The organism is Psychrobacter sp. NPDC078501 (assembly GCF_044900935.1).
Taxonomy (GTDB): Bacteria; Pseudomonadota; Gammaproteobacteria; order Pseudomonadales; family Moraxellaceae; genus Psychrobacter.
Genome location: NZ_JBJDOS010000004.1, coordinates 17,922 through 75,592, shown reverse-complemented (window position 1 = coordinate 75,592; position 57,671 = coordinate 17,922). Strand labels below are relative to the sequence as shown.

General features: G+C 42.7%; 45 protein-coding genes and 3 pseudogenes (1 of these 48 only partly in view). 21 read left to right on the top strand and 27 right to left on the bottom strand.

Annotated elements, in window-relative coordinates:
• On the bottom strand, positions 1-935 hold the 5' portion of the coding sequence (locus ACI2IW_RS08525) for an alanine/glycine:cation symporter family protein (RefSeq protein ID WP_404693367.1). The gene continues 514 nt to the left of window position 1, outside the view; the window shows 935 of its 1,449 coding nt (coding positions 1-935); the start codon lies at positions 933-935; its stop codon lies off the left edge, out of view.
• 258 nt (positions 936-1,193) lie between these two features.
• Positions 1,194-2,771, bottom strand: a complete 1,578-nt coding sequence (ahpF, locus tag ACI2IW_RS08520) for an alkyl hydroperoxide reductase subunit F (RefSeq protein WP_404693366.1) — start codon at positions 2,769-2,771, stop codon at positions 1,194-1,196.
• A 438-nt stretch (positions 2,772-3,209) separates the two neighbouring features.
• On the opposite strand from ahpF, the gene ACI2IW_RS08515 reads away from it, so the two are divergent.
• Positions 3,210-3,458 (top strand): YdcH family protein, encoded by a 249-nt coding sequence (locus ACI2IW_RS08515; protein ID WP_057761532.1) that lies wholly within the window; start codon positions 3,210-3,212, stop codon positions 3,456-3,458.
• Between the two features lie 170 nt (positions 3,459-3,628).
• Here the strand turns inward: ACI2IW_RS08515 and ahpC are convergent, their stop codons facing one another.
• A complete protein-coding gene (gene ahpC, locus ACI2IW_RS08510) occupies positions 3,629-4,195 on the bottom strand; it encodes an alkyl hydroperoxide reductase subunit C (protein WP_057761534.1) in 567 nt (188 codons plus the stop codon).
• A 268-nt stretch (positions 4,196-4,463) separates the two neighbouring features.
• Between ahpC and ACI2IW_RS08505 the strand changes: the two genes are divergently transcribed.
• Together ACI2IW_RS08505 and ACI2IW_RS08500 are read left to right on the top strand one after the other, a co-directional pair.
• Complete coding sequence (locus tag ACI2IW_RS08505; RefSeq protein WP_238052822.1) at positions 4,464-5,375, top strand: hydrogen peroxide-inducible genes activator; 912 nt, start codon at positions 4,464-4,466, stop codon at positions 5,373-5,375.
• Between the two features lie 40 nt (positions 5,376-5,415).
• Positions 5,416-6,087: a hypothetical protein gene (locus ACI2IW_RS08500; protein ID WP_404693365.1), complete on the top strand. Its 672-nt coding sequence runs from the start codon at positions 5,416-5,418 to the stop codon at positions 6,085-6,087.
• Here ACI2IW_RS08500 and ACI2IW_RS08495 read toward each other — a convergent pair.
• The 7 genes from ACI2IW_RS08495 to ACI2IW_RS08465 all read right to left on the bottom strand — a co-directional run bounded on the left by ACI2IW_RS08495 (position 6,065) and on the right by ACI2IW_RS08465 (position 14,840).
• Positions 6,065-6,667 (bottom strand): methyltransferase domain-containing protein, encoded by a 603-nt coding sequence (locus ACI2IW_RS08495; RefSeq protein ID WP_404693364.1) that lies wholly within the window; start codon positions 6,665-6,667, stop codon positions 6,065-6,067. The two genes, ACI2IW_RS08500 and ACI2IW_RS08495, sit on opposite strands and share 23 nt — an antisense overlap.
• A gap of 204 nt (positions 6,668-6,871) precedes the next feature.
• Positions 6,872-7,405, bottom strand: a complete 534-nt coding sequence (locus tag ACI2IW_RS08490) for a M48 family metallopeptidase (RefSeq protein WP_404693525.1) — start codon at positions 7,403-7,405, stop codon at positions 6,872-6,874.
• Between the two features lie 215 nt (positions 7,406-7,620).
• Positions 7,621-9,177, bottom strand: a complete 1,557-nt coding sequence (locus tag ACI2IW_RS08485; RefSeq protein ID WP_404693363.1) for a DUF1513 domain-containing protein — start codon at positions 9,175-9,177, stop codon at positions 7,621-7,623.
• 3 nt (positions 9,178-9,180) lie between these two features.
• Positions 9,181-10,332, bottom strand: a complete 1,152-nt coding sequence (locus tag ACI2IW_RS08480) for an imelysin family protein (RefSeq protein ID WP_404693362.1) — start codon at positions 10,330-10,332, stop codon at positions 9,181-9,183.
• A 69-nt stretch (positions 10,333-10,401) separates the two neighbouring features.
• On the bottom strand, positions 10,402-12,078 hold the full coding sequence (locus ACI2IW_RS08475; protein ID WP_404693361.1) for a di-heme oxidoredictase family protein: 1,677 nt from the start codon (positions 12,076-12,078) through the stop codon (positions 10,402-10,404).
• 306 nt (positions 12,079-12,384) lie between these two features.
• Positions 12,385-13,845: an imelysin family protein gene (locus tag ACI2IW_RS08470; RefSeq protein ID WP_404693360.1), complete on the bottom strand. Its 1,461-nt coding sequence runs from the start codon at positions 13,843-13,845 to the stop codon at positions 12,385-12,387.
• A gap of 338 nt (positions 13,846-14,183) precedes the next feature.
• The gene (locus ACI2IW_RS08465) at positions 14,184-14,840 is read right to left on the bottom strand and encodes an OmpA family protein (protein WP_057761553.1); all 657 of its coding nucleotides are present in this window, start codon (positions 14,838-14,840) and stop codon (positions 14,184-14,186) included.
• Between the two features lie 375 nt (positions 14,841-15,215).
• Between ACI2IW_RS08465 and ACI2IW_RS08460 the strand changes: the two genes are divergently transcribed.
• The 5 genes from ACI2IW_RS08460 (at position 15,216) to minE (ending at position 19,933) form a co-directional block, all read left to right on the top strand.
• A complete protein-coding gene (locus ACI2IW_RS08460; RefSeq protein WP_404693359.1) occupies positions 15,216-16,178 on the top strand; it encodes an acyltransferase in 963 nt (320 codons plus the stop codon).
• Positions 16,179-16,544: 366 nt separating this feature from the next.
• Positions 16,545-17,642 (top strand): hypothetical protein, encoded by a 1,098-nt coding sequence (locus ACI2IW_RS08455; protein ID WP_404693358.1) that lies wholly within the window; start codon positions 16,545-16,547, stop codon positions 17,640-17,642.
• 71 nt (positions 17,643-17,713) lie between these two features.
• Positions 17,714-18,538 (top strand): septum site-determining protein MinC, encoded by an 825-nt coding sequence (gene minC / locus ACI2IW_RS08450; protein ID WP_404693357.1) that lies wholly within the window; start codon positions 17,714-17,716, stop codon positions 18,536-18,538.
• Between the two features lie 289 nt (positions 18,539-18,827).
• Positions 18,828-19,640 carry a septum site-determining protein MinD gene (minD, locus tag ACI2IW_RS08445; protein ID WP_057761560.1) on the top strand — a complete coding sequence of 271 codons (813 nt, stop codon included), beginning with the start codon at positions 18,828-18,830 and terminating at the stop codon, positions 19,638-19,640.
• A 2-nt stretch (positions 19,641-19,642) separates the two neighbouring features.
• On the top strand, positions 19,643-19,933 hold the full coding sequence (minE, locus tag ACI2IW_RS08440; protein WP_404693524.1) for a cell division topological specificity factor MinE: 291 nt from the start codon (positions 19,643-19,645) through the stop codon (positions 19,931-19,933).
• A gap of 85 nt (positions 19,934-20,018) precedes the next feature.
• Here minE and ACI2IW_RS08435 read toward each other — a convergent pair whose 3' ends face one another.
• The 9 genes and pseudogenes from ACI2IW_RS08435 to pilG form a co-directional block, all read right to left on the bottom strand.
• Positions 20,019-20,546: a cytochrome b gene (locus ACI2IW_RS08435; RefSeq protein WP_404693356.1), complete on the bottom strand. Its 528-nt coding sequence runs from the start codon at positions 20,544-20,546 to the stop codon at positions 20,019-20,021.
• A 139-nt stretch (positions 20,547-20,685) separates the two neighbouring features.
• Entirely contained in the window at positions 20,686-21,183 is a 498-nt protein-coding gene (locus ACI2IW_RS08430; protein WP_404693355.1) for a hypothetical protein, read from the bottom strand.
• A 17-nt stretch (positions 21,184-21,200) separates the two neighbouring features.
• Complete coding sequence (locus ACI2IW_RS08425; protein WP_404693354.1) at positions 21,201-22,196, bottom strand: chemotaxis protein CheB; 996 nt, start codon at positions 22,194-22,196, stop codon at positions 21,201-21,203.
• Positions 22,186-29,061, bottom strand: coding sequence for an Hpt domain-containing protein (locus ACI2IW_RS08420; protein WP_404693353.1), 6,876 nt, complete (start codon positions 29,059-29,061; stop codon positions 22,186-22,188). The genes ACI2IW_RS08425 and ACI2IW_RS08420 overlap by 11 nt, the downstream gene beginning before the upstream one ends.
• A 30-nt stretch (positions 29,062-29,091) precedes the next feature.
• Positions 29,092-30,024: a CheR family methyltransferase gene (locus ACI2IW_RS08415; protein WP_404693352.1), complete on the bottom strand. Its 933-nt coding sequence runs from the start codon at positions 30,022-30,024 to the stop codon at positions 29,092-29,094.
• A 110-nt stretch (positions 30,025-30,134) separates the two neighbouring features.
• Positions 30,135-31,421, bottom strand: a pseudogene (locus ACI2IW_RS08410) (methyl-accepting chemotaxis protein); the annotation flags it as partial.
• Between the two features lie 303 nt (positions 31,422-31,724).
• On the bottom strand, positions 31,725-32,255 hold the full coding sequence (locus ACI2IW_RS08405) for a chemotaxis protein CheW (protein WP_160022438.1): 531 nt from the start codon (positions 32,253-32,255) through the stop codon (positions 31,725-31,727).
• Positions 32,256-32,258: 3 nt separating this feature from the next.
• Positions 32,259-32,621 carry a PleD family two-component system response regulator gene (locus tag ACI2IW_RS08400; RefSeq protein WP_057761573.1) on the bottom strand — a complete coding sequence of 121 codons (363 nt, stop codon included), beginning with the start codon at positions 32,619-32,621 and terminating at the stop codon, positions 32,259-32,261.
• A gap of 176 nt (positions 32,622-32,797) precedes the next feature.
• Complete coding sequence (pilG, locus tag ACI2IW_RS08395; protein ID WP_057761576.1) at positions 32,798-33,175, bottom strand: twitching motility response regulator PilG; 378 nt, start codon at positions 33,173-33,175, stop codon at positions 32,798-32,800.
• A 686-nt stretch (positions 33,176-33,861) separates the two neighbouring features.
• Between pilG and ACI2IW_RS08390 the strand changes: the two genes are divergently transcribed.
• The 7 genes from ACI2IW_RS08390 (at position 33,862) to ACI2IW_RS08360 (ending at position 42,368) form a co-directional block, all read left to right on the top strand.
• Positions 33,862-35,085: an efflux RND transporter periplasmic adaptor subunit gene (locus ACI2IW_RS08390; RefSeq protein ID WP_404693351.1), complete on the top strand. Its 1,224-nt coding sequence runs from the start codon at positions 33,862-33,864 to the stop codon at positions 35,083-35,085.
• A 260-nt stretch (positions 35,086-35,345) separates the two neighbouring features.
• Entirely contained in the window at positions 35,346-36,068 is a 723-nt protein-coding gene (locus ACI2IW_RS08385; RefSeq protein ID WP_057761578.1) for a response regulator transcription factor, read from the top strand.
• A gap of 85 nt (positions 36,069-36,153) precedes the next feature.
• A complete protein-coding gene (locus tag ACI2IW_RS08380; RefSeq protein ID WP_404693350.1) occupies positions 36,154-38,301 on the top strand; it encodes an ATP-binding protein in 2,148 nt (715 codons plus the stop codon).
• A 256-nt stretch (positions 38,302-38,557) separates the two neighbouring features.
• A complete protein-coding gene (locus tag ACI2IW_RS08375) occupies positions 38,558-39,328 on the top strand; it encodes a methionine ABC transporter ATP-binding protein (RefSeq protein ID WP_057761581.1) in 771 nt (256 codons plus the stop codon).
• A 49-nt stretch (positions 39,329-39,377) separates the two neighbouring features.
• Entirely contained in the window at positions 39,378-40,034 is a 657-nt protein-coding gene (locus ACI2IW_RS08370; protein ID WP_404693523.1) for a methionine ABC transporter permease, read from the top strand.
• Positions 40,035-40,204: 170 nt separating this feature from the next.
• Entirely contained in the window at positions 40,205-41,182 is a 978-nt protein-coding gene (locus ACI2IW_RS08365; RefSeq protein WP_404693349.1) for a MetQ/NlpA family ABC transporter substrate-binding protein, read from the top strand.
• Between the two features lie 337 nt (positions 41,183-41,519).
• Entirely contained in the window at positions 41,520-42,368 is an 849-nt protein-coding gene (locus tag ACI2IW_RS08360) for an aldo/keto reductase (RefSeq protein WP_404693348.1), read from the top strand.
• 96 nt (positions 42,369-42,464) lie between these two features.
• Here ACI2IW_RS08360 and ccmE read toward each other — a convergent pair whose 3' ends face one another.
• The 5 genes from ccmE to ccmA form a co-directional block, all read right to left on the bottom strand.
• A complete protein-coding gene (gene ccmE / locus ACI2IW_RS08355; protein ID WP_404693347.1) occupies positions 42,465-42,965 on the bottom strand; it encodes a cytochrome c maturation protein CcmE in 501 nt (166 codons plus the stop codon).
• A gap of 244 nt (positions 42,966-43,209) precedes the next feature.
• A complete protein-coding gene (gene ccmD, locus ACI2IW_RS08350; protein ID WP_160023571.1) occupies positions 43,210-43,431 on the bottom strand; it encodes a heme exporter protein CcmD in 222 nt (73 codons plus the stop codon).
• A 16-nt stretch (positions 43,432-43,447) separates the two neighbouring features.
• Entirely contained in the window at positions 43,448-44,236 is a 789-nt protein-coding gene (ccmC, locus tag ACI2IW_RS08345; protein WP_404693346.1) for a heme ABC transporter permease CcmC, read from the bottom strand.
• A gap of 272 nt (positions 44,237-44,508) precedes the next feature.
• The gene (locus tag ACI2IW_RS08340; protein ID WP_404693522.1) at positions 44,509-45,216 is read right to left on the bottom strand and encodes a heme exporter protein CcmB; all 708 of its coding nucleotides are present in this window, start codon (positions 45,214-45,216) and stop codon (positions 44,509-44,511) included.
• 84 nt (positions 45,217-45,300) lie between these two features.
• Positions 45,301-45,930: a heme ABC exporter ATP-binding protein CcmA gene (gene ccmA, locus ACI2IW_RS08335; protein ID WP_404693345.1), complete on the bottom strand. Its 630-nt coding sequence runs from the start codon at positions 45,928-45,930 to the stop codon at positions 45,301-45,303.
• Between the two features lie 162 nt (positions 45,931-46,092).
• Here ccmA and ACI2IW_RS08330 point away from each other — a divergent pair, with 162 nt between their 5' ends.
• From ACI2IW_RS08330 to ACI2IW_RS08320, 3 genes are all read left to right on the top strand, one after another.
• A complete protein-coding gene (locus tag ACI2IW_RS08330; RefSeq protein ID WP_404693344.1) occupies positions 46,093-47,202 on the top strand; it encodes a hypothetical protein in 1,110 nt (369 codons plus the stop codon).
• A 30-nt stretch (positions 47,203-47,232) separates the two neighbouring features.
• A complete protein-coding gene (locus ACI2IW_RS08325; RefSeq protein ID WP_404693343.1) occupies positions 47,233-48,093 on the top strand; it encodes a hypothetical protein in 861 nt (286 codons plus the stop codon).
• 127 nt (positions 48,094-48,220) lie between these two features.
• A complete protein-coding gene (locus tag ACI2IW_RS08320; RefSeq protein WP_341610465.1) occupies positions 48,221-49,135 on the top strand; it encodes a histone deacetylase in 915 nt (304 codons plus the stop codon).
• 32 nt (positions 49,136-49,167) lie between these two features.
• Here ACI2IW_RS08320 and ACI2IW_RS08315 read toward each other — a convergent pair whose 3' ends face one another.
• The 3 genes and pseudogenes from ACI2IW_RS08315 to coaBC form a co-directional block, all read right to left on the bottom strand.
• On the bottom strand, positions 49,168-49,950 hold the full coding sequence (locus ACI2IW_RS08315; protein ID WP_404693342.1) for a TSUP family transporter: 783 nt from the start codon (positions 49,948-49,950) through the stop codon (positions 49,168-49,170).
• A gap of 80 nt (positions 49,951-50,030) precedes the next feature.
• Positions 50,031-50,534: pseudogene (locus ACI2IW_RS08310) on the bottom strand (phosphopantothenoylcysteine decarboxylase); the annotation flags it as partial.
• A gap of 108 nt (positions 50,535-50,642) precedes the next feature.
• Positions 50,643-51,440 (bottom strand): annotated as a pseudogene (coaBC, locus tag ACI2IW_RS08305) (bifunctional phosphopantothenoylcysteine decarboxylase/phosphopantothenate--cysteine ligase CoaBC); the annotation flags it as partial.
• Positions 51,441-51,568: 128 nt separating this feature from the next.
• On the opposite strand from coaBC, the gene radC reads away from it, so the two are divergent.
• The 3 genes from radC to ACI2IW_RS08290 all read left to right on the top strand — a co-directional run bounded on the left by radC (position 51,569) and on the right by ACI2IW_RS08290 (position 57,433).
• Positions 51,569-52,252, top strand: a complete 684-nt coding sequence (gene radC, locus ACI2IW_RS08300) for a DNA repair protein RadC (RefSeq protein ID WP_404693341.1) — start codon at positions 51,569-51,571, stop codon at positions 52,250-52,252.
• A gap of 349 nt (positions 52,253-52,601) precedes the next feature.
• Positions 52,602-55,532, top strand: a complete 2,931-nt coding sequence (locus ACI2IW_RS08295) for an acyl-CoA dehydrogenase (RefSeq protein WP_404693340.1) — start codon at positions 52,602-52,604, stop codon at positions 55,530-55,532.
• Positions 55,533-56,056: 524 nt separating this feature from the next.
• Positions 56,057-57,433 carry a dicarboxylate/amino acid:cation symporter gene (locus tag ACI2IW_RS08290; RefSeq protein WP_101206037.1) on the top strand — a complete coding sequence of 459 codons (1,377 nt, stop codon included), beginning with the start codon at positions 56,057-56,059 and terminating at the stop codon, positions 57,431-57,433.
• Positions 57,434-57,671 lie beyond the last annotated feature (238 nt).

The window sequence follows — 57,671 nt, the reverse complement described above, 5'->3', positions numbered from 1 at the left end:
GTGGCACTACATACGATTATCGTATCAATAAATACAGATAATGACTGCGAGATACCTTGACTCACAGGATGAGTGGCATAAGCGGTGGCAGCAATATTAGGCGCAGAACCTAGACCTGCTTCATTAGAGAATAAACCACGCTTCATACCTTGCTCAATCGCCACACCAATACCACCGCCCACGACAGACTCAATGCCAAATGCATTTTTGACAATCATTACCATCAACGTAGGCAGTTCTGTGACATTGAGCAATATAACAACAAGTGCCATACCAATATAGATTAATGCCATAATAGGAATGACAACGTCAGCTACTTTTGCAATGCGCTGAATACCGCCAAAGACAATAAATCCACCTGCAATGACCAATACCACACCCGATATCCAGCGATCAATCCCAAAGCTTTCAAGCGCAGAACCTGCCACCGTATTACCTTGGAACGCGATAAACCCGATAGAGAAAGACAGTAGTAAAGCAATAGCATAAATGACGGCAAGCCAGCGATAGTCTTTACCTAACCCATGTAAAATATAGGTCGCAGGGCCACCGCGAAAGTTACCATCAGTGTCTCTACGCTTATAAAGCTGCGCTAAGCTACATTCCACAATGCTAGTCATCATGCCAATTAAGGCCACAACCCACATCCAGAATACCGCTCCCGGTCCTCCTAAAGAGATGGCAACAGCAACGCCAGCAATGTTACCGCCGCCCACACGTCCACCGATAGAAACGAGCAACGCCTGACGAGCAGAAATTCCGTCGTCTCCTACTTCATCCGTTTTGAACACACGGAACATACGTTTAAAATATTTAAACTGAGCAAATCTACCTACGATGGTAAATAATAAACCAAAGATAATTAGCATAGGCACGAGCGCCCAGCCCCACGTTAGATCCCCGACTAGGGCAAAAAAAGCTTCAATGTATTCCATGCCTATTTTCCTTATAGTTCATGACGCTATGATAGGTTTTATTGCATACATTATTGCATCAACAACACGAGTTTGTAATGCAAATGTCGAATTTGTAACGTAAATACTGATATTTTCTGAGTGAAATCGCGTTATTCGTTTACTTAAGAGTCTATTTTATAAATATCAGGATTTTTTTATATAGACGTGTTTATGCGATAGCACAAAAAAACCACCTCAACCGAGGTGGACTTTTATACTGAAACTAAACTGAACAGCTTACTGCATGACTAGGTATTCAAAGGCTGACAATGCCGCTTTACTACCTTCACCCATCGCAATGTTAATCTGCTTAAATGGCACGGTGGTTACATCACCACAAGCAAAGATACCTTTACGATCTGTACGGCAACGCTCATCGATTTCGATCTCACCAAAGCGGTTTAGATCAACGAAGCCTTTGATAAATCCAGTGTTTGGTACTAAACCAATCTGTACAAACACCCCTGATAAATCACGCTCATGAGTCTCACCTGTGCTGCGATCTTGGTAGACGATAGACGATACTTTACCATCAGTCGCTTTGATCTCTTGCGTCGCTGCACCAGTAATGAACTCAATGTTGGTTTTCTCTTTGGCTTTATTGATCAGTACTTGGTCAGCTTTTAACTCATCAGCGAACTCGAGTACAGTAACGTGATTGACGATACCTGCCAAATCTAGTGCTGCTTCAACGCCTGAGTTACCACCGCCGATCACTGAGATGTCTTTACCTTTAAAGAATGGACCGTCACAATGCGCACAGAAAGCCACGCCTTTACCGATATTTTCTTCTTCGCCCGGTACACCAAGCTTTCTCCACTGAGCACCTGTCGCCAAGATGATACTACGGGTATTGAAAGTCTCACCAGTATTTAGATGAATACTGTAGTTCTCTTCTTCAGTCTCGCCAATTTCTTTAACGCTCACATGCTCTTTTAGCGTGATGTTATATTCGGCTAAGTGCTTAACAAAGTTAGTGGATAAATCTGTACCGTTGGTTAGCGGTACTGAAATTAAGTTCTCGATATCTTGCGTATCTTTTACCTGTCCACCGATACGATCAGCGACCATTGTAACTTTTAAGCCTTTACGCGCTGTATAAATAGCAGCAGCCACACCTGCAGGGCCAGCACCGATGATAGTGACGTCTTGCTGCTCTAATTGCTCAGCATCGTCTTCTACTTCTGACAACAGATCAGGGAACTGCTCTTGCAATTTTCCAATCAATTTAGCAGTGTCGATTAAGCCGTTAGCAAATGGTTTACCGTTCAAAAATACAGCTGGTACGCCTTGGATTTTGTTCGCTTCTACTTGCTCTTGGAACAATGCACCGTCGATCATCTCATTGCTGATACCATCGTTTAGTAGCGCGAACTGGTTCAATGCCTGAACGACTTCTGGGCAGCTATGGCATGACAATGACACGTAGGTTTGGAACTGTAATGGCTTATTAAAGCGCTTAACTAACTTTTGGATGCCTTCATCCAACTTTAGCGTATGACCACCCGCTTGCAGAATCGCCAAAATCAATGACGTAAACTCATGACCACCTGGGATACCGCTAAATACGATACCAGTGTCGTTTGATGCGCCATCAATGTGACTGACTACTTTGAAACTAATCGCACTAGGCAAACTATCATCAGTCGCTTCTGCATCGAAATTGATCTTGTCTGTTGTTCCAGCAATCTTGGTCAAAAAATCTACTAATTCTGCACGTTTTGCATGCGTACCAGTACCCAATACAAAGGTAATTGGGCGTGTCATATTTTCGCTATAGCTCTTAACGGCATCTAATAAATTCTGATCTATCATGTTTGTTCCTCATTATGACTGAATATGTAACGGCAGCTGTCATGCTACGCGTCTAAATATGAAATAGTTGGTGTTAATAATTTTGTATAAAAGGTTATATATAGTGGGCTCTTGCCCTTTGATGTGTCTATTATCAAGCGTTTAGCGAATTTCAGCAAGCTGAGAAACTCAAACTTTATGTTTTATAAAACCAATCGTTTATTAACTTAAATAATTAAATATAAATACATAAGCAAATGATAGTGATGGTACATGGTCTATTTTTTCGCTACAATCAAATGGTATTGATAGCAATATGCATTATCAATATCGTGAAGTAACTATCTTTATTACCATTAAACTTTCACCCCTTCCAAAAAAGTCTCACCATCATAAGCGTCTTAACCATAACGTGCTTACGCTTATTCTAAGCTTGCACTAAATAACAAGGATGACAACATGACAATGACAGACACATGGCAAGATCACAGTGATATTATCGATGAGTTAAAGCAAAAGGACACGCATTTTGCGAGTATTTTTGATGAACATACGACTCTAGATAGGCAAATTAATAAGCTTGAAAACGATGTGGTCAAGCATGCCAGTCGCGATGAAGAAATCGAACAGATGAAACGACGAAAGCTACAGCTCAAAGACGAGATTTATAAAACCATTGATAAAAATAAAGCACAGTCTCGCGCTTAATATTGCGTCTATACTTAGAGATATGCTGAAAAAATAATACTAACAATATCTATGCTTAAGACGTAAAAAGACCCCATCAACTTATGTTAATGGGGTCTTTATTTGTAGTACTGCCTTAAATCAGATGTTTAAGATACAGCGCTACTTTTATCTAAGTATGAAATACCTACTTAGATTTTACCAACTAGGTCAAGACTTGGCTTCAATGTGTCGCCGCCTTGTTCCCAAGCTGCTGGGCAAACTTCGCCGTCGTTTTCACGAACATACTGTGCTGCTTTTACTTTACGTAGCATGTCTTTTGCACTACGGCCGATGCCACCAGCATGGATTTCAGCAACTTGGATCAAGCCATCAGGATCTACTAAGAATGTACCGCGCTCAGCCAAACCTGCTTCTTCAATCATGACGTTAAAGCCACGAGTGATTTTACCAGTAGGATCGCCGATCATTGGGTATTGTACTTTACCGATAGCTTCTGAAGAATCATGCCATGCTTTATGCGTGAAATGCGTGTCAGTAGATACTGAGTATACTTCAACACCAAGGCCTTTTAGCTCGTCATAATGAGCGGCCATGTCTTCTAGCTCAGTTGGGCAAACGAACGTGAAATCAGCTGGGTAAAATAGGAAAATCGCCCAGTTGCCTTTTACGTCTTCTGAAGTGATGGTTTTGAACTCACCGTTTACGTATGCATCTGCTGAAAATTCTGGGATTTCTTGATTGATGATAGACGCCATGGTTGGCTCCTCTATAGTTAAGTAAATTGGAAATTATTTATATGGTTTTTTCAATTAGCCCTCTAGCTCTCTGGGCTACCTGACAAACTATACGCGAATTCTACGGTTAATCCAGTTAAAAGTTTTTAATGTGATGTTTTGTTTTATTAAACTTGTTAAACTATTATCTCTACATTTTATCATTGGTGCTTAATTGGTAATTTGCTACCTTATAAAGGTTGACCAAACATAATAAATTGCATTAAAAACCCACTAACAGAGAGGTTTTATGATTACTTTACGACAACTTGAGTTTGCCCTAGCCGTCGCCAAACATCGTCATTTTAAACGTGCTGCTGAAGATTGCAATATCTCGCAGTCTGCACTGAGTTTGGGTATCGCAGAATTAGAAAAACAGCTAGATACTCAGATTTTTGAGCGCAATAATAAACAGGTATTGATTACCCCTATCGGTCAAGACATTCTAACGCGGGCGCAGCGAGTGTTTTCTGAAGTGAGTGATTTGACCACGCGTGCTCATAGCCATCAGACGCCGCTTGCCTATCCTATGACTGTCGGTATTATTCCGACAATTGCGCCTTATTTGCTGCCAAAAGTACTGCCTGCGCTGCGTGCTCAGTATCCAGAGTTCCGCATGACCATCGTCGAACAACAGACAGAGCGTTTGCTTGAGCAAGTACGCTATGGTCATATCGACACGGCTATCATTGCGCTACCTTATGCGGTAGATGGGCTACATAGTTTTGAGTTCTGGAGTGAAGACTTCTTTGCTGTATTTCCAAAAGATGACATACATGCCAAGCTTGATACCATTAATGCTGACGAACTGGCAACTGCCAATCTCATGTTACTTGGCGAAGGACACTGCCTAACCGACCAGACGCTGTCTGTCTGTCATTTTGACCGTGCCCAGATGAAATCAAGCTTTTCAGATGCCAGTTTAAATACTTTGATTCAAATGGCACTTGCCAATATGGGCACAACCCTCGTGCCTGAAATGGCACTCGATCAGCTACACCTGCAAAACCAAAATGCCGTCGCCATACCACTAGCTGAAGAAGGGCCGCATCGCCATATTGCCTTTGTCACCCGTCTGAACTATGCGCGTGTCGATGATGTTAGCTTGCTTGGTGAAGTGTTTAATAAGGCATTTAAAGACGCAGTGGCTAACAAAGAATAATCAAACCATTTTTACCACGGTCATAGTGAAAAAATGACATATGAAAACTGTCTCAAATAAGCATGATGAGCTTGGCAAGTACTTTGCACAGCATTTGTCAGCTATGACCAGCGATATCCTGCCAAAGCAAATAGATAGGCTTTGGCAAGATATCGTGACGCGCTATGGCGAACCACAACGTGCTTATCATACACTCAATCATATTCAGCAGCTCTTGATACAGCTTGAAAGTATTAAACACCATCTTGCTGAGCCGCATATCATTGCATTGGCACTGTATTATCATGATGTGATATATGAGCCAACACGCTCCGACAACGAGTTGCAAAGTGCAGAACTTGCGACAGATGCCTTGAGCCCTTATCTAAGCACAGAGCAATGCCAGCAGATCTACGCTCTCATTATGATGACGGCTAATCATCAGATAGATGTATTGATAGACAGTGAAAAATACAATGATGCGGCATATTTGTTAGATATGGATTTGAGTATTTTGGGTGCGCCTCGGTCTGCATATGAGCAGTATGCAAAGGCGATACGTCAAGAATATAAACATGTCGCCGATGACAGCTACCGTGATGGACGCACTGCAGTGTTACAAGGATTACTAGTACATCCCAAACTTTATCTGACTGACCATTACTATAATCAGTTAGAAACGCAAGCTCGAGCTAATATCAAGCTCGAGCTTACTTCGCTCGTAGCTTTATAAACAGCTCACTACCCTGCCGCGCTGGATGTGAATTATAGCTGGGCTGCATAATATCGATATAAAAATGACTTTGAAAACGCTGTTGGTACTCTTCCTTGCTGCCGCCGAATGGTGGCTCTTCCCGTCCAAAATCCGTGTCAAACAACAACCCAACTAGTTTGCCTTGTGGCTTTAACAGCCTTGCCATCTGTTGCACGTATTCATCACGACGCGATGGATTAATCGCACAAAAAAACGTCTGCTCAAGTATCCAATCAAATTGATACTGCTCAGCTGATAAGCTAAAAAAATCCGCACAGATCAAATGTTCAGAAGGAAAATCAGGATAGCGCTCTGCAAATGTCTCAATCGGTGCAGGGGCAAAGTCAACTAGCGTGACATTGGTAAAACCTTGCTCATATAAATAGCCTACTTCATAGGCGTTACCTGCACCTGGCACTAGTATCGCCTGATCTTTTGCGCTTTCAGGTAATTGGTCGATATAAGCTTTGAGCGGTGGTGATACCTGCCCCATATCCCAACCGATGCTGTTCTTCTCATAACGCTGCTGCCAAAACTCCGCTTGGTTGACGTTTTCCATATGACATCCCTGTATATAAAGCCATTGTTTAAACGACACGATTTGTACCGTTATTTCTTATCATATCAGGCTTATTCAGGTGTGTCCTTATTTTAAAAATGATGATAAAAATAGGACTAGGTGCTCTGCATAATGAAAGTTACGCAGATGATATCGAGGTGCTTACTAGGGTTATTTAGATGGTTAAATAGTTAGATGATAGGTTTAGTCCAGCTGTCCTGTTTTGCCCGCTAGGATATTATGCCATTGCTGATAATCTGGCATCGCTGTGGCAACCGTTTGCCAAAACGCTCGGCTATGGTTGGCATGATGCAAGTGGCACAGCTCATGAACGATTACGTATTCGGTGCATTCGATAGGATAGGCAGGAAGATAAACCGATAGCCAAATTCGCTTTGCGCGCGTGTTGCAGCTGCCCCAGCGCGTGTGCATTTTTTTTAATCTTATTTCATTGGCATAAGCGCCAACGATTGGCTGCCACTTTTTAAATAGTGCAGGTGCGACTTCGGAGAGTTGTTGCCGATAATAGATGATTTTTTGATCGGGGCTTAGCGTAAATGACTGCTCTGCATCCCATAATAAAACTGAGTTATTAGCAGCTGAAGGGTCAGACGACGTGCTCTGTCTACGTCTATATTGTTCTAATACTTGCGGGTGATGTTCAATAGCCCAAGGCACCCGCTTAGCCACAGCATGCAATATTTGTGATGCGCTGACATGCATCGGTGCAGAGACCATCAACGTATAAGGCTTTAAGCGAAAATTGATATTTTTAACACGCTTTTGACTGATGTGTAGCTCGATGCCTGCTTGTGCAAGCTGCTGTCTGACAGTATCTAAATTGGTGTCTAAGCTAATGCTCTATCTCCTTGGCTGACTATTACTACCGTTCTAGTAATAGTCGTTATTAATCGCCGTGCCTGTTCGTCTGTGCTCTTGTTGAATGTCACGTATTACAGTGCTTGCAAATGGTTGTCAAACGACATCATATGCAGTTGACTGTCTTTGATAATCTGCTCATGAGTTTCAACATCGTTTACGTTCAATTTTACTTCTGGTAAAACAGTTACTTTTAGCGCTGTTAACTGCCCTTGACCATCACTGACGATAAATCCTGTCGGTTCGGCATGTTTATCAATTTCACCCACTGAAGCACTAGAATTAACTAACACCGAAGCCCCTGCACAATCTGGCAGGCTTACATCATCAATTAGCTCGCGAGTATGCAAATCATAAATTGCCGCACAGCCACCAATCGGCGTGGTCACACACAGTAGGTTACGCTCACTATCCACCGCCACGCTAGCGATATATTGGTGAAAACGTTGCCATTGATTATTTGGCATAGTGAGTGGTGTAAAACTGGCATCACCACGTTTATGAGTCAGCACTAACGGTACATTGATATGTTTTTCACCTTGGAACTGAATACCGATCATCACTGTGCCATCATCGTGCATGGCTAAATGACGCACACTCATCTGATTATGTTCGGGAGTCACTTGCTCAAGCAGTGTGCCATCGTGACGATTCAAATAAACCAGTGAGGGTCGCATGGTATCTAGATTTAGCTCTTCGCGTGAGGCCTGCTCGGTTTTGATACCACCGTTTGCAATGACGAGCGTTTCGCTATCAGGATGCATAATCAGCTCATGCGGCCCAATACCATATGAATCAAACTCTGCTACTTTTTGATAAGCATCATTGGCATCATAGATACCAATTTTGCCTGCCAAACTCACCGTGTCATTCTCAGTTACGTAGAGCAAGCTGCCATCTAAGCTATAACAAGCATGACCATAAAAGTGACGGTCTACATCGGCTGTAATCGCATGTTGTACTTGCCCATTTGATGTATTAAGCACCCAGAATCTTTCGCTTGGACGACGACCCATGACGACGACATCACGTCTCTGCTCGACAGTATTATGCTGAACTTCAGATACATTGATAGGTAGAGGCTGAACAACGATGTCGTGGACACGCTCAGGCATAGTCGTCTGCCAAACGATTTGTCTGTCAGCATCAATACCTACCACACCAAAGTCGTGCTCATTCTGGCTTGATGTAGCCTGATCTTTTGGCAGTGATGCGACGCCACTGACCCAGCTGACTGGTCGTGCCAGCATCGTTGTCGTATGCATGACAGCAAAGTCAGGTACATCACTATTATCATCACCTACAGCGTGATAAGCCTGCTTCCATGTTGCCGCTGCTTGCTCACAAGCATAACGTAAACGCGAAAGCTTCGGGGTTGAATCAGGGCCAACTCGTAATACCTGCAACTGTGTACAAATACCGTCCACATAATCTTGCAGACTGGCATCTGGATGCTGCTGCTTACGATAACGATGATGAATACCGACCAGCGCCGCCGTACCCACTGCTGTCAGCACTGAAGTCGTCAAAAGCTCATGAGTTGACGAAGTTCTCCCAGACCGATTAGACCTATTCATCTGGTCATGAGTCTGGGCTGCTGACATTGCTGTACTCGCTTCGATAGTAGACATTGTCTAATCGCCATCAGTGCTGTTAAAGCCCACACGGATACCAAGTGCTGGGATTAACTGGCGTTTAATCAGACGAGTGACATCAGTCAGATGATCGTATAACGCTTGTTGATCGTCCTTACTAGCCTCTGATAAATCTTCTGGCATTTGTGCTAATAATGCGGTTGTATCAGCCAATGCAGTTGATAGATTATCCGAAACTTTGTTTTCATCATTGCTACCAAGAATAGCCGTCAGTACTGGGTCAGTCATGGCTTTATTAATCGTATCTAACTTAGCATTGATGATAGCGCGGCTTTGACCAGCAGTAGCAGCAGGCAAATGGCCTTTTGCCTTACCTGTCAGACCGAGTGGCTGATCAATGGCATTAGACTTCATGGTCTCAATCAATGACAGTAGAGAGTTAATCCACTGATTTAAGCCTCTATCGCTTTCTGCTGTTTTGTCTATCGCCAATAAATCAGTCGCGTTTTGCTGCCAGTTTTTCTCGATGTCTTTTAGACGCGTGCTCAACGCACTACTGGCGCTAATCACATAAGCACACTGACCAGCGTCTAGACTTTCATTAGCAAACAAAGCCTCTTCCAACCCTGGCACGCCTTGTACGATAGCACTCTCGCCAGTAAGTTGCTCTGGCGTTAGTTTTGGATTGGCTGCGATTAAGTCAGCCACACCACTATGTACGAGTCCGCGCTCGTCAGGGTAGTAGTTAATGTATAGATTGCTCATACTAGCGGTCGCAGGACCAAAGTTGACCATCTCAGCACTTGACCATGCTTGTGCCAATACTAGCCACTGTGCACGTAATGCTTGTAGCTCATCCCCACTTACTGGAGCTTGGGTACAATGTTTCTGCGCCAATTCATTCAACAGATCGCTTTGCTTGGCTGCATCAGCATACGCAGGAATCACGATATCGTCTGCCACATGCGTCAAGTACGTTTTTGCAGTCTCAGGGCTGATATCTACTGCAACGATTTGCTCAGTACTTTCTTTGCTGTTTTCTACTGAGCTGTCAGTAGCTGCACTGTCTTGCACAACTTTTTGGCTGTCTACATCTGCAGTTTTGTTGTCATCGGCAGGTTTGACACAACTGATCAGCAGTCCAGCACTCAATGCAGATAGCGCCATTGCCAAAGCGTGGTTTATTTTCATAGGTTTCTCGGTAATGTTATAGGTAGTAATTTATAGCGTTTCTATACTGATTTTATAATAGCGACTTTATTATAGCGACTTTAGGAACGCATTAAGCTCTGCGCGACCTTGTTTGTCTAACTTCAATACTTGTTGCTTTTGCTTTTCGGCTTCTCCGCCATGCCACAAAACAGCTTCCATCAATGTACGTGCACGGCCATCATGCAAGAATGTCGCTTGAGGATCGACTGTTTGCGCAAGTCCTACGCCCCAAAGTGCTGGCGTACGCCATTCATAAGAATTGGCTAAAAATTCAACTTGGGCATCTTTTGGTGGTAGCTTACCGGCAATCGTACGATCAGCGAGATCATCGCCCATATCGTGCAATAGCAAATCTGTATAAGGATAAATCACTTGTCCATGCTGCTCAAGATGATCATCGTCGGTTTTTGGCAACTGATATCTTGGCGTATGACAACTTTGACAACCCATATCATAAAAACGCTTTTTGCCAGCTAGCACAAGCTTATCATCTGCATTACGGCGATGCGGCACTGCGAGATTGCGAGTATAAAACTCTACAAACTTAGCAACCTCATCGTTTACTTCAACAGGTGATTTACCATTGCCCTGCTCATCAGCACCTGTCGCTGCATTTAGGCAAGCGGTCTGCGTTGGCATACAGGATTCATTAGGACGGATGTTCGACGTCAGACCCATGTCTTCGTTAAAGGCACTTTGGTTCTGAGTAATAAGTTTGGTTTGACCCGCTTTCCACCCAAATCGTCCAAGCGCACGCTTGCCCGTTTGTGGATCCATGACCCAGTTAAATTTACCACTGATATCACCATTGCTACTGTCGCTGGCTTGTTTTTTAATGTCATCGTCAGGTATTTGCTCTAGCAGCCCAAGCCCAATCATTGGTAGCGCCACACGGGGTGATACCATCATGTCAACGTCAAAAGCGCCGTAACCAGGTTTAGTCAAATTAAACGTTGGCGCACGTAGTGTCTCAACATATCCGTCAGCAAAGGTAACTGGTTTGTCTGTCCACTGCACTGCGATTCTTGCTTCAGCAGGCACGCCCTGAATACCGCGATCTTGTAGCTGGCCACCATACATAGGATGAGCCACCTTTTCAATCAACGAATCCTGTAGCTGCTGGCGTTGCTCATCGGTCGTCGCTGGCATAGACAGACGAATTAACAAACTATCAGCATCGTCATCGGCAGTCATCGGCGCATGACCTCGCCCATCTTTGACATGACAAGACTGGCAAGCGGCCACATTGAATAATGCGCCCAGCCCATCACGACTATCAGTACTGGCAGGAGCAACGACCCATGGCTGCTTAAAGAACGCATTACCAATAAAGAACGACCCTTTTCGAGAAGCTGCTAGGTTTGATGAAGGCTTCGAGTAGCTCTCAGCACTGCTAATGCTAATACCAGAGTCACCGCCCTGCTTGATCTCTTGAGGATCAAAGCTTACCAACTGCTGCATCGGCACGCCTGCCAGTGCTTCTATATTTTTAGTGTGTTCGGACGACAGCGATTGGCTGTTTTCACTGCTGCTTTCATTACTTGAGGCCTGCTCTGAAGTAACATCAGAAACATCATCAGAAGTGTCGTCAGAAACGCTATCAGATGGTTGACACGCACTGATAGCCATAGCACTGGCGATAATTAGCACAAGCTTAGAGGGTATATGTCGTAGGATTTGAGTAGCAAGAGGAAAATCAGAGGGGTTAACATAATTGGCGTTCATAGAAATTAATTGCCTTAGCGCTAGAGTAGAACCATTAAAATTTTGTCATACCATCTCATTATATGTCGTCACAATCATTGCTTATCGACATATAATGGGGTGGTACACCGGCCAATTGGCTTATTTAATGCTCGTAAAAATGCGTTGCCAACGGTGGCTGACAACGCACGTATTATATCTAATCTAAGTATCTAATAAACAGCGGTTACTGACCTACAACGAATAATAAAACGTCGCAAAGCCAATGAAAGGCTTTTAAATAAGCGCCGCTAGCTTATAGATAAGGGCCGCTAGCTTAAATTTTTCTTAAAACTGTGACCCTGCATCTGCGTCTAGATTATCGATTCCAACTGCTTTTGCAGCGTTCTCGATACTGGCTGTGAGCTCTTGTAAGCTAGTGATGCCCGCTTCAACCCATCCACGACGGACGTTTTGTTCTTCAGCAGAGATACCTTCTTGGCTAGCTTGACCGACAGTTGCAATCATCTGGTCAATCTTGATGCCGTCTTTTTCGCCTTTTTCAACGATAACGTTGAACGCGCCTTCTACTTTGTTGAACTCAGCAGCCAATTTATCAGCAGCTTCTGTATGTCCGTTATCCGTCAGATAATCTTTGATACCGTAGCCGCCCACTGTCTTACCAGCGACTGTTGTATAGCTACCATTAAAGACGTTTTGGATACCGCGCGCATTATTAGCATAGCTTAAATGGGTCAAATCACTAAAGCATTCGTGCTCATCTTCAGTAGAGCCAGTAACAAAAGCGACCTGCATACGCTCAGACGCAAGCTCACCTAATGCTAAGCTGCCCATTTGATACATAATTTGGCGCAGACCATTATCATATTTGCGCGCTATCAAATCACTACGCAGAGTATTTTCAGTATCAGGCTGCCACTGGGCTTCCATTGCGGTCAAATCATCGACCAATAGTTGAGTTGCAGCAGTTAAGAATTCACCACGGCGCTCACAGATACTGGCATCTTCATTGACGGTCTCACCACTAGTACACTGTCCGGCTTCAGTCGCATAGTCAGTGACTGGGCGATTACCTGCACCTTCTTTTACGCCATTGTTGTCTTGACCCCACAGCATAAATTCAATCGCATGATAGCCAGTCGTTACATTGGCCTCACTACCACCGATTTCATTCATTTCTGCAAGTAGCTCAGGCGTAATCGTACTGGTATCTTGCTTGATACTACCGACAGTAATGCTGTCGCTATTGATGATGTTCTCTTGGCTATTATATTCGCCTTCATAGTCATCACCAACATAATCAATCAGCGCTTCATCAAGTGGCCAAGCATTGATTTGCCCTTCCCAGCTATCGATGCTGTTGATAGCACGTTTGTCATTAGCAGTCACAAAGCCTTCATCAAAACGGAAAATCTCAGTTTGTGAGTATGGCTGGCGCGCTGCTTTATAGGCAGCTTTTGCAGCATCAAGGTTTTCTTGTGTTGGAGTGGCTACGTAAGTTTCTACCGCAGTTTGTAGCGCTTTAGCCGTGTCCAACGAATCTTTATAAGCGGCGTGTGCCATATTTGCATAACTGATAATCAATCTATCAATATGTGCTTTTTCAGCAGCCGTCATCTCTGAATTAGCAGCCGTCTCTGTGTTTGCTACTTCTGTTTGCGTTTCTGTCGCAGCATTGGTGTCTTCATCGGCTTGCTTTGTACAGCCCGACACCATTAACAATCCTGCAAGTGCAACAGCTAAAGTAGTTGGTAAAAGCTTACGGCTCGTTACTGTGGTAATCGTCATACATATCCTCAAGAAATATAGCAAAAAATTCGTTTTGGTTAAGTAGCCTCAATTATTTTGATAATTAAGCCATGTTACATCAGGCTATCTTAGCCATGCACATTGACTCTCAGTGCGCACGATAAGACGTTTAATATTGCATCAATAGCAAACACTGACAAATTATAGTGTTATTGATAATCATTATCAATATTTAATTTAATATTAACTATATCTATCAATCATCACTGTTTTATTCAAACTGAAAACATAAAAAAAGAGCCAGCATATTGCTGACTCTTTTTGAAATATATGTGCTCAAATATCTAGCACATACCTAATAGCTATATAGCTATTTATTAGTTTACGCTCTGTGGTGCGTTAACTGTTAGCTCAACACGGCGGTTTTGACCACGGCCATATTCAGTGTTGTTGTCTGCGATTGGACGTGACTCGCCGTAAGCAACAACGTTTACACGGTTTGAAGCAACACCGCGAGCTGTTAAGTAATTAGCAACTGAGTAAGCACGATCACGTGACAGACCCATGTTGTAAGATGCTGAACCTTTGCTATCAGTGTGACCAGCAATAGTAATTGTGTTTTGGTTGTACTGGTTCATTGTTGAAGCAAGCTTATCAAGCGTTGGCTTGAATGACGAGCTAAGAGTTGCATCATCAAATGAGAACGTGATGCTACCTGGCATAACCAAATCAATGTTACCAGTGGTTGGGTTCTGCTCAACAGTTACGCCTGTGCCAGCCATTTGCTGCTCAAGTTGACGAGCTTGACGCTCCATGTAGTAACCAACGCCTGCACCTAGTGCTGCGCCGATAGCTGCATCACGACCAGTTTTGTCGCCGCCTGTTGCTTTTGAAATAGTTGCACCACCTGCTGCACCAACTAAACCACCTAGAGCAGCTTTATTTAAACGCTGTTGTCCAGTGTTTGGATCTGTTGTACAACCGCTAAGTGCTAGACCTGATGCTACTGCTGCAATCATTAAAGTATTACGCATAATATTTCCTCTTAAGTTTAAAAAATCGTGCTTTTTATAAAGATTGTCCATTAATCTTTTTTAAGTACTTATCTACATTCCCCATTATTATGGCAACTACAACCTATCTCTGTGTAATATTTTGTCATACCTATGTATGAGAAGTGCAGGTTATATTTCAATGATTTTATAGGTCAAATCTTCGCGCCTTGCTACCACTAGTCACGTTTACAACCGTACACTACAACATGTTTCTGCTAAAATTATATTGCTGAATTTGTCGGCTTTAAATAGTCATGATTTAAAGCTTTACGTTCATAATATTCCTGATTTGACTAGGACAAATTCAGCGACATACGGCTTATTATTAATCAGATAGACTGAAAAGGATTGAGCATGCGATTGACATCTACCATTCGAAAAATGCATAAACGTTCGCCTAAATTGGGCAAAGCTGTGTCGCTTGCAACAGCCACCGGTGTCATCGCCGCCAATAGCTTCGGTGGTAGTATTCCTTTATGGCTAATGGGTGTCGGTAAAGTCATTACTGGCGCCTCTATCGCGGACAAAGCCGTTATCAAAATTGCTACTCACTGGATCAGCAGCAACAGTGCCTTAATCGATAACATGTTGCCTCGCAAAGATTGGCGTATCAGCCTACCGGACGATATTCATACCAATGGTAAATACCTATTGGTGAGCAACCACCAATCATGGGTCGATACCAGCATCGTGCAGTATATTGGCGAAAAGCGCTTGCCACTCACGCGATTTTTTACCAAGTTTGAACTGATTTACATCCCTATCGTTGGTCAAGCTTTTTACTTTTTAGACTTTCCGATGATGCGCCGACACTCAAAAGAAGCCATTGCCAAAAACCCTGCGCTAAAAGGCAAAGACATCGAAGAAGCTAAACGTGCCTGCGCTCTATTAAAAGACAAACCTTTTACCTTATTAAATTATTTGGAAGGTACTCGTTTTACCAAAGCCAAACAAGCTCAGCAAAAATCACCTTATACGCACTTATTGAAACCTCGTGCAGGCGGATTATCATTGGCTATCAGCGCGCTAGGTGAAGATATCGATGGCATATTAGACATGACCATCGTATATCCTGACGGTGTGCCAAGCTACGGGGACCTTTGGAAAGGCAATATCAAACGTTTGGGCGTTGATTTGCGCTACATCGACATACCGGATGCCTTGTTCGAAAGTATCAAACAAGGTGGCTACGAAAATGATGAAGATACAAAAGCTCAAATGTTCGACTGGGTTGAGCAAGTGTGGCGTCAAAAAGATGAACGTATTAGCACTATGTTGGCAGATTTTGAAACCAATCCTAAAACGCAAGATGCCTAACAAAGACGCTCAGCAAGACTAAACTGGCTGACTGTTAGACCTTATCAAATACTAAGCACAGTTTATGCAAGCGTACTAAGTAGTAAATATCAATGGAATAAATATCGATAACGAGATAAAAAGTTATTGAGGAACAAAGTTACGGGTACAATTGTCACAATAGTCATATTTTACTTATGATGCTTACTGTTCAAACAGCCATGCATCATAAGTAAATTTTAATCAAAGATGGGTTGTTTTTTAGCCTTATTCATTGATAATGTGACTAATCATGAACTCATAGATTTTCGATGTCTACTTTAATAGTAAATAGTAGTAAATATCGAACTCTTACCCATTCTTTGTGCCATTTATTACTTATAAGGTATGACTGTGCCCACCTCTACTACTAGCTCGCCGTTAGCTACCGAATCTGTTTTGAGTCAGCCTCCTTATCCAATAAGTGATGAGCCACCAAAACCGAACCATCCAAAGCCGAGTCGCTTTAAGCTCACTTACGATATCGTCATGATTATTGCCATCAGTATTGATCTTCTATTGATCAGTATCGATGCTATTTTGATGAGTAATTTTAGTAGTAATGCTGCAGAATGGCTAACCATCAGTGAAGCGCTCAATTGGTATCAGAGCACTCTACATGACCCTCTACGTACTGCTGGTGGATTTTTTACTATCTTTTTGGTCGTTGAGTTGCTATTGCGCTGGGCGATTGCCATCAAACAAAAAGTCTATTATCGCTGGTTCTTTTTCCCATTCGTTCATTGGTACGAAGTATTAGGCTGTTTTCCGCAGCTACGTGCTTTGCGACTGCTGCGAGCGGTCGTTATTGGACGACGTCTATATCAGCTTGGCTATCAAGTACTGCCGCAGACGTGGATCAACCGAATCAAGTTCTACATTGACCTACTGTTAGAAGAGCTCTCTGATCGCGTTATTTTGACCGCGATACAAAACTTTCGCCAAGAGCTAACCAGTTCAGACACGCATAAATCATTCATCGAGTCGACGATTGCAAAAAATCGAAATGAAATTGAAGCAGCCGTATTGTCCGTGCTGCGTACAGAGCTTGCACCAAAGCTGCAGGAACTGACTGCCTCATCAGGTGGCGGCAGTATATTGGCGAGCGAGATGGGTAATGCTATTGAAGAAGGATTGGCCAACACACCTGAGTTGCGCCGCTATCTACGCATGATACCGATCGCGGGCAGCCTTATTGAATCACAGCTACATCACGTCGGGCACAATATCGGTGAGAATGTCGTCAATGCATTAAACAAGCGACTTTTAGACCCTAAGCGCTTGGATATATTAATGATGGAAATTGCTAGCGGTATTGCGCAAATAGATACCAATAATACAGCGCTAGATACCTTAATTTCTAGTATCATTGATGACAGTTTGACTGCGTTTGAAGCGCAAGTAAAAGTGCAGCAATGGAAGCACCAAGATATGCTAAATCTATAGCTTAGCTATCTAATAGCATGACGTAATAAGAGACATAATACCGTGACAGAATTATTTTTAAGGGTTTGTATATGACAGTTTCAGCTAACGATAACCAGACTGCACCAGCGCTAGCTTTCTATGGCAAGATGCTGACGTTTTCACGCGTACAGTTTAGTACAAGCGATCTAGCAGCTATAGAAGCTCAGCTAACTGAAACGCTCAGTAATAAATCGAGTAATATCCCTATCCTTATTGATAGTGACGTTGAGCAGGATTTATCAGCATTGGTAGAGCTGTTATGGGCATGGGGATTGCAGCCTATTGGCGTGGTGACAGGTATGCTTGATGCGCAAGCACGTGAGCAGCGCTTAGCGATATTTCCAGCAGATGGTAAGCGTATTGAGCGTATATTGCCAAGTAAAAAAGCGCCTATATCTACCCAACCATCAGCAGAAAATAACAACGCCGAAACCGTTAGTGCTAATAGCGTCGATGATACTTCTACCACGAGCGAACCTGCTACTGAAACGACACTATCTAATATGCCCACCGAGACATTGGTAAGTACTCAGCATATTACCAGCTTAATCTATGATCAAATGCTGCGTTCAGGACAAAGCCTCAATCACGTTGGCGGCGACTTGATTTTGACCAGTAGTATCAATAGTGGTGCTGAAGCGATTACTGACAACAGCTTACATGTATATGGCCGTGCACAAGGGCGTTTGGTGGCAGGCGCAACAGGTGACAAAGATGCCCGTATATTCTGCCAAGTCTTTAATCCGTCATTGGTGTCAGTAGCAGGAACCTATTGCTTACGAGACAACTTACCTGAGCATGTCATCGACAAGTCGGTGCAAGTAAAATTTGTAGAAGGCGAAGGCTTAGTATTTACCGTGATGGATGAAGCTTAGAACGCTATTAAAAATAATACACCATGAAGTGACTTTATAGAAAACTAAGGTAGTTAAGCTGCTCTATTCGACAAGCCAAAGAGCATGTTTATGACCCTACTGATACCACGTAGAGAGGCTAATTGAGCGATACATAGGTTGTTTTTCTGCTTTAGTATCGAGCTGCTATAAATTTTTGTTTATTTATGCTAGGCTAGCTTCGAAGATAGTGTATATATGTTAGGTAAATAACATGTAATTTTGCTATTTATATAAAAGATATCCCATTGATTCATAGGAGTGTGCCATTGTGGCGAAGATAGTTGTAATCACTTCAGGTAAAGGCGGTGTGGGTAAAACCACGACAAGTGCTTCTTTTGCCGCTGGTTTGGCGTTACGTGGCTATAAAACAGTTGTTATCGACTTTGATGTAGGTCTACGTAATCTAGACTTAATCATGGGTTGCGAAAACAGAATTGTTTATGACTTCGTAGATGTTATCACTGGAAACGCGCGCTTGTCGCAAGCACTTGTCAAAGACAAACAGCTTGAAAACCTATATATTCTGCCCGCCAGTCAGACGCGTGATAAAGACGCATTGACAGACGAAGGGGTATCAGAGGTAATGGCTGAACTCTCTAAACAGTTTGACTATATTATTTGTGACTCACCTGCCGGTATCGAGCGCGGTGCACAGCTAGCGATGTATCATGCGGATGAGGCTATTATTGTCACTAACCCTGAGATCTCTTCAGTGCGTGACTCAGATAGAATTATCGGTATTCTACAAAGTCAGACGAAAAAAGTAGAAGAGAACCAAGGGACTGTTCGCGAGCATTTGATTATCACTCGTTATAATCCTGAACGTGCGGCTGCCAATGAGATGATGGATATTGATACTATCTCGAACGATATCCTAAAAGTTCCACTACTTGGTGTTGTTCCTGAGAGCCATTCAGTGCTTGAAGCGTCCAACCATGGCGAACCAGTTATTCATTATACCGACTCTGTTGCTGGTCAATGTTATGAAGACATTGTCGCCCGTTTCTTGGGTGAAGAGCGTCCACTACGTCACATTGACGTGAAGAAAAAGAGTCTATTACAGCGCTGGTTTGGAGGATAATGATGACTAAGAAAAAAGGATTTTGGAGTAGCCTATTTGGTACTGACGACAACAGTAACTCAGGTAGCGCAAATTTAGCAACTGAGCGTTTAAAAGTTATCGTTGCTAGCGAAAACAGATTGAACAATCGCTTAACGGTTGATCGTATCGAGAAAATGAAACGTGAAATCTTAGAAGTTGTGAACAAATACGTTAACGGTGTGCAGATTGATGATGTCAATATCAACCATCGTTCTGAAGACAGCTTAGATGTATTAGAGATGAATATCAATTTGCCTGAGCATAAGAAATAACGTTCTAATAGTACGTATTTCTACAATGAATAAAAAAAGCCCCAAGTTTGATACTTGGGGCTTTTTAATGTTTATCGATTATAGATTATTTCATACGGGCAATAAGATTGTCTTTTTTGACAAACTGATGGTATAACGCGGCTGCTATATGCAAGACCGTAAAACCAATAATCATCGGCCAGATAATCTCAGTATGCAAGTTATTATAAAAACGAGCCAAACTTCTATCTGGGGTCACGAAGACAGGGATCTGAAAGATACCGAAAATATCAACTGGTCGACCACCATATACTGCCATCAGTAAGCCAACCATTGGCATAGCAATCAGTATGGCATAGAGAGCAAAATGTGACAGCTGAGATATGAGCATTTGCCATTTTGGCATGGCTAATGGTGGTGGTGCCTTAGTAAAAACGCGGTTGATGACTCGGGCAATCATCCAAAATAACAAACTCACGCCGAACGCTTTATGATATCCAATAAACAGATTGCTATCTAAATTCTCATATAGCAGTATCATTATCCATGTGGCTAACAGTAAGGCTGCACTAATCCAATGAAAAATACGGCTACTAACCGACCACTTTGATACATTCGAGTTGGCATTATTCATGAGTGACTCTACTACCTTTATCAGGAATTATCTCTAATCAGTTTGATAAGCCACTTAATAACTCTTCAACAGATGAAGTCATTAACATTACTGGCTTACTATTTATAGAATGGAGAATACCTTAAATACAGGTGAGAATCTAGCCATCTAAATCAATCAGGTGATAGGCAATTTTATCCAAATCTGGCACTAAGTAGATTTCGTCATCAATCATCACTGTTTGATATAGGTAGGAGGAGACGTCATTTTTATCAAAATACTCTTCCCTATCTTTGCCATTGGTAGTACTAAACTGTTCCGGTGTCTCTACATCTTTCACTTCAGAAATTCGTGCTTGCAGCTGACGCAAGTCACCTGCCGTTTGTAAGGCAAAACGGTGATCAGTCGTATTACCTTCCAAAACAATCATTTTGTCTGGAGCTTGATCTTGCAGTAGCAAATGAAATACAGCCAAATCTTGTTGTTGCCAGTCGTATCTAGAAACCTGCTGTTGGAGCTCATCCACACTCAAAATTAGGCTACTTGGAATGATCCAGTCCGGCTGGTTAAATGCTGGAACAATAGTGACGTCAAGCATACCGTTGTTGGTAGTCAACAGACTCACAGCCTCAAACGAATGTTTCAAAATTTGTGTCATACGTCACTCGCAATAAGTTAATGTGAATGGCTATCTGCCCTTTCACCAATGTAATCGGTTAGTTTTTTTGCTAAATCGGTAGGGCTACCAATAAAGTTGCAATACCCTGAGTCAATGATAGCCTGAGGTTGACTTGGACATGCACTCAAGCTCGGATCTTGTGCCCATAATTGACTGTTATTGTCTTGGATTAGGTCCAAGTACTGAGAGCCATCATTACCCATACCTGAAAATATAATATTAATAAGCTCGCTACCATGAACATCACTGGTATTTTTGAGCAGCTGCCCAATTGCAGGCTTATATTCACCATGCCAATCTTGATCCAATAGTATCACGCGACCTGTTGAATCGCAGACAACCTGCTTATCAATAGGTACTATCAGACACTCTCCTGCACGTAGCCGCTGTGAAGAAGCGATAATCTTACAGCGCCAGTCATTATGACGATTAAGTATGCGGGGCAACGTACCAATCATGGTCTGATTGAAATGATGTGCCAATAAAATACAAATTGGCAGTGTGGCTGGTACGTTATCTAAGAACTCTTTAACCGCACTAGGGCCACCCATAGAAGCACCCAAAAATACGACATAATGCCAGTCAGTATCAGCACTCTTGTAAGCTGGAGCATCTACCAATGTTGGCAAGTCAAGCAGTTGAGCAAATTTACGCTTTAACTTACGCTGCCATTTTGCATATTCTTGTGATTCGTTTAGGTACGGAGCCTGACTGAAACCCACTAGTACTGCTGCTGGTTTGGATGCCACCGTCGCTATTGCCACACTGTCATCATAATCACTGTCTATCAGCCAGATATCGATAGCTGAGTTAGAAAGCTCGCCTGTTTCCTGCCACTGTGCTCGTGACACACAGCCGACCAGCGTAAAGCCGAAGCCACGTACCGTATCTGAAAACGCCATGCGCTGGCGGTGATCTTCTGCCACCACCATCACTTTAATATCGTTTCTATTTTTTTTTCGCAGTGCTAAAACACGTGCATTATCCTTCATTAGTCAGGCTGACCCCTTCACCTAGTAATTTTTGCATTTTATCAAGCAGCTCTTTTTCTTGGAATGGTTTGCCCATATAGTCATTCACACCAATCTCTAAGGCACGCTCACGATGCTTTTCGCCAGTACGTGATGTTATCATAATAATTGGAATTTGCTTTAGACGATTGTTATGTCTGACTTGAGTGGCGACCTCGAAGCCGTCCATACGAGGCATTTCGATATCAAGCAATATCATGTCTGGTGTCATATCTTGCAGTATTTCAATTGCGTCAATACCATCTTTAGCGACTGCCACATTGAACCCTTGGCGCTCTAAGAAACGTGAGGTTACTTTACGTACCGTCACTGAATCATCGACGACTAGAATAGTAGATTTAGACTCTATACGTCCTCTTTTAGCATCAGCAGCTTTCGTAATATTCTTGACCAATTGCGCATTACGCATAAGAGCAATCAGATCTAAGATGAGCATGACCGAGCCATCACCCATGATAGTAGCAGCTGAAACCCCTGGAATATTTGATAACTGTTGGCCTAAAGGTTTGACAACAACTTCTATGCGCGAACCTGCAATCTGATCCACTTGCAAAGCAATATTCTGTCCGGTACGGTTTTTAATAATGATAAGCGGTAAGCTGGTATTGGTATTTACGACCAACTCATTTAACTTATTGCCTGATAAAATTTCATTTAGATAACGTACTCGATACTCAGTGTCTTCAAAATTCAATGTGGCATCATTTGATTGATAATAGTCATAGAGCTTTTCTGGGTTCACTCGAACCACGCGCTCAATCTGTACCAATGGAATCGCATAGTAGCGATCTGCCGCACGAACAACCAACGCGTCAGACACGGCTACTGTCAATGGTAGGCGCATTGTGAAGCTTGAGCCTTTACCCAACTCTGAAACGACGGATACCGCTCCACCTAGTTGGCGAATCTCACTAATAACAACGTCCATACCAACGCCGCGTCCAGAAATCTGAGTCACTTGCTTACTCGTACTCAATCCAGCGTTGAAGACGTATTGCATAATATCAAGGTCTGACAAACTATTATCGTCCGCATCAATTAGACCCTGAGAGATGGCTTTACTACGTACTGCTTCAACATCAATGCCTCGCCCATCATCTGTTAATTGAATGACGATCTCACTACCTTCACGATGTACCTCAAGGGTGATACGGCCACTACGCTCTTTGCCTGACTTCAGACGGGTTGACGTAGTTTCAATACCATGGTCGACAGCATTACGTAACATGTGCTCAAGCGGTGACGTAATGCGCTCTAGGATGGTTCTATCCATCTCGTCATCAGCATTGATGATGGTCAGTTCAACAGACTTATTAAGCTCATTAGCTGTTTGACGTACGATACGTTCCAAACGTGGCGTCAAGCGTGTAAATGGCACCATACGTGAATTCATCAAACCATCTTGCAGTTCAGTCTGGGTACGAGACAACTGTAGCAGTAGGCTTTCACTATCACGTGTCTTTTCTAATAATGTATGGTTAATATCAACCAAATCTGAGGCCGACTCTGTTAAAGATTTAGACAGCTGATTTAAAGATGAGTATTGATCCATCTCTAGAGGGTCAAAGTCTTCATTATCGATGAGCTCCTCATCTATCTGAGACAAAATCTGTGCTTCTAGCTCGATCTCCATACGACGTAGCTGATCTGCCAAACGTTGTACTGTCGTACCCATCTCTTCAATACTGTTTGTTAAACTACTGATACCCATATCGATACGAGCACGGTTAATCGCTGACTCACCAGATAAATTAATCATGTGCTCAATCAAACCACCTGAGATACGAATCATCTCATTGCTACTAGCGCTTTGATCTTCCTCATGAGTATCTCTAAGCATAGACGGCATTTCACTGATATCTTTTGCAAGATACTGTGAATCTTGGTTTTCTTTGGCAATTAAAATAGCTTCACGCTGGGCTTGTAGAGACTCTTTAGGTATCGTTTTTAGGCTATCAGGGTTTCTACCAAACTGCTCCAATGCTTCAATCAACAACGTAGGCGTTGGTGGATTAACTTGTTGTTGAAGAATAAATACTGCATCAGCTAGCCAGTCATGACTTGCAACCAGCAACTCTAATACTTTTTTAGTGGCTGGACGTCGATTACTGACAAAATCCGTATAAACTGATTCCATTTCGTGAGCTAAGTCAGCGATACCAGAGGCAGTGACCATTCGTGCGCCACCTTTTATGGTATGCAAGTCACGTTGGAGCGCTTGTAACGCTGTGGTATTACTCGTGTCTTTTAAGAATAAGTGCAGATACTTATTACGATTGGTAAGCTCTTCTGCCTCTTCCAAAAATACCGCTAATATATCAGGATCAGGGAGTCCGTTAGCCCATGATTGCTTAATCATGCTATCCAGACTTAGGGTACTCACTGCCTCATTATCACTGTCAACAACATTGGCAGCAATGCTACGCTCTGTAGGTGCGAAATGATTTTTCGGTACTGGTATGACTAGATCGACTACCTCTGGTAACGTTTTTGCTTTTTCAAGCTGGCGCAACTGTTCAATTAGCTCTGGAGTAAAGAAAGATTTCTTATGACTCACAATATGCATCACTTGTAGTGACATCGTGTCTTGTACCATTTGCATGATTTCAAGCCACTGCGCGGTTGGCGCTCTTCGGTTCTCTACAAACGACTCATAGACGCTTTCTGCTTCATGGGTCAAATCGCCAATACTACGGATACCTGCCATCCGTGCACCGCCTTTAATCGTATGCAAATGACGCTGTAGAACCTTTAGCGCATTGGTATTTGTAATATCGGCACGCCACTTATTGAAGCTTTCATCTAGTGCAGTATCAAGCTCTTGTGCTTCTTCTAAAAATATCTCTAATAGCTCGATATCCGTATCAATAGTCTCAAACTGTAGTTCAGTTGCTGGAACAACTCTAACGGTGAAGCCAACGTCCTCGTTCTCATCCCTTTCTTGATAAATACTCTGTAGATCATCAATGACTTGTTTATCTATTTTTAAAGAAGTACTGCCAGCTAAGGCATCAAACAAGCCAATCAGCTGAGCATGACCTGCATGCAATATTGCTTGAATGTCTTGATTTTGAGCTATATCGATATTATTGCTTAAGTAGCGATACGCATTACCCAGCTCATCTAAAATTGTGACGAATTTTGGAAATGCTTGCGCTTTTTCCATAAGAGAAGCTATTTGTGAAACTTGCTGCTCTATATAACCTTGAATATGCTCTATCTCAGTATGATTCAACGCATCATCTAATTCCCACTCAGCATCGAGCAACGTATCAATATTACTGTCTAATAACTCTTCTATCGTCGGTTTCTTATTGGTCATGACAGTAGTGTCATTAGCCACATATTGCTCATCAAGCATGGCCTGCAATGACGCTATGTCATGCTGACTCTGCGAACCATCATCCTCTATTGATGCATCGTGCTGCTCTACATTTTGCTTATAGTTATTTAGATAACCCTCTATTAATGTGGCTGACTGGGCTAACGCTGCTAAGTGCTGAGCATTCATCCCTATATCTTGTTGTTGTAATGACTCCAAGCTATGCTCGATGGTCGCACTGACTTCGCTGATAGCGGCCAAAGCACTAGAACCCGAAGCACCGCGCAAAGTATGAAATGCGCGTACGATTTCATCTGTGATTTCTATATGACGCTGTTCTCTATTGTCTTTGACAAACTGTTCGATACAATCAAGCAGCTCTTCTGCTTCATCAATAAATATCTTACAAAATGCTTTTTCTTCTTCGGTTTGAGGGGTAAGGACAACCGCTGCCTCGGCCATTTTTTCATTGACCGAATGAAAGGTCTGTAAGGTAGAGTCTATAGCTTCATTACTGTCGTCATCATAAGCATTGTCAGTCTCAGTTGTATCAGACAATGGCATTGTTTTTTCAATCTTATCTATAGAACTATCTATTGACTGTGCAAACAATGCAGAATAACTAAATTCATTACCCTGCTGTTTGCTATACGCATCAGCACACGCAATCCACACTGGAACTACAGCTGGATAGTCTTGAGTACCCTGTTCAAATGCTATGAGCATATCAGGATAAGCTGCCAATACATCTGTAATTAACTGCCTCATATCAGCTGAGATAGCGACACTATTATCTAAAACACGGTTAAGCATGTTTTCTATAGACCATGCCAGCTCCGCTGTATAGTTAGCGCCTACCATGCGGCCCGAACCTTTCAAGGTATGGAAACCACGGCGAAAATCTTTTAATCCCTCTAGATCGGTCGAATTTTTCTGCCAGCTTTCATACAACTGCACAATTTCTGCCAATACTTCATTGGCCTCTTCTATAAATATCTCTTTGATATCAGGATCTGCATCATTGGCATCAGCTGGTAGTTGATTAGTCTCTCTAATAAAAGGTGCAAGGCTCTCTGGAATATCCAATGTAGATAGATATTCGTTGGTATTCACTTCTTTGTTATTCGAGTCAGTAACCAATTCGGTACTATCGTTATTAGAGTCGTTATCAACATCATCAATTTCTAGTAGCGATTTTTCTAATTCTGCATCATCTGACATAACCTCTTTAGGAGCAAGTTCAGTTAGCGTCAGTCCAGTGTTGACCGGCTGCTGGCTCATAAGATTGCTACTTTGTAAGATAGCAATCGCAGGATCAAAACTTGGTGGTCGCTGCGCTGAAAAATCTGCTACCAATGCTGGTAGATTTTTTGTGGTATCAACCACTAGATTTACAACATCATCTGTTACTGGCAATGTTTTATCTAACAAACGATTCATTAGGTTTTCGATTGACCATGCTATCTCACTGATACTAAAGGCACCAACCATACGACCTGAGCCTTTTAGAGTGTGAAAACCTCTACGCACTTCAGTCAACGGTGTTAGGTCTTGTGAGTCTTGCGCCCAGATAGGAAGAAAATCTTCAAGATCAGTGATGATTTCAGTCACTTCTTCAATAAAGATATCGTGGACATCTTCATCTGTTTCGAAGTTATCAGGCTTTACGTGTTCACGAGCCTGCTTTAGTGCATCACTTTCAGTACTGTTGGACAGACTCACACTATCTTCTTCAACTACATTTGCATCATCTATATTGATAACAGGGCTGATCTCACCACTATCATCGTAACGTACAACATTCGTCGTAGCTGACTCTTGAGGGAGTATAGTCTTGTTAAGCGTTGCTGATGAATCGATATCAGTATCAAGAAGCTGTGTTGCTCTGGCTGTATGTTCGTTTGCTAAAGTAAGCAGCTGCTGATCGAAAACCTGCTGCGCAAGATAGTCAAGTAATAGCTCAATAGACGTTAAGCTCTCAGCCAACGCCTGCACCAAATTCCAGCTCGGGGTAGTAATATTACGAGCAGTTAACTGTGTAAATAGACTACCGATATCATCTATAGTGTGACGAATTTCTGGCAATTCCATATCGTCAAAAGCTTGACCAATACTGGTAAAATCAGTAGACGCTGGTAATAACCCAATATCTTGATGTTGTATATAATCATTGAAATTCTGCTTTATCTCTTCTACTGCAATTCGAAGCTCACGTAGGCCATCATCGGTAGTAATGGGTTCATGTTTACCTGTTAATTCTGGCTCATTGCTGCTTATCACTTCAGGCACAGTAGCGAAAGAGGTCGCATCACCAATCTTAATAGAAATAGTTTGTTCAGTACTATAAATAGCGTTATATAACTCTTGCAGCTTGCGTTCAATTTGCCATTGCTCTTGCGCAAAACTTGTTTCTGATACGAGAGACTGTTTTAAATCTGCAAGGATTGATTCCACCTGAGACACATAGTAAGTCCAGCCTCGGTTTTTGAGCTGCTCTTTGATATGTTGTAAAGGAGCTACCAAGCTATCTGGCTCATCTAACTTGAAGATAAGCGCATCAAGCTGAGTTAATAATTGCGGTAAAAAACGAGACGCTGTCGTGGTACTTTGAGATACTTTATCCAAAATAGACTGAGTACGTTTGCTACTCTGCGCTAGATAACTCAATTCGACATAGAGTGCGTTTGTCAATCTTACAACTATAGTTGAAGGCACTTCATTTGACTGGGCACAAGATTCTATAACTTGATCAAGTTGACCTAATAATGGTGCATAATGCTCAGGAAGTGGGGTCTCGTTTTGGGCCAGATCACTTAGCAGTAGTTCGGTCAAACACCATAGTCTTTGTAAACCACTATCTTGTGTTGTCTGTCTGAAATACTGGCTAGCTTTCTCTAAGGTACTGAGTGCTGCTGACTGATTTGTATTAGTGATCAGTAATGCTTGTACTTGCTGACGCCATACGAGTAGCAACTGCTGACACTGTTCACTTGTCAAGCTAGCGGTAGCTTGTTCTGTAGGCACGGCCATTTCAATGTTATTGATAATATTTTCGTTATTCGCATGATCATTCGTGTATTCATGCTGAATATCACTAATATTTACAAGAAAGTCAGTTTCTATATCTCGTTGAGACAAGGCTTGGGTCAGCTCATCAACCGCCCTGTTTATTAGGCCTATATGATAGATTCCTGTACGCGCATACTGATTGACCTCTCGTTGCAACAATCGATGAGAGAACTGACCTATACGGCGCTCTTTAATAGAAAAATCGTCACAACTTTGTAATCCTGCGAGTTGACTCAACTTACTAGCAACATTTGCTAATAAGGGAAGCTTAAGCATGATGAGCGCACCGCTAATCTGATGATAACTTGATATTAGTTGCTCATGATCGATGCTAGATTCACCTAATTGCCAATCGTCAGATATCTGTGTTAACTGCTGATTGAATAATGGTAGCAACCACTGAAACGTTACTATGTCATTGGGCTGGTTTTTCATAGGTTTATCCTAACTCGTCTATGCACTAATTTAGGCACTAATTTTTTGCCACACATTAACCTGTGGGTGCGCAATGCGGCGCATATTTGAAGGACGCCAGAACAACGCCTCACCTGGAGCCAATATAATATATCCCTCTAACGCGCACTGCTCTGATAACCGTGCCAAAATATCACGCTGATCAAATTTACGAAAATATAGCAGCATGTTTTGGCAAATAATCACATTCTGAAGATGCGTAGTGGGTGGTTTTTGTTCAATAATATTGTGTACAGAAAAATTGACATGTGGCTGCAATACAGGCGCTACCTGCCAATTCTCCTTCATACTATTAGCCGCTTCTGGTGTGTCAGGCTTCGATCTGTTTAATGTACTCTTAGATGGCAGCGGCTGAACGAACGGCTGACACGATTGCGGGATTAAAGATTGCTGCCTGTTATCGTATTGCCCCAGTCGTGCACTTTTGATAGCCTCTTCGCTGATATCTGTCCCTAATATTTCATAGTTTTGACATCGCTGTGCGGCTAAGCTCATGGCCAATGACCAAGCTTCTTGTCCACTTGCGCAACCAACACTCCAAATACGAAACAAACTATCGATGTTGCCTGCTTTATGATGCTGCAATGCATACTTTGTGACAAAGTCGATAGAGGGTCTATGTCGAAAGAAGCGACTCTCATGAATGAGTACTTTATCTAGCAACTGCTGACGCAACCCATCATGTTTCGATAGTTGATACCATAATTGCTGAACGCTCAATCCGTTCGACATCGCAGTACAGTCGATTGCATTGGCCAGCCACTGTAGCTGTATGTCTGGCAGCACAAATCCAGTCTCTTGCTCTATGTACTTCTGCCATCGCTGCACATCCAAACTGTCGACTTTCATCAAAGTATTACCCAATGTCAAATCAACTGTATTAAGCAGATGATTTGGCTTATTAACGTTATTTAAGCTAGACAAATCACCTATTATGATTACGGCTTCTTTTTATCACTCTTACAACAGCAAATTTATTCAATACGCAGAACAATCAAATGCTGTCGATCTTGTCCTAAAAGGATAACTAATCATTAAACGCTTTCTTTCAATGCGCCTTCCGTATCTAACACTTCATAATCTACTAGCTCGTCGTCGTTCGATACCTTAAAGCCCGTTACCGATTCCTGTAGTGCTGCTGCCATTTCACTTAGCTCACCAATAGAACGGGCTGTTGCCATCGTTCCAGAAGAAGTTTGCGAGGTAATATCTTGAATGATGTTCATGGTGTGAGAAATGTGACCAGCAGACTCAGCCTGCTGTAATGCAGCGTTCGAGATGTTTTGAATCAAGTCAGCCAAGGTATTAGAAACGCTCTGTACTTCTTCTAGTGCTTCACCCGCATCTTTCGCTAAGCGTGCCCCGCGTACAACCTCAGAAGTTGTTGATTCCATCGACATAACTGCTTCGTTGGTATCGGCCTGAATGGTTTTTACCAATGTTTCAATCTGTTTAGTAGCATTAGCTGAACGCTCAGCCAGACGCTGTACCTCATCAGCAACAACCGCGAAGCCTCGGCCCGCTTCCCCTGCCATCGATGCCTGAATAGCAGCGTTCAATGCCAAAACGTTGGTCTGGTCAGCAATATCGTTAATTAGTCCAACGATATCACCAATCTCTTGCGAAGACTCACCAAGGCGCTTAATACGTTTTGACGTTTCTTGAATCTGGTCACGAATAACGTTCATACCTTCAATAGAGCGTTGTACAACTTCTGCCCCGTTATGAGAAATAGCAACTGAACGCTGGGCAACCGTTGCAGATTCTGCAGCGTTGTTTGAAACCTGATCAATCGAGACAGTCATCTCATTAATAGCGGCTGATACACCAGCAATTTCTTGTGCTTGGTGTTCAGAAGCTTCGGCCAGTTCAACAGCATTCATCTGCGTTTGATCTGAAGATTGCGATACTCGATCAGCAGTGCTGTTAATAACTAAAACCAACTGACGTAATTGGTCAATTGCAAAGTTGACTGAATCAGCAATCGCCCCTGTAAAGTCTTCTGATACAGTCGCATTGACTGTCAAATCACCTTCTGCCAAATCACCCAATTCATCAAGCAGACGTAAAATAGCGATCTGGTTACGTTCGTTTTCTTCTTGGATTTGACGCGCTCGCTCAGACTCAGCTTCTGCTTCTTGGCGACGACGCAAGGTTTCTTTTTCAATAAGCGATCGCTCTGATCCACCACGGTTTTTCAGCAGCTGGTACAAAGCAAACAGAATCCCTAATGCGCCGATTGCAAATACAGCCGCTGGCAAGATAACGGATTGATTGAAACTATCGAAATACTGACTTACTGATGATAGCGAATTAACTAGCCAAATCAGACAAGCCAAACTTAATAGAACAAAAAATCCTAACAATAGCTTCCAAGTACTATCAGCGTCTTTGCCATCTGCTGATTTTTTGTTCATACCAGCTACAGGTTTTTTTATCACATCACTCATCTTGCGTCTTCCTTTCAAACAGTCATCAAAGTCTAATTGTGGCTGACTTTGACAATCGTATTGTTATCTAAACAATGATTAGCAAAGCCTGTATAAATGCTGACATCAAACCCTATTATGTCAGTTGCTATTATTCTGTCGTTACTCAATAGACAGGTATTGTATAGTTAATAGCTATATCGCAGCATCTGAATACTGAGGATCCTGTGCGAGCAAACTTGGCATAAATACATACCAGTCTTGGTCGTTTTTGAAAAACTTGCCATGGTTATAAGGCGCAAATGGCGACTCTGGATCGATGGCTTCTGGACGATACTGTTCTTGTGTGAACTGTTCGATACCAAGTACTTGATCAACCAGCAGTCCTGAAAAGTTATTGTCATAATCAATGACGATAACTTTCCGTTGGCTCATTTGTGTCAAGCGACTAGGGACTTGCAAAAAATGCGACAGATCCGTCAAAGGCAATAGTCGCCCACGAATGTTGGCAATACCTAGCATCCATGGCTTTACTAGAGGTAGGCTAGTATATTCTGGCATAGATAATACCTCTGATACCTGACCCATAGGGGCAACTAAGCGCTGCCCACCAATTTCAAATACCACACCTTGCCAATCAAACTCTTGGCCACCGCGGCGACCGCTTTTGCGTGCGCGTGCCAAATCTGCTAAACGCAGAAGCTCGATAAATCCTCTAGAAGCCACAAGTTACTCCATCACTTTGCGAATCATATTGACCAATCCACTTTCATCAACTGGTTTGTTCATATATTCTTTGGCGCCTTGACGCTTGCCCCAAACTCTATCTGTTTCCTGATTTTTGGTACTGATCATGATGACAGGGATATGGGCAGTGGTTTTACCGCGGGTGATCTTACGCGTGGCCTGAAAACCATTCATTTCAGGCATTACCACATCCATCAAAATCACATCTGGTAAATGTTCAGCCGCCATCTGGCAACCCTGCTCACCATTGGTCGCTTCCAACACTTGAAAGTTGTTTTTGGCAAGCATATCGCGAAATTTCGCCATTTCTGATGGCGAGTCGTCAATGACTAAAACGGTAGTCATAGGAGGTTCCTTTAAGTTCTAAAATATCTGTGAAGATATATTGATATATGGTTCAGATAAAATGATCAAAAATGGTACTAAATCGACTGGTAGCCATTCTTTAATCATAGTTATTCAGTACTGAATAATCTGGAGCGATAATATCAATCACTCCCTGTAAGTCTATATTTATTCGATTAACGGTACTGATTAATAGCATCAAAAAGCTCATCTTTACTAAATGGCTTGGTCAGATACTCATCAGAACCCACAATACGACCACGTGCCTTATCAAATAGACCATCTTTAGATGACAACATGATTACCGGTTTATTAGCATAATCAGGGTTGTTTTTTATCAGCGCACAGGTCTGATATCCATCTAGACGTGGCATCATAATGTCGACAAAAATAATATCTGGATTGTTATCTACAATCTTTGCTAACGCATCGAAACCATCGATAGCGGTCACTACTTCACAGCCCGCTTTTTGTAATAAAGTTTCTGCAGTACGACGAATGGTTTTTGAGTCATCAATTACCATTACTTTTAAACCTTCAAAATTATTTTCCATTCTCATTGTCCTGTAAACGACTATTTGTTCGTAACGCTATCTAACAATACAAAATTTGCTTGGCTATTTTAAACTTTTATATCATCTCTTGTCAGATCGATATAAGTACCTACATTTGCATTGTCTGCGTTGAAATTTGTGATAACAGCGAATCTTCTACAATTGATGCCTACTGACTAATCGCGGTATCAATATAGCGTACTATACGCACTTTATTATTATTAATCTTACAAAATCTAGCGTTATTTGAGTGCTTTGAATAAGATAACTTACCCCGCGAATATCTAATAGAAAAGTCAAATATAACAACGATTCTAATTAACTATAAATCCATTTTCTAACATATAAATAGATTGAAATTTGAATTGAAGGTAGCGTTATTATATTTTTGTATTGTATATAACTGGCAATCATATTACTGGATAATTTTCATTTGTAATAAAAATGTATCAGTATATTTTATAGTGTTTGTTTTAGCATAGTTAGTATTACTTTTCCAGTAATTAGCAAAATTATGTTCGAACTCATTGGTATCACAAATAACTGTTTTTATCTATTAAAGGTATAACTTCAACTCTTCTCAATACTGAGTTATCAACTTTCTTAAGTTTAGTAAATATCTTACAGTCGTTCCACCGAGTTACAATTCACTATATAATGATATGACGATTACAATGGTGACTGTTATGACAGCTTCTAGACATTTAAGAAAAAGCCTCTATTTATTCAGCATACTATTTATCGCTGCTTGTCAGCCGTCACCTGTAAATGAATCGACTGTTACTGACATTGAAGCAGAGACCGCTGACACGCCACTTATCATCACAAGTGATAGTGTCACAATGACGCCAGAACATATCTTGAGTATCAAACCTTCAAGGTATCAGCCGAGTCTCGGATTACAAGGTAATATCGAACCTATCAAGCAGACCACATTTGTTGCGGTACATCCCATTCGTATAGAAGAGACACTGGTTAGTGAAGGTCAATGGGTAGAAAAAGGCACGCCATTGCTCGTATTTAGGCGTATAGGTACGGCTAGCAAAGCTGAAGGTTTGAATAAGCCTGAGCAAGTTAGTTTAGAATCAGGGGATGCTAATCAGAACAATCCAGAAAATACGCAAAACTCTGATTCTAACCCCGTACAAGCTGAGCCAGACACAGACATTGCTGTTGTAAGAAAAACTGATAGTAATAAAATGCTAGAAGCAAACTCTGCGATAGATACTAATAGCAATACCTCTACTAGTCAGGGTGCAGACGTTAATACTGCTAAACAAGATGTACAGTATAATTCGATTACCATTCATGCCAGTTTTTCGGGGCGGGTGGAAAACTTATCTGCTAGTGCAGGACAACAGCTAGCGGCGCGCGACTCTTTACTACAGATCAGTGATGAGACCAAGCTGCACTTTATGGCTACCCTACCTATACAAGCAAAACCACAGCTCTCAGTTGGTCAGACAGTCAATTTTACCGCCGAAGGTATCTCAGACAAGTTTACGGGACAGGTCAGCAAACTGGTATCGACCAGTCAGCCAAAAAAGCTTTTGGTCTATGTTAATGTCATCGACAACGAGGTTAGTCGCGATAAGTTATTACCAAATATGAAAGTCACAGGGCGCGTCAATTATGGTCAAATAGATGTAGGCACTATCGTACCTAAGCGTGCGCTACATGATGTAGACCTGACAGAGTTGCAAACTCCTCCTTATATGCCGCTACAACCATTGACTGCAAATGTTTGGATAATCGGCCAAGATCAGCGTCTAACGCGTCAACCTATTGAGGTAGTTGAATACGATCCTACTACGCAGCAGTATTTGATAGCAGGTGTGAGTAATGATAGCTTAATTTGTTTGGCTGACTTACCTGTTGATTCTAAAGGCAAAAAAGTCATTGTGTCATAATAGCTTATGCTGACAGTTACATTACGTAGAAACATTAACAAAGCTTCTCTTGTTTTGTAACAGCATAATTAGGCAATATGGCCCTACTATATATAGCATTATCCGAGTATTGAAATACTACTCGCATTTAATTATGCGCTATTCTGTATATTTGAAAACGTAGAGGCTTAATAGTTTAATTATTTATTATTACTAACAGCTCATCATTACCGAGAACGTTATACTTTTTATAAATCACAATAACAATTAGAGGACACCCCATGAGTAAGCAGATTTTATTGATTGAAGACGATCCAGATTTGGCTGAGCTGATCAGCGATTATTTGACCATGAACTATTATGATGTGCATCATGCTGGTCTTGGTCAAGAAGGTCTCGACTTATTAGACACCAAAGAGCGCGATATTGACTTGGTTGTATTGGATCTTATGTTACCTGATATGGACGGTATGCAAGTGTGTCAAAAGATTCGTGGCAACAAGAATAACATGACTAATAAAGTGCCTATTATTATGCTGACCGCAAAAGGTGATACAACCGATCGCGTGTTGGGGCTAGAGATGGGTGCTGACGATTATATCGCCAAGCCTTTTGAGCCACGTGAGCTTTTAGCTCGTATTCGTGCGGTTATTCGTCGTCATGAGCAACCAAATCAAGCCGATAGCCAATCAGACAGCTTAACCTTTGGCCGTTTGAGTGTGTTCCCTGATAGTCATGAAGTCACTATCGATGACCAACCGGTACGTCTAACCACGCATCAGTTTCAGTTGTTACATTACTTTGCCACTCATTCTGGCAAGGTGTTGAATCGTGAGCAACTCTGGCAAGCGATGCCAAATGATGACAGCTCAGATAACATTGACCGTGCGATTGATGTACATATTTCACGTCTACGTGCTTTAATCGAAGACAATCCACGCCAGCCAAAGCGTATTATTACTGTACGCGGCGTCGGCTATCAATTTGCCACTGATCAGGTGTAATCATAAAGGATACCTAATTAGCTGACTCATGGTGTAAACTCTATATCATGAGTCGGTACAAGCGTTTAATAATAGAGATCGTTTAATGCAGCAATTGGGTTTTCGTTCCGTATTTGCCAAACTATTTGCCAGCGTTATGCTGGCACTTACGTTATTTGCTGTAGCAATGGTGCTGTTGACCCAACTTGTTCATGACAAAGACGCTGGTATTCGCTCAGAGATATTAGCCACGCAGATCTTGGGGCAAATCGATCCCTTCTTGCACGAATTGAATATCTCTATCAGCAAAGACAATCGTTTGCAGTCTCGTTTTATGCTGGCTGTCGTTAAGAAAAGCTTCGATATTTTTGATGAGTCACTGCAAGCAAAAATGGGATTGTATGACAGCGAAGGTCGGCTGCTCATGCAAACCGACAACAGTGACCTACCCCTAGAGCTTCCCCCTACTCCTTCTTTGTTCTCACGTGTTTTTCCATCACTTGCAGATACATCACCTACCAAGCAAGCCCAAGTGTATAGCAGTACAGGTTATACCTTACTGTATGAATCACGTCTCACGCCTAAAAAACCTGTCCTTTCTGCAGCCTTGAACTTGTTCACTGGTACGCTACTACTCTTGCTCATTATGGCAGGTGTACTATGGTTGATTGCACGGACGATGACATGGCGGATTGACCAGTTGAGCCAACAAATGACTCAGTTAGGTGACGGTGATTTTACTGTGCGAGTAAATGCGCGTGGTAATGATGAAATCGCTGCACTAGCACGCGGATTCAACCAAGCAGCACAAAAAATTGAACATTTAATTGATGCCAATAACTTGCTACTGGCACATGCTTCTCATGAGCTACGTACACCGATTACACGTATCCGTCTACAGATTGAGATGATGGATATGCTAGCTGGTGCGCTACCAACTGATACCAAAGCAAAGTTCGATAAACGGGCACAAGCGATCAATAGAGACTTGTCAGGTCTTAATGACTTAGTAGAAAGCATATTATTGGTTAGCCGTTTGGATGCGGGACATGCTTTACAGCAAGTTGAAAACCTAGATTTATACGATTTGGTAAACCAAGAACGTCAGCACTATCCTGAAGCCACATTGATTGGTGAGCACATCGTGATAGATGGTCAGTCATCAATGTTGACTCATTTGATTCGTAACTTACTTACCAACGCTATGCTACATGGCAAGCCGCCTGTTACGGTATTGCTATACGGTGTTCAGAGCATAGAAGAAGCTGGAACTGTGCCTGACTATCTATTACAAACAGTACTATGCAGCAGCTTTGTCGATTACAACAGTTTAGACTTTGACGATTATGAAGAAAATGCTGATGCCAAAGTAGTTGAGCACCAAGCTTCTAAGCATGAAGCTACTAGTTCGGTTGATAAAAATAAATCAGAAATGACTGACTCAATAGCAGAGCTACCAACGCCGACTATCTATAAAAACGGTGAAGATATAGCTGCTCACAATGAGAACAACGAGAACAACGAGAACAACGAGAACAATGATGAAGTCAGTATTGATAACGGCCTTTCAGATGAAAGCTTGATAGACAGTGCTAGCAAACCCCAACCTACTACTAGCGAATCATCACTGCTTGCTGACTATTACAGCTTTACCAGTGAGTTAACTGACAGAATTAAGAAAGTTATTTGGAAGGCTGTTCCAGACTCTACTGACCTTGCTAACGACGCCGATAATGCTAACAATGCTAACGTTACTGAAGTAGTATCAACAAAATCTATAAGCAACGTAGAAAGCGAGAATACTGGCACTCTTATAAACGATAATGCTCAGAAATCAGATAAATCTATTACTGATACCGCTATTAAAAATAATGGCTCAAATAATACAAAAGATGACGCCAAATCTAACAACTCAAACAGTGAAAACTCAGGCGCAGTCGTGCGTAAAGAAGGTTTGTTTGCTAAGCATATGAAAAAAGCCAAAACTGAACCCGAACGTCCACTGCCAAAATATGCTGTACTGGCTGTAATCGACGAAGGCACTGGCATCCCTGAAGGCAAACGAGAAGAAGTCTTTAGCCCATTTGTACGTTTGCAGCAGAAAAACAAAGGCTCTGGACTAGGGTTATCGTTAGTCTCACAAATCGTTACCGCTCATCAAGGACGCATTATTACAGATACGCTAAATGGTCATACTAGATTTTTGGTGACCATCCCAATTCATCATGACCCTCATTACAACTATCACGAGTAATCAATTCCCATCGTTATATAGATAGCTATCAAGCTATCGCCTTCACACTTGCCATTTTAACTGCTTATTCTTAATAGCTATTAATCATAAGCCGGACACGTATGTGCATATCCAAAGTGCCTGATAATATGCTATATTACCGCCCCTTATTATACGGTTATTGACTGTTGTCGTTTTGACAAGCTTCTTACATATTGAAAGAGGTCTGATGACGCGTTTTTGACCATTAAAAAATTTATTAAATTTTGAGCCCTCCATGAATGACATGATTGTCTTAAACGATGTGACCAAAAGTTTTTTAAGCGACCGATCAATCAAAGACAAAGACGGCAAACCACATTGGTTTACCGCTGTTGAGCCGACATCTCTGACTATCAAACAAGGCGAAATCTTTGGTCTAATGGGTTATTCAGGTGCAGGTAAATCTACCTTATTGCGCCTAATTAACATGCTTGAACGTCCAGATTCGGGTCAAGTCGTGATAGACGGTACTGACCTAACCACGCTGTCTGCCAGTGAGCTGCGTATTGCTCGTCATAATATCGGTATGATTTTTCAGCAGTTTAATCTGATGTCTAATCAAACGGTTTTTGACAACGTGGCATTTAACTTAAAAATCTCTGGTTATCCAAGTCGCGACATTCATAAGCGCGTTATGGACTGTCTTGCGATTGTTGATTTGACCGATCGTGCTGGTCACTATCCTGCGCAGCTATCAGGTGGACAAAAACAGCGTGTGGGTATTGCTCGCGCGATTGCACCGAGTCCAAAAGTATTGTTGGCCGATGAGCCAACCAGTGCGCTTGACCCTGCAACGACCCGTAGTTTGCTGACTTGTCTGCGCGATATAAATGAGCAGCTTGGCGTGACTATCGTCATCGTGACTCATGAAATGAGTGTTATTCGTAGACTTTGTGATCGCGCAGCGTTATTGCATCAAGGACAACTATTAGAAGTTGCGGATGTGCGAGACGGTTTGATTCAAGCAACCACCCCGATTGGCAAAGGCCTAGTCGTCGAGGACTAATGAGGCAGGAGAAATAGATATGTTAACTGGTACTGAATTATCCGCCTCTATAGACAAGCTACTTGTGTTACGCAAAGAGATCGTGAGCGCGTTTATTGATACGTTTGTGATGCTCGGTATTTCAACCACGGTAGCAATCGTCATCGGTGGACTGTTTGGCGTATTCTTGTTTTTGTCTAGTGATCGACAGTTTTTGCAAAACAAGACGTTGTACGGTTTGCTTGGCGGTATTACCAACTTTATGCGTGCCTTCCCTTTCGTGATTTTGATGATTGCGATGAGTCCGTTTACCAAGGCTATCGTTGGTACGGGTATCGGACCGATCGCTGCATCCCTCGTACTTGCTATCGCTGGTTCGTTTTATTTTGCGCGTTTGGTTGAGCAAAATTTACGTGAAGTGCCGCGTGGTATTATCGAAGCCACTGAATCGATGGGTGCACGACCTTTTACCATTATTAAAGTACTACTTAATGAAGCTCGCTCAGGTTTAGTATTGTCAGTCACTATTCTTTGTATCAGCTTGCTCTCTTATTCAGCGGCGGCTGGTATGATTGGTGGTGGCGGTTTGGGTGATTTGGCCATTCGTTATGGCTATTATCGCTATCAAACCGAGGTAATGATTTTTATCGTGATTGTATTATCAATCATGGTCGTCTCGATTCAAGCCTCTGGTAACTGGCTCGCCAATCGTTTAGACAAACGTTAAACCGCTTTAGAGAATACTTGACTTTACGAGCGACTAGGTTTATTTTTGGCAACACTCAACCCTTATCTCAGCTCTTACAACAAAAGCAGCATTACTATTTATAATGTTGCTTTTTTAATGTTCAGACGATAAACGTTTTACTCAATCCCATTCATTATTAAGGACATATTATGAAATTAACAGATATCAGCCGTCAGTTAGCTACCGCATTTGCTGCTGTTGGTGTATCAGGTCTAGTCTTAGTTGGTTGCAGCAATTCATCAGCACCAGAAGCGACTAAAGAGCCAGTAACCGAAGGTACCACTGCAGAAACTGCCGCTAGCGATATCGATCCTGATCATACCAAAATCGTTATCGGTACGACTGAAGGCGATTTTGCTGATATGGTTCGTAACCAAGTAAAGAGCACGCTTGAAGCTCAAGGTTATGAAGTTGAGTTGATTGCTTTTACTGACTATGTCCGTCCTAACCTTGCATTGGCTGAAGGTGATTTGGATATCAACATCTTCCAGCACAAGCCTTATCTTGATAATTTCAAAAAAGAAAACAATCTTGATCTAGTAGAAGCATTCCAAGTACCAACGGCACCACTTGGCATTTACTCAGGTAAAAAGACCAGTCTTGATGCTGCATTTAAAGGTATGAGTGTCTCTGCACCAAACGATCCTAGTAACTTTGCACGTGCTTTGGTTATGATGAACGATCTTGGCTGGATCAAATTGAAAGATAACATCGATCCATTGACAGCATCAAAAGCGGATATCGCTGATAACAGCAAATACGAGATCGAAATCGTTGAGCTAGAAGCTGCTCAATTACCACGCGCACGTGATGAGGTTGACTTCGCGGTTATCAACGGTAACTATGCTACTGACTCTGGTATCAAATTGACCGAAGCCTTGTTCCAAGAGCCAAGCTTTGCTTATGTAAACTGGTCAGCGATCAAATCTGCTGATACTGGTAAGAAATGGGTTGAAGATGTGACCAACGCTTATAACTCAGAAGCTTTCAAAAAGTACGCTCATGAAACGTTCCCTGGCTACAAGTACCCAAAAATCTGGGGTAATGACCATAGCGCCCATATGGACACTGCTGCTAAAACTGAAAGCGCTGACGCTCCAGAAACTGCAGAAGCAGCTGCTCAGTAAGACTTTAAATCAAAGTACCTAGTTTTTTAGGTGTTATGATTAATAGAAACGCCCATTACTTAGAGTGATGGGCGTTTTTTTGTCTTTTATTCTAGGAATGCTGTTTTCCAATAGGTTATCAAAATACTAACTGAGTATTAAATAATTATTAAACAACTATCAAAAATCACGTTACAGCCTGTTTGCCCTTTGTAGGAAACCGTCACTCACGCTTTCACTTGTCCTTGGTTTTTCCTATAGTGGACAGGCTCAATAGTAATTTACTCGTTAGTCCATACTATTGATGACATTTAAAATTGGTAAAAAATTATAAGATACACATAACAAGGATAATAATATGAGCGCTAAAAACTACAATATTCGTACCGCTGGACAGGCAAATATCCCAATCCTAGGCCTAGGTACTTGGCAGTCAACAGGACAAGAATGCGTAGACGTGGTCAAAAAAGCGTTAGAAATGGGGTATGAGCATATCGATACCGCTCAAGCTTATGGCAATGAAAAAGAGGTTGGCGAAGGCATCAGACAATCAGGCGTGGCTCGTGATAAGTTCTTTTTGACTACCAAGATTTTTCCAGATGATATGAAGTTTGAACCGGAAAAACTGGTCGCAGCAGCGAAACGTTCTTTGGAAGACTTGGGTACAGATTATGTCGATCTGTTGCTACTGCACTGGCCTGATGACCGCGTGCCGTTATCTGAGACCATTCCTGCGCTATGCGAACTCCAAAAGCAAGGTTTGACGCGTCATATTGGTGTTTCAAACTTTAATATTACTAATATCATTGAGGCCGAGAAATATGCTGATGTGCCTATCGTCGTGAACCAAGTAGAGTTTCATCCGTTCATTAAGCAAAACACATTGCAGACCTTTTTGAATAATCATCACATTCTGCTAGAAGCTTACTCGCCATTAGCGCGTGGTGATGTATTTGATAACGAAGTAATTAAAGAGATTGCAGATAAGCATAACGTAACACCAGCACAAATCTCATTAGCATGGATCTTATCAGACAAGCATCGTGTGGCTATTCCAAAAACATCTAACCCTGATCACTTGCAAGGCAATCTAGATGCCATCAAAGTTGAATTAAGTGCAGATGAGTTAAAAAAAATCGGCAACCTAGCCAGCTCTGACGGTCGCAAAATTGAACATCCTGACTATAGCCCAGTATGGGATGACTAATCGAGTTAATAAGTATGATTAGCGAAACACCACAGCGCAATAAAAAGCCACCGATAATCGGTGGCTTTTCTCATATGGTATGAAAACTTATAATCGTTACTGTTGTAGCGTTCCGGTCTCATGAATCTTTTCAGCAGGATTATACTGTTCAGAAGTAGGTATCGCTCCGCTGCGATTATTTTCTTTCATAGATTTAGCAACTTCTGGTGGCATATAGTTTTCGTCATGTTTAGCCAATACTTCACCAGCGACAAAAGTATCGCCCTGCATTTTACCAGTGGCAACGACGCCTGAGTTTTCAGCAAATAGGTCTGGCAGAATACCTTGGTAAGTCACGGGCACAGTTGATTGAAAATCAGTAATCGCAAACTCAACATTTAATGGATTGTCTGCTGCACGCTGCACACTACCTGCAACCACCATACCACCAGCACGAATACGTTTGTCTTGAGGCGCTTCGCCTTGGGCAATAGCGGTTGCATCAAAGTAGTAGTCAGTTTGCTGCCCGATGGCATAGATAACCAACATAACTGCTACTGCCGCACCTGCCAGCGTAAACATAACCCACGTCAGTTTTTTCCGACGAACTGCATTCATACCACTACCCCATTAATGAGTCACTATTTTATAAACCATAATCAATCTATAAAACAGAAAATTTTGAAGAAACTACCATTAGAAAAACGTTCTAAAAATGTCTTTCTAATCGTACTCTTCTAATCGCTATATGGTAGCATTTTTCAGACAAATCAATAAGCCTTATCACTGCCTATAAGGTCATATTTTTGTCAGTGTAAGGATACGGTTTCTTACGCTAAAACCATGATATTAAGATGATTTTTTATTCAGCTTGTTTGGTCACAGGCGTTGAGGTTTTGGTCGTTCGCTGTGCTTGACGCGCTTGCTGGATAGTCAGCTGTTTAATAAGTGACTGTCGCTGTCTGCGGCTATAGATAATAAATGCCAACATCACACCGATCGTTATCGCCCAGCACGACCACACAAAAACCCCATGCTTACCCATGGCGAAAAACTCAGATACGCTATAAAAGTAAGGCTGCATAGTATTTTCCTAGCCGTTATTTGTGTTGACCACGAATGTATTCTTTGACCCACGCTTTGCCTTGATCACGGTATAAAATCAGCGTGTTAGTACGATAAATCGCTAATGTCGCAACCAGTAAATAGCTGCCGATAATCATCAGTAGCAAGGGCATCCACATATCTGCCGACATCTTCGGTGCGGCGGTCAAACTAAAGGTCGCGCCCTGATGCAAGGTATTCCACCATTCTACTGAGTACTTGATAATAGGTAGGTTCACTGCGCCCACGATAGATAAAATAGCAGCTGCTTTACCGCGATTGGCCGTATGCTCAAAAGCGGCAAACAGAGCCATTACGCCTGCGTATAGAAACGCCAATATCAGCATTGATGTAAGGCGTGCATCCCACACCCAGTAAGTACCCCATGTTGGCTTTGCCCAGATAGAGCCTGTAAGCAAACTGATGATACACAGTAAAAACCCCATCGGGGCAAGTGCCTGCGCGACCAAACTGGCTGTCTTAATCTTCCATACCAAATAAATTACCCCCAAGACCGCAAGGGAAAAATAGATAGAAATGGCAAGACTGGCCGCTGGAACATGGATAAAGATAATGCGATAGCTATTACCCTGAAGATAATCAGGCGGCGCAAAAGCAAGGCCCCATACGCTACCGATGAGCAAACAGAGACTGGCTAGTATCGCTAACCACTTGACCCAAGGGCTAAAGATACGAAAAAACTGCTTGGTACCCACAGTGGTCAAGAAACCCTGCCAAATGCGCTGCCACAAGCTAGGGGATGAGACGTTATTCAGGTTGGGCATGGGAAGAAACCTATTACACAGCTTACTGGCGATAAAGAGTACTGTCTACTAAAGCACCACTATCAACTCACCCGCTGGCGTTAAACACTGGATAGAATCTACAAAGAGCTGTTTACGTATTCAATTGACTATTATAGCAAAATTGCCAGTTTTCACCACGATGTTAATACATGTGATGCAGATAGCTAGATTTCGATGGCTAGGTTTAGATAACTGGGCTTAAATAATCAAATTTCGACAACTGGACTTTAGGATTGCAACAAGCAAATCGTTTAATTGAGCCATGACATTTTTAAAGTTGTAGCAATCACCCAAGGCATAACTAAGACAGAAACAATACTTCCTGCTAGTAATAAGGCTAAAATAGGTAAACCATTCAGCCCAGAGGCAAATAAATCAACCGCACCCGTAGCAAAAATCAATACTGGCAACTGCATCGGTAAAGCAATCAAAGGCACCAATACTGCCCCATTCTTTAACGATAGCGTCAAACTACTGGCCACTGCTGATAGCATTAAGAGCATCGGGCTACCTGTCACGATAGAAGCCATCAATATCCACGCTTCAAACCAACTAAGCTGAAACAACGGCACGGCAAGCAAGCTAAGCGCTGCCACAATACCACTGCTAAAAATCCAATGAATGACCAGTCTAATCAGCACCCATAGCGGTAGTGACGCTTTGGCCACGACCAATTGCGCAAGCGTACCATTATCAAGCGCAGGCTTGAACAATCCATCAACACCCATTACCAGTGACAGCAATGCAGCAATCCACACTGCTGATACGCCCAGACGCTGTAATATCGCAGGCTCACTACCGACTGCCAACGGAAACAAAGTAATAATCACTAAGAACAGTACCAACGGATACAACCATTGTACCGCTCCTTGCTGCTTGACTTGCCATTCGCGGCGCCACAGCTGAAGGAAGCCAATACTGCGAGGTGCTACGACAATAGCATTTGTACTTTTATTCATGGCTGCTACTGATCCTACTTGTATTGGACTGTCTGTCATTATTTGACCTTGCACATATATTAATGGTACTGATATCAATCAAACTTATACCATGTAATCTGACAAATCGAGCACTTGATTGGCGACACCGACTGCTTGATGGCTGGTCATTAGTATCGACCCGCCAGCCTGTGCAAATTCGCATAACCGCGCTTCCATACGCGCCACCATATCGACATCTAACGCCGTGAAAGGCTCATCAAGTAACCAGAGCGGTGTCACATCAGGAGTTAACAAGTACAATCGTGCCAGCGTGATACGCCGCGTTTGTCCAGCGGACAGGTGACTTGAGCTGATCGTTTCAAACCCTTGTAGACCAACCCATGTGAGCGCATCAGCAATATCAGTAGCGCTTGGCGTAATGCCATATAAGTTCAGTAGAAACGTCAGGTTTTGTGCTACTGTCAAATTCGGATGAATGCCTAACTGGTGCGAGACATATAAAGGCTGGATAGGCAGGCACGATTGTCCTTGATAAGTAACTTCACCTGACAAAACAGGTAACAATCCAGCCAATTGCATGAGTAACGTGGTCTTTCCCGTCCCATTTGCCCCGATTAGATGGCAAATACTACCCGCAGATAGCTGCAACGCAACTCCTTCGCACAGCGGTATCTCACCACGCTGAACCATCAGCTCATCAAGTGCAAGTAAAGGCGTATCCAAAACCGTCATCAAAACCTCTGGTTATTTATCAAGCAGCAGTCAATATTCATCACAAACAAAGGTAATGTTCGTGGCATAATACCCTATGCTCGCTACAAACACACAGTATAACAAATTGTCGATTACTCTGACTTCAAAAAGTACGACCTCAAAAAAATACGACTTTAAAATATGACTTCAAAACCTATGCCGACTTCACAAGATAGCCAAAAACCTAATACTGCTGCAGAAACTAAAAATTACAATGCAGACACTAGCTTGTCAAAACAGCCATCAGCCAGCCGTTTGACAGTAGATAGCTTGATCGATGCTCAAGTCAACTTTATGCAGCAGTGGTTGCACAATCAAGCTGAGCCGCTAGCGATGGAAGCTTGGCAATGGTTTGGTGCGCAGCCTTTAAGCAAATATATTACCTGTGATCATTTACAGCAGCTGATGAAAGACTGGCTGTTAAATCAGCCGATGACTGAGGTGATGCGTACCGATATCCGTGATATTTTGCACACTGTTATTTATCATCCAGTCAATGACAACGTACCTTTGTCTGAGCTGGTCGATGATGCCCAAGTCGAAACGCTGGCCAACTATATCGGTAGCCATGAGCAGCAGCGCAACATGTTGATTCATACGTTGGTCGGTAACGAAACCTTTGCGGATTTATTGACCCAAACACTCTATCACGCTATCAACGACTTTATGGAAAGCACCCTCGATAAAGCAGGTGGCGTTGGTAAATTGATGAAGCTTGGGCGCAGCTCTTTTGAAAAGGCGACCAACAGAAACCTCGATGAAAAACTGCAAACCTACTTGCATCGCAATATCAAAGATTTGACGCGCAAAGCCGAAGCCAACGCCCAAGAGCATTTATCAAATGAAGAGGTTGCGCGCCTAATGGTCATGGGCTGGGATCGCATCAAAAACCAACCGATTAGCGAGCTGCAAACTTACTTAAGCGATGAGCCTGGTAATAGTAGCATCGACCATATCGAAGCCAGTATCCAACAAAGCTACAACCGCCTGCGACTGTCACCATATCTGCACAGCTTAGTTTCGGCAAGCATCGACACTTGGTATGCCAATCATCAGGCTGACACGATGGCGACCATCGCTGCGAGTTTGCACATTGACGAAGCTGCCATGAAGCAATGTAGTACGGCTCTACTGCCTATCGTGTACGATGCTCTTGAGACGCCTTGGTTGACGGCTCATATTCGTGAAATGCTAGCAGCGTTTTATGCACAGCCTGCTATCAAAGAAGGCTTGGCATTCACTCACGATTAATTTATAACCCTTACTTGTCAGCATACTATTATGAGTCAACGCAATAAACTCAGCTTGTGGCAAAAAATCAAACGGTTACTGACTGCTGCCGCACCGCAGTCAGTCGTCGATGCTGCAAGCGAGCAAAGGCCTGCATCACTTGCTGACAGCGAGATTAATAATACAAAAAATATATCGGCTGATATTTCTAATATCAGTTCTCAAGTTACTGATAGTGGTGTCTCTGATATCTCTCATGAATTAGAGGCGAATCAAGGCAATGAACAGGATAACCCTCAAGCACAAGCACAAGCACATACATCTCAACTCAAAACCGATAACTTAAAAACCGATAGCGCAAATACAGAACCTCAAAACCAAAGTGACACGCCTATCGTCGACTGCTTAAAGCAATACTTCAATGACAAACAATGGCACTACACGCATTATCGACCCAAAACCAACGACAGCCAAAAATCGCATCATTTATCCTTGAGAATGCGTCATAAGCAAATAAACTGTGGCTATCTGTTTCGGGTGCAAGAAAAAAACAAACTATTAGCCATCTACGGCATCTTGCCATTTTTGATACCAGAAAGCCATCAAAGCGCCGCGATGCTACTCATCACCCAAATCAACTATGACATGCTAGTCGGTAATCTAGAGATGGATGTTAACGATGGTGAGATACGCTACAAAAATGCTATCGATGTCGAAGCAGTTGGTATAGATAATGAGATTATTGAGCATTTACTGCAAAGCGTGGTTGCGATGACCACGGTCGCCAACGAGCTTTTTGGCAATTTGGTTAATAATCAAGACCCTGCCGAAGACATGCAAACGCTACTTGTCGAGCTACGTCAACAGTCAGACGCGCGCACGTTCTTTTTACCAACTCAGTTTGTTCAATAACTCAGTTTGTTCAATAGTTCAGTTCGTTAGATAAACTGGTTTTTCAATCAAGCCATAATCCGCGATAGCTGATACTTATCTCTTTATTTTTCTATCCAAAAACCATCAATACTAAGCTAGAAATCTTATGCTAAAAATTGCCTACTCTGACGTCTTTCGCTATTCCGTGCCAGAAAAACACCGCTTCCCCATGCAAAAGTACATTATGATTCCTGAGCGTTTACTGGCAGAAGGGACTATTAGCCAAGATAACTTCTTTGCCCCTGCTCGCTTAAGCGAAGATGAGATTTTGACCACGCATACTGCAGAATACTGGTATCAGCTTAAAACTCAAACACTGCCGCGCAAGGCTGCTCGTGCGATCGGATTTGAGATGACGCCGCAGTTGGTAGAGCGCGGTCGTTATATTGCTCATGCAACGTATGAGTGCGCGCTATATGCTCAGCAATATGGCGTGGCTATGAATGTTGCAGGCGGCACCCATCATTCCTTTGCTGGTCATGGAGAAGGGTTTTGTGTCTTCAATGATGTTTGTATCGCTAGCAACTTACTACTAAATCGTGGACAGGCAAAGAAAATTTTAGTGATCGATTTGGACGTTCATCAAGGCAATGGTAACGCCAGTATCATGGCAGATGAGCCACGCGTTTTTGTCTTTAGCATGCACGGTGCAAAGAATTATCCGTTTCGTAAGCAAGTATCAGACTTAGACATTGAGCTAGACAACGATACTGGCGATGCTGAGTATTTACAGATATTAGAAGACACGCTGCCACGTTTAATCGCTGAAGTTGCGCCAGATATGATTTTTTATCAGTCTGCAGTCGACGTGCTCGCTACCGATAAGCTCGGCAAACTTGGTTTGACACAAGCAGGGTGCAAGGCGCGTGATGAATATGTACTGCAGCAAGCAAAAGCCGCCAATATCCCTGTCGCTATCGTGATGGGTGGCGGCTACTCAGAAGATATCGAAGATGTGGTCGAAGCGCATTGCAATACCTTTCGTTTGGCACAGCAGATATTTTTTGAGGAATTGGTCTAATAAAATATCGCTGAAAAGGCTTATATCTTTAGCTATAACAATGCGGTAATACCTTGCCAGCCAACGCGTATTCCAAGCACGATTAAAATCAATAAAATAAGCTGACGAAAACGCGCTTGCGGTAAATAGCGACGCAAACGGATTCCAACTAGCAGTATGACTATAGATAGCACACTTAAAAAAGTAATCAGCTGCCACTCACCACTACTCAGTGCCATGATAGGCTCACGCAACACGATAATTTGAGCAATCTTTCCTAAGAAATAGCACATGTTACCGACTTTGGCGATGGTGTTTTTATCGTCACTGGCAGACAATAAATACATCATCAGTATGGTCGACATTGCATTGGTCGAGCCGCCAATCACGCCTGCACCAAAACCAACGGCAATTAACATAGGCTTGGTGTTTGGTAGACGGATTTGTTTGCCGAGTAAGCTACTCACAACGTAGAAAGCAATGACCGCGGCCAACAATAAGAGAATATAAGCGCTATCGACCCATAGCAAGAGTTTCGCACCTAAAATACTGCCTAGTAAGCTAGTAAGCGCAAGCAACCAATAGCGTCTGCCGTAGTAGATAAAGTTTTGCCAAATGGTGCGTTCACCGCCTACTAGCCAGGTCATCACATTAACGACTAGCGAGGGAAAAATCACTAACACAATGGCGTGTTGCAATGGGTACATACTAGCAAGCGCAGTGGTCGTCACTAGCGTTGCGCCAAGTCCGCTAATACCATGCAGCAGTGAGGCAAGCGCAAAAATAATCGTCAGCACTAGCATCTGAGTGCTATCGTTACCAGCTATATTCATCATATCGGTCACACCATTTGAGGCTCAGCGTCTGTATCTACACACTATCTACATGCTAGCTATCAGATTTAGCGCCTGTAGCTCTAACTATCTTTACGTTGACCGATTGCTTGACCGATGATGCTAGCTAGTTGCTCAGCAATTTTATCTTTACTGGTCTTCTCAAGTGTTACCGCGTCACGCTCATAGCGCTCAGAGAAAAACACCTGCATCGCATTGTCATCACTAGCAAAACCAATATCTGCACGTGAGACATCATTACAGGCAATCATATCCAAATCTTTTGCGACCAACTTACCACGGGCATAACGTTCAACATCTTGCGTCTCTGCGGCAAAACCAACGACAAACAATGCTGGATGCGCAAGAGAAATCGTCGCTAGAATGTCAGGGTTTTTAACCAGACTGAGCGTCATGGCATCTTGTGTCTTTTTAATTTTTTGCGGCGCAGCTTCTTCCGTACGATAATCTGCCACTGCTGCGGTCGCGATAAAGATATCTGCTTTTACAAATTGGTTGTCATCATAAGACTGTAGCGAGTCATTGTTGTCATTATGGTCGCTTACATCATCATCATCGCAACCACAGTCGCCATGATGGTGTTCGTGAGAATGGGTATGAGAGTGATCGTGCATATGCTCATGAGAATGGTCATGCTCATCTTCAAAGACTAATTGAAGCTCGCTATGCGTCCCTTCCACACATTGCTGCGCGGCTATCAGCATATCTTCGGCAGACAGCACATCGATTCGTGTGACATTGAGCGGCGTGGGCAATGCCACTTTACCACCAGCTATTAAGACAACGTCTGCACCAGCAGCCACGCAGGCACGTGCCAATGCAAAGCCCATTTTTCCTGAAGAGTGATTAGACAAATAACGCACAGGGTCAATCGCTTCTACGGTTGGACCCGCAGTAATGACTACTCTTTTTCCTGCCAGTAATTGCGGCGTTGTATTCATCGCTATGAACAGTAACACCTCATCCAATAACTGCTCAGGCTCAGGCAATCGTCCTGCTCCCACATCACCGCACGCTTGCTCACCGCTAGCTGGTTGGATAATTTGATAATTCATATCGCGCAATGTTTGCACATTTAGGTTGACTGCTGGATGCGCCCACATCTGCTGATTCATGGCAGGCGCAATAATGACAGGCGCAGTAGTGGCCAGACACACTGTGGTCAATAAGTCATCAGCCATACCCATGGCCAGACGCGCAAGCGTATTGGCTGAAGCAGGTGCAATCACGATTAAGTCGGCCCACTTGGCCAGCTCAATATGCCCCATGCCTGCCTCGGCTTGCTCATCGAGCAACGAGACATGCACCTCATTACCCGTCAATGCTTGTAGCGTCAGCGGTGTGATAAATGCTTGTGCACCCGTCGTCATGATAACGCGCACATCAAAGCCTGCCTTAACTAACAAGCGGGCAAATATAGCAGATTTATAAGCGGCGATACCGCCAGTAATAGCAAGCACAATATTGGACATAAGCGTGGCATCAACAAAAAAGTGAAAAGATAAAATTGCGCTTATAGTAACAATTATGAGATAAATTGGGTAAGATTTTCCGTATCTATCTCAGATAACGAGTATCAACCCATTTTCAAGGAGTGACAATGGCGATCAAAGACTGGCACGAGGATGACAGGCCACGCGAAAAACTTTTAAAATTTGGTGCAGCTCATTTGTCTGATGCCGAGATACTGGCCATATTTTTGCGCACCGGTACTCAGTCTCAATCAGCGATTGAATTAGCGCGGCATTTGATTGATCAGTTTGGTAGCTTAGCCGAGCTATTAGCCGCCCCTCAGAAGACGGTTCTTGCCTGTCATGGTATGGGCCCTGCAAAGTACGCCCAAATATTAGCCTCACTTGAGATGGGTACGCGCTATCTGGATAGTCAGCTCAAAACTGGACAAGCACTAGGACGCTCACAAGCGGTCAAAGACTATATCAGTACTCAGTTGCGCGGTGAGCATCGTGAAGTATTCGCAGTACTCTGTCTGGATAATGCCCTCAACCTTTTAAACTTTGAAATATTATTCACGGGGGGCATCTCATCATGTTCTGTCTGTATCAAGCACGTACTGCGGCATGCACTAAGCCACGCTGCTAGCCAACTTATCATCGCCCACAATCATCCTTATACCGATGCCAAACCATCAACGGCAGATAACTTACTGACCTATGAGCTAAAAAAAGCCTGTGACCTATTAGATATCTCGCTTGTCGATCACATCATCGTCGGACGTAACAACACTTTGTCTTATGCCGAAAGCTGCCTTGCCCCTTTTGGTTAGCTCTTTGACAAGTTTTCGATAATAGCTGGCTACGTGTTCCAACTAGACATATGACTAACCTGCAAACAATTATGTTTGATACATATCATCGACAGAGCGTAGCATTTTGGCTCTTGATAGTTATCGACAACTGTTTCATATTAGTAGCCATTCTTGTCATTTATTTGTCAATTACTTACTAGACCGTTAATACTAGTACTTAAGAGACGTAGAACCGAGCATTTATGGATTAGCAAATCATTCGATTTACTTGTAAGACAGTAAGTGGCAAGACAAAAAATAATTATAGTTAGCTTATTCACTTACGTACTTTTCGCATTTCTTATTCAGCGCTTTAAAGGAGATAGTCATGGCAATTGGCTTGTTTATTTTGGCAGTCATCATTCAGTTAGCCGTGGTCTTGGCCATCTTTTTGTTGTCCTTATCACGGGTCACCGGTAGCATCGTCGCCCTGATTACAGTTATCGTCACCGCAATTATCAGCCCATGGTCGCTCATTTTGGGTATACCAATGGCACTACTGTGCTTGGTCTTACTCGTTGCACCGCTTCGCCAATCGTTAATCACTAAGCCTATTTATAAGGCGTTGGGCGGTGCGATGCCGAGTATGAGTGATACAGAGCGTGAAGCGCTTGATGCGGGTACTAGCTGGTGGGAAAAAGAGCTGTTTATGGGTGCGCCGAACTGGGATACCTTTGCCAATTATCCTTATCCGCAGCTTTCAGAAGAAGAGCAGAGTTTCATCGATAATGAAGTAGAAACTTTATGTGCCATGCTTGATGAATGGCAAATCCAGCATAAAGATAAAGATTTATCACCTGAGGCATGGCAATTTATCAAAAGTAATGGCTTCTTAGGTTTAATCATTCCAAAAGAATTTGGCGGCTTAGAATTTAGCTCTTATGCGCAAAGTCGTGTAATGAGCAAGATTGCTTCGCGCTCGCCGACTGCCGCTGTGACCTGTATGGTTCCCAACTCGCTCGGCCCTGGTGAGCTATTGATGCATTACGGTACGGACGAGCAAAAGCAGCGCTGGTTGCCAGGTCTTGCCAAAGGTGACGAAGTACCTTGTTTTGGTTTGACTGGCCCTGAAGCGGGTTCTGATGCAGGCGCCATTCCTGATACAGGTGTGGTCTGTTACGGTATGCACGAAGGCGAGCAAGTGCTTGGCCTGCGCATGAACTTCTCTAAGCGCTGGATTACCCTAGCACCTGTCGCCACTGTGGTTGGTTTAGCGTTCAAAATGCACGATCCTGAAGGTCTGCTTGGCAATCCTCAAAAGACCGATTACGGTATTACTTGTGCCCTTGTTCCAGCTAACCACGAAGGTGTGGTAACAGGACCACGTCATAATCCAATTGGCTCACCATTTATGAATGGTACAGTCGATGGCAAAGACGTCTTTATCCCATTAGATTACATCATCGGGGGTGTCGAGAACGCTGGTCGCGGCTGGCGTATGCTGATGGAATGCTTGGGCGTTGGTCGAGGTATCTCTCTACCCGCTCTGTCGACATCAGCCAGTGAAATGACCTATCTGTCTGTCGGGGCATTTGCCAAAGTTCGCGAACAGTTCAAGATATCCGTAGGTAAATTTGAAGGTGTACAGGACGCTACTAGCCGTATGGCGAGTAACACTTATATGTTAGAAGCGTTCCGTCATTTGGTCACTTGCGGATTAAACCAAGGTGGCACGCCATCAGTCATGACTGCCATGGCCAAATACTATGCGACTGAAACCATGCGTAGCGTCGTCAACGACGGTATGGATGTGGTCGGTGGTCGTGCTGTACAGATGGGGCCACGTAACTTCTTAGCAACACCTTATCAAGCGATTCCTGTTTCTATCACGGTTGAAGGCGCCAACATTTTGACCCGCTCGCTCATGATCTTTGGTCAAGGTGCGATGCGTTGTCATCCTTATTTATTCGACGAGCTTCAGTTACTACAAAGCGAAGATAAAGCTGCTGCTACTGAAAAGTTTGATATCCTTTTCTTCAAGCATTTGGGTTACACATTTAACCGTGGTGCAAAAGCCTTTGTCGCAGGTTATATCGGTGGCAGCGATAAGGCGCCGAGTTTCGCCGATAGCTTTACCCGTCCCTATTACAAACATATCAATCGTCTCAGTGCGAGCTTTGCCCTAACTGCTGATATGGCATTAGGACTACTAGCAGGAGACTTAAAACGTAAAGAGATGCTCTCTGGTCGTTTAGCAGATATCCATAGTCATCTATTTATTGCGACTGCTATTTTGCAGTTCTATGAGTATGGTAGCAAGTCAGAGTCTGAGCGCTTACATGCTGAAGTTGCGCTACAAAACAGCTTGTATACGATTCAAGAAGCCTTTGTGTCATTCTTCGCTAACTTCCCTAATCGTATGGCAGCCAATGTGGTTAGCTTTGTGACTTTCCCAAGTGGACGTATCTTTGCGCCAGCAAGCGATGAGTTGAAACGCCAGTTAGGTGATACTTTCATGGATGATTTTGCAGCCAACCCGTTCCGTGATTATCTAAAAACGATGGTTTATTACAATACCGATGCAGACGATGTGACTGGTCGTATGGAACATGCTTATCAGACCTTAATAGAGATTGAACCGTTGTGGCAGAAGTTCAAAAAGGCAGAGCATCAAGACAGCTTTGAAGGTCTAACCTTTGAAGACCATGTGGTACACGCCAGTCAAAATGGCGGCATTACTGAAGAAGAAGCAGAAGTGCTGATTCAATATAATGCCATGCGTTTTGATTCATTATTGACTGATACGTTTGACGAGCATCTATCGGAAGCGCTAGAACGTGACAATCCGCATGCGCTTGAAAATGCGGTTCATCAACTGACTGATTACGCACAGCTAAAAAGACAAGCTCAGAGTAAAAACGGTATCGCTGTGGATACCGATGCATCTGCCGTTGATGAGCTAGCCACTAACGAACCAACTATTAACGATCTAGACAGTCCTGCAAATACAGAAAACCATACTGGCGATGCCAATCCTAATCATGGTTATGAAAGTGATGGCGATGTAGAGTTGGTCAGTGAGCAAAATACTATTAAAGAAGTAAATTCGCAGACAGATTTTGAAGAGTCAGAGCCTGAGAGAGAGGCACTCGATCATCGCCATCGTGATGCTGAATCACATCTTAACGAGCGTATGGGCAATAATCATAATCGTCATATTGCACCACCTGATGAGATTAATACTGAAGTAAGTGATAATAGTATCAAACCTTTAGAACACCAATCACCCTTATCACGCGAAGAAGACGATAAGGTTTAATGGTCTATTCTGTTTTTGATATTGCTATTAGAAACTGAGTATTATTAGATTTTATAGTAAAACTTTCACTTTTTATTAGCCAGACTATCTATCAACGATAGTCTGGCTTTTTTTGGTCTGTTGAAAATTTTAAGCTTAATTAATCATATGAGTCTTATTCTTTTCTTTACATTTCGATAATTTGAAATCAATGGTTCAATATCAATAGTTTGACATATTCACTTACCCTAAAAACTCTTTCATGAATATTTTGTTTCATATGGGAAACAAACCGTTTAGAATAAATATTGACTATATTATGGGCACATAGTTATAACGAGGAATGTACATTTAGAATAAAATCAGAAAAAAATCTTGCAGTGCCCTTAGCTATTCTTTTATATTGTCCACGAAAATGTGACATCGAGCGACAATCACGGGAACTTAATAGTCATAACAAGCTTTGTAGTAAGGCTGATAAGTACAATCATGTTGACTAATGAACACTTACTATAAAGCTGTTATGCACACAAAGGATATGAATTATGTGGAAGAATTTGGGACTGACGGGCAAGATCATTGTTGCCATGGTGCTCGGTATTGGACTGGGCCTATTTCTAAACTACTCAGGATTGAACGGCGAAGGTGGTTTTGTTAACACTTACATCACCAATGGCTTCCTTGCCATTGTTGGTAAACTATTTGTCAACTCGCTAAAAATGTTGGTCGTACCTTTGGTGCTTATCTCACTGATTTGCGGTGTATGCGGTATTGGTGATATTCGCCTACTTGGACGTATTGGTACCAAAACGTTCATTATTTATATGATAACCACTGCACTCGCTATTGCGACTGCAATTGGTCTTGGCTCGTTATTCGGTATCGGTAAAGGCATGAATATCGGAACGGAAGCCGAGTTTGAAGCAGCGTCAGCGCCGCCTCTACTTGATGTGTTCTCTAACATTATCCCATCGAACCCCATCAGCGCGATGGCAAATGGCGATATGTTATCGATCATCTTCTTTGCTATTTTGATCGGTGTCAGTATCTTGATGGTAGGTAAACCTGCCAAAGGCTTAGTGCAGAGCCTAGAGCTAATCAACGAAGTTATCTTAAAGATGGTCACGATCATCATGAACCTTGCACCATATGGTGTATTTGCGCTATTGACCAAAGCAATGGCAGAGCTAGGTTTAGACTTGATTTGGTCACTACTGGGTTATGTCGCGGTATTGGTCGGTTCATTGGCCTTCCACTTCTTTATCACCATGATGATTGTACTTAAAGTATCTTCAGGCCTGTCTATCAAGACGTTCTTGGCAAAAATGCGTGAAGTACAAATCTTTGCTTTTAGTACCTCAAGCTCAAACGCGACGATTCCTATCACCTTGCGTACGGTTACCAAACGTATGGGTGTAAACAACTCAGTTGCGTCGTTCACTGTTCCTTTTGGTGCTACCATCAATATGGATGGTACGGCTATCATGCAGGGTACGGCGACCATCTTTATTGCCAATATTTACGGCATTGATTTGGGCGTGACTGAATACTTAACCGTCATCTTGATGTCAGTACTGGCATCTGTTGGTACGGCTGGTGTACCTGGTGTTGGTCTAATCATGCTGTCTATGGTATTTGCTCAAGTGGGTCTACCAATCGAAGGTATTGGTCTAATCTTGGGTGTGGATCGTATCCTTGATATGTTACGTACTGCTGTAAACGTCGGTGGTGATGCTGCTGTTACTACTATCGTGGCAAAATCAGAAGGCAAAATGGATTTGGCTATTTACAACGATCCTAACGCTGGTGCAAAAGACGTATTTGATGGTCATATCGATGAAGACAATGAGCGTGAATTCTCGGAAGTCTTTAGTGATGGCATCATGGGTAGTGAATACGATGATGTTGATCGTCGCCGCTAACCCACTCCTGCTAGATAGAAGTGCATAAAATAAAAAACCTCAGTCAAATTGGCTGAGGTTTTTTTATGATCAGTAATCAGTAATCAGTAATCAGTAATCAGTAATCAGTAATCAGTAATCAGTAATCAGTAACCAGTAACCAGTAACCAGTAACCAGTAACCAGTAACCAGTAACCAGTAACCAGTAACCAGTAACCAGTAACCAGTAACCAGTAACCAGTAACCAGTAACCAGTAAC

Coding starts and splice junctions, on each gene's coding strand:
- ahpF (WP_404693366.1), bottom strand. CDS start 2,771: ATGATAGATCAGAATTTATTAGATGCCGTTAAGAGCTATAGCGAAAAT.
- ACI2IW_RS08515 (WP_057761532.1), top strand. CDS start 3,210: ATGACAATGACAGACACATGGCAAGATCACAGTGATATTATCGATGAG.
- ahpC (WP_057761534.1), bottom strand. CDS start 4,195: ATGGCGTCTATCATCAATCAAGAAATCCCAGAATTTTCAGCAGATGCA.
- ACI2IW_RS08505 (WP_238052822.1), top strand. CDS start 4,464: ATGATTACTTTACGACAACTTGAGTTTGCCCTAGCCGTCGCCAAACAT.
- ACI2IW_RS08500 (WP_404693365.1), top strand. CDS start 5,416: ATGAAAACTGTCTCAAATAAGCATGATGAGCTTGGCAAGTACTTTGCA.
- ACI2IW_RS08495 (WP_404693364.1), bottom strand. CDS start 6,667: ATGGAAAACGTCAACCAAGCGGAGTTTTGGCAGCAGCGTTATGAGAAG.
- ACI2IW_RS08490 (WP_404693525.1), bottom strand. CDS start 7,405: ATGGTCTCTGCACCGATGCATGTCAGCGCATCACAAATATTGCATGCT.
- ACI2IW_RS08485 (WP_404693363.1), bottom strand. CDS start 9,177: ATGTCTACTATCGAAGCGAGTACAGCAATGTCAGCAGCCCAGACTCAT.
- ACI2IW_RS08480 (WP_404693362.1), bottom strand. CDS start 10,332: ATGAAAATAAACCACGCTTTGGCAATGGCGCTATCTGCATTGAGTGCT.
- ACI2IW_RS08475 (WP_404693361.1), bottom strand. CDS start 12,078: ATGAACGCCAATTATGTTAACCCCTCTGATTTTCCTCTTGCTACTCAA.
- ACI2IW_RS08470 (WP_404693360.1), bottom strand. CDS start 13,845: ATGACGATTACCACAGTAACGAGCCGTAAGCTTTTACCAACTACTTTA.
- ACI2IW_RS08465 (WP_057761553.1), bottom strand. CDS start 14,840: ATGCGTAATACTTTAATGATTGCAGCAGTAGCATCAGGTCTAGCACTT.
- ACI2IW_RS08460 (WP_404693359.1), top strand. CDS start 15,216: ATGCGATTGACATCTACCATTCGAAAAATGCATAAACGTTCGCCTAAA.
- ACI2IW_RS08455 (WP_404693358.1), top strand. CDS start 16,545: ATGACTGTGCCCACCTCTACTACTAGCTCGCCGTTAGCTACCGAATCT.
- minC (WP_404693357.1), top strand. CDS start 17,714: ATGACAGTTTCAGCTAACGATAACCAGACTGCACCAGCGCTAGCTTTC.
- minE (WP_404693524.1), top strand. CDS start 19,643: ATGACTAAGAAAAAAGGATTTTGGAGTAGCCTATTTGGTACTGACGAC.
- ACI2IW_RS08435 (WP_404693356.1), bottom strand. CDS start 20,546: ATGAATAATGCCAACTCGAATGTATCAAAGTGGTCGGTTAGTAGCCGT.
- ACI2IW_RS08430 (WP_404693355.1), bottom strand. CDS start 21,183: ATGACACAAATTTTGAAACATTCGTTTGAGGCTGTGAGTCTGTTGACT.
- ACI2IW_RS08425 (WP_404693354.1), bottom strand. CDS start 22,196: ATGAAGGATAATGCACGTGTTTTAGCACTGCGAAAAAAAAATAGAAAC.
- ACI2IW_RS08420 (WP_404693353.1), bottom strand. CDS start 29,061: ATGAAAAACCAGCCCAATGACATAGTAACGTTTCAGTGGTTGCTACCA.
- ACI2IW_RS08400 (WP_057761573.1), bottom strand. CDS start 32,621: ATGACTACCGTTTTAGTCATTGACGACTCGCCATCAGAAATGGCGAAA.
- pilG (WP_057761576.1), bottom strand. CDS start 33,175: ATGGAAAATAATTTTGAAGGTTTAAAAGTAATGGTAATTGATGACTCA.
- ACI2IW_RS08390 (WP_404693351.1), top strand. CDS start 33,862: ATGACAGCTTCTAGACATTTAAGAAAAAGCCTCTATTTATTCAGCATA.
- ACI2IW_RS08385 (WP_057761578.1), top strand. CDS start 35,346: ATGAGTAAGCAGATTTTATTGATTGAAGACGATCCAGATTTGGCTGAG.
- ACI2IW_RS08380 (WP_404693350.1), top strand. CDS start 36,154: ATGCAGCAATTGGGTTTTCGTTCCGTATTTGCCAAACTATTTGCCAGC.
- ACI2IW_RS08375 (WP_057761581.1), top strand. CDS start 38,558: ATGAATGACATGATTGTCTTAAACGATGTGACCAAAAGTTTTTTAAGC.
- ACI2IW_RS08365 (WP_404693349.1), top strand. CDS start 40,205: ATGAAATTAACAGATATCAGCCGTCAGTTAGCTACCGCATTTGCTGCT.
- ACI2IW_RS08360 (WP_404693348.1), top strand. CDS start 41,520: ATGAGCGCTAAAAACTACAATATTCGTACCGCTGGACAGGCAAATATC.
- ccmE (WP_404693347.1), bottom strand. CDS start 42,965: ATGAATGCAGTTCGTCGGAAAAAACTGACGTGGGTTATGTTTACGCTG.
- ccmD (WP_160023571.1), bottom strand. CDS start 43,431: ATGCAGCCTTACTTTTATAGCGTATCTGAGTTTTTCGCCATGGGTAAG.
- ccmC (WP_404693346.1), bottom strand. CDS start 44,236: ATGCCCAACCTGAATAACGTCTCATCCCCTAGCTTGTGGCAGCGCATT.
- ACI2IW_RS08340 (WP_404693522.1), bottom strand. CDS start 45,216: ATGAATAAAAGTACAAATGCTATTGTCGTAGCACCTCGCAGTATTGGC.
- ccmA (WP_404693345.1), bottom strand. CDS start 45,930: ATGACGGTTTTGGATACGCCTTTACTTGCACTTGATGAGCTGATGGTT.
- ACI2IW_RS08330 (WP_404693344.1), top strand. CDS start 46,093: ATGACTTCAAAACCTATGCCGACTTCACAAGATAGCCAAAAACCTAAT.
- ACI2IW_RS08325 (WP_404693343.1), top strand. CDS start 47,233: ATGAGTCAACGCAATAAACTCAGCTTGTGGCAAAAAATCAAACGGTTA.
- ACI2IW_RS08320 (WP_341610465.1), top strand. CDS start 48,221: ATGCTAAAAATTGCCTACTCTGACGTCTTTCGCTATTCCGTGCCAGAA.
- ACI2IW_RS08315 (WP_404693342.1), bottom strand. CDS start 49,950: ATGATGAATATAGCTGGTAACGATAGCACTCAGATGCTAGTGCTGACG.
- radC (WP_404693341.1), top strand. CDS start 51,569: ATGGCGATCAAAGACTGGCACGAGGATGACAGGCCACGCGAAAAACTT.
- ACI2IW_RS08295 (WP_404693340.1), top strand. CDS start 52,602: ATGGCAATTGGCTTGTTTATTTTGGCAGTCATCATTCAGTTAGCCGTG.
- ACI2IW_RS08290 (WP_101206037.1), top strand. CDS start 56,057: ATGTGGAAGAATTTGGGACTGACGGGCAAGATCATTGTTGCCATGGTG.